The sequence below is a fragment of the Thalassolituus sp. UBA675 genome (genome assembly GCF_002297765.1).
GTDB lineage: Bacteria > Pseudomonadota > Gammaproteobacteria > Pseudomonadales > Oceanobacteraceae > Thalassolituus.
In genome coordinates this window covers 1-47,902 of record NZ_DBNJ01000019.1, presented here as the reverse complement: position 1 = coordinate 47,902, position 47,902 = coordinate 1, and the positions used below count along the sequence as shown (strand labels likewise).

General features: G+C 50.7%; 45 protein-coding genes and 4 tRNA genes. 34 read left to right on the top strand and 15 right to left on the bottom strand.

Annotation, left to right across the window (positions count from 1 at the left end):
• From B3007_RS08225 to B3007_RS08205, 5 genes are all read left to right on the top strand, one after another.
• On the top strand, positions 1 to 1,845 hold a 1,845-nt coding region (locus B3007_RS08225), incomplete at its 5' end, for a hypothetical protein (RefSeq protein WP_301392223.1).
• A 66-nt stretch (positions 1,846 to 1,911) separates the two neighbouring features.
• Positions 1,912 to 2,601 (top strand): hypothetical protein, encoded by a 690-nt coding sequence (locus B3007_RS08220; protein WP_301392222.1) that lies wholly within the window; start codon positions 1,912 to 1,914, stop codon positions 2,599 to 2,601.
• 247 nt (positions 2,602 to 2,848) lie between these two features.
• Complete coding sequence (locus B3007_RS08215) at positions 2,849 to 3,124, top strand: YrhK family protein (protein ID WP_297532615.1); 276 nt, start codon at positions 2,849 to 2,851, stop codon at positions 3,122 to 3,124.
• 138 nt (positions 3,125 to 3,262) lie between these two features.
• Positions 3,263 to 4,291, top strand: coding sequence for an NAD(P)H-dependent flavin oxidoreductase (locus tag B3007_RS08210; RefSeq protein ID WP_301392221.1), 1,029 nt, complete (start codon positions 3,263 to 3,265; stop codon positions 4,289 to 4,291).
• Between the two features lie 173 nt (positions 4,292 to 4,464).
• Entirely contained in the window at positions 4,465 to 5,550 is a 1,086-nt protein-coding gene (locus tag B3007_RS08205; RefSeq protein ID WP_301392220.1) for a PQQ-dependent sugar dehydrogenase, read from the top strand.
• An 88-nt stretch (positions 5,551 to 5,638) separates the two neighbouring features.
• On the opposite strand, the gene folD is transcribed toward B3007_RS08205, so the two are convergent.
• Positions 5,639 to 6,496, bottom strand: a complete 858-nt coding sequence (folD, locus tag B3007_RS08200; protein WP_297532620.1) for a bifunctional methylenetetrahydrofolate dehydrogenase/methenyltetrahydrofolate cyclohydrolase FolD — start codon at positions 6,494 to 6,496, stop codon at positions 5,639 to 5,641.
• 215 nt (positions 6,497 to 6,711) lie between these two features.
• Here folD and B3007_RS08195 point away from each other — a divergent pair.
• The 10 genes from B3007_RS08195 (at position 6,712) to B3007_RS08150 (ending at position 15,562) form a co-directional block, all read left to right on the top strand.
• A tRNA-Pro gene (locus tag B3007_RS08195) sits at positions 6,712 to 6,788 on the top strand.
• A gap of 26 nt (positions 6,789 to 6,814) precedes the next feature.
• Positions 6,815 to 6,891 (top strand) — tRNA-Arg (locus B3007_RS08190).
• 28 nt (positions 6,892 to 6,919) lie between these two features.
• Positions 6,920 to 6,995: transfer RNA gene (locus B3007_RS08185), tRNA-His, on the top strand.
• A gap of 169 nt (positions 6,996 to 7,164) precedes the next feature.
• On the top strand, positions 7,165 to 8,487 hold the full coding sequence (gene tig, locus B3007_RS08180) for a trigger factor (protein ID WP_076517823.1): 1,323 nt from the start codon (positions 7,165 to 7,167) through the stop codon (positions 8,485 to 8,487).
• A gap of 118 nt (positions 8,488 to 8,605) precedes the next feature.
• Positions 8,606 to 9,229, top strand: a complete 624-nt coding sequence (gene clpP, locus B3007_RS08175) for an ATP-dependent Clp endopeptidase proteolytic subunit ClpP (protein WP_068444339.1) — start codon at positions 8,606 to 8,608, stop codon at positions 9,227 to 9,229.
• Between the two features lie 96 nt (positions 9,230 to 9,325).
• The gene (clpX, locus tag B3007_RS08170; protein WP_068444342.1) at positions 9,326 to 10,609 is read left to right on the top strand and encodes an ATP-dependent Clp protease ATP-binding subunit ClpX; all 1,284 of its coding nucleotides are present in this window, start codon (positions 9,326 to 9,328) and stop codon (positions 10,607 to 10,609) included.
• Between the two features lie 129 nt (positions 10,610 to 10,738).
• The gene (gene lon, locus B3007_RS08165; RefSeq protein ID WP_301391444.1) at positions 10,739 to 13,129 is read left to right on the top strand and encodes an endopeptidase La; all 2,391 of its coding nucleotides are present in this window, start codon (positions 10,739 to 10,741) and stop codon (positions 13,127 to 13,129) included.
• A 113-nt stretch (positions 13,130 to 13,242) separates the two neighbouring features.
• Positions 13,243 to 13,515, top strand: coding sequence for an HU family DNA-binding protein (locus tag B3007_RS08160; RefSeq protein WP_068443502.1), 273 nt, complete (start codon positions 13,243 to 13,245; stop codon positions 13,513 to 13,515).
• Positions 13,516 to 13,534: 19 nt separating this feature from the next.
• Positions 13,535 to 13,611: transfer RNA gene (locus B3007_RS08155), tRNA-Asp, on the top strand.
• A 130-nt stretch (positions 13,612 to 13,741) separates the two neighbouring features.
• A complete protein-coding gene (locus tag B3007_RS08150) occupies positions 13,742 to 15,562 on the top strand; it encodes a SurA N-terminal domain-containing protein (RefSeq protein ID WP_301378844.1) in 1,821 nt (606 codons plus the stop codon).
• Between the two features lie 92 nt (positions 15,563 to 15,654).
• Here the strand turns inward: B3007_RS08150 and B3007_RS08145 are convergent, their stop codons facing one another.
• Genes B3007_RS08145 through B3007_RS08135 form a run of 3 tightly spaced genes read right to left on the bottom strand, consistent with a single transcriptional unit; the run spans position 15,655 to position 19,468 of the window.
• Complete coding sequence (locus B3007_RS08145) at positions 15,655 to 16,449, bottom strand: enoyl-ACP reductase FabI (protein WP_076517817.1); 795 nt, start codon at positions 16,447 to 16,449, stop codon at positions 15,655 to 15,657.
• Positions 16,450 to 16,461: 12 nt separating this feature from the next.
• Entirely contained in the window at positions 16,462 to 17,901 is a 1,440-nt protein-coding gene (locus B3007_RS08140; protein ID WP_297532631.1) for an ABC transporter substrate-binding protein, read from the bottom strand.
• Positions 17,888 to 19,468 carry a lytic transglycosylase gene (locus tag B3007_RS08135; protein ID WP_301378841.1) on the bottom strand — a complete coding sequence of 527 codons (1,581 nt, stop codon included), beginning with the start codon at positions 19,466 to 19,468 and terminating at the stop codon, positions 17,888 to 17,890. The genes B3007_RS08140 and B3007_RS08135 overlap by 14 nt, the downstream gene beginning before the upstream one ends.
• Before the next feature lie 73 nt (positions 19,469 to 19,541).
• Between B3007_RS08135 and B3007_RS08130 the strand changes: the two genes are divergently transcribed.
• The 5 genes from B3007_RS08130 to B3007_RS08110 all read left to right on the top strand — a co-directional run bounded on the left by B3007_RS08130 (position 19,542) and on the right by B3007_RS08110 (position 23,920).
• Positions 19,542 to 20,309 carry a methyltransferase domain-containing protein gene (locus B3007_RS08130; protein WP_301378823.1) on the top strand — a complete coding sequence of 256 codons (768 nt, stop codon included), beginning with the start codon at positions 19,542 to 19,544 and terminating at the stop codon, positions 20,307 to 20,309.
• A gap of 3 nt (positions 20,310 to 20,312) precedes the next feature.
• A complete protein-coding gene (gene rnhA / locus B3007_RS08125; RefSeq protein WP_068443516.1) occupies positions 20,313 to 20,747 on the top strand; it encodes a ribonuclease HI in 435 nt (144 codons plus the stop codon).
• On the top strand, positions 20,744 to 21,442 hold the full coding sequence (dnaQ, locus tag B3007_RS08120) for a DNA polymerase III subunit epsilon (protein WP_301378821.1): 699 nt from the start codon (positions 20,744 to 20,746) through the stop codon (positions 21,440 to 21,442). Before rnhA ends, dnaQ begins: the two co-directional genes overlap by 4 nt.
• Positions 21,443 to 21,651: 209 nt before the next feature.
• Positions 21,652 to 23,292: a hypothetical protein gene (locus B3007_RS08115; RefSeq protein ID WP_301378819.1), complete on the top strand. Its 1,641-nt coding sequence runs from the start codon at positions 21,652 to 21,654 to the stop codon at positions 23,290 to 23,292.
• Complete coding sequence (locus B3007_RS08110) at positions 23,279 to 23,920, top strand: hypothetical protein (protein ID WP_068443524.1); 642 nt, start codon at positions 23,279 to 23,281, stop codon at positions 23,918 to 23,920. The genes B3007_RS08115 and B3007_RS08110 overlap by 14 nt, the downstream gene beginning before the upstream one ends.
• Before the next feature lie 53 nt (positions 23,921 to 23,973).
• Here B3007_RS08110 and B3007_RS08105 read toward each other — a convergent pair whose 3' ends face one another.
• Positions 23,974 to 24,288 (bottom strand): SCP2 sterol-binding domain-containing protein, encoded by a 315-nt coding sequence (locus B3007_RS08105; RefSeq protein WP_068443527.1) that lies wholly within the window; start codon positions 24,286 to 24,288, stop codon positions 23,974 to 23,976.
• 234 nt (positions 24,289 to 24,522) lie between these two features.
• Here B3007_RS08105 and sohB point away from each other — a divergent pair, with 234 nt between their 5' ends.
• Together sohB and B3007_RS08095 are read left to right on the top strand one after the other, a co-directional pair.
• Positions 24,523 to 25,587: a protease SohB gene (gene sohB, locus B3007_RS08100; protein ID WP_068443529.1), complete on the top strand. Its 1,065-nt coding sequence runs from the start codon at positions 24,523 to 24,525 to the stop codon at positions 25,585 to 25,587.
• A 4-nt stretch (positions 25,588 to 25,591) separates the two neighbouring features.
• Entirely contained in the window at positions 25,592 to 26,584 is a 993-nt protein-coding gene (locus tag B3007_RS08095) for a YhdH/YhfP family quinone oxidoreductase (RefSeq protein WP_301378815.1), read from the top strand.
• Here B3007_RS08095 and B3007_RS08090 read toward each other — a convergent pair whose 3' ends face one another.
• The 6 genes from B3007_RS08090 to metH form a co-directional block, all read right to left on the bottom strand.
• Positions 26,585 to 27,745 carry a cation:proton antiporter gene (locus B3007_RS08090; RefSeq protein ID WP_301378813.1) on the bottom strand — a complete coding sequence of 387 codons (1,161 nt, stop codon included), beginning with the start codon at positions 27,743 to 27,745 and terminating at the stop codon, positions 26,585 to 26,587. It abuts the gene before it with no gap.
• 68 nt (positions 27,746 to 27,813) lie between these two features.
• Positions 27,814 to 28,260 (bottom strand): DUF934 domain-containing protein, encoded by a 447-nt coding sequence (locus tag B3007_RS08085; RefSeq protein WP_068443537.1) that lies wholly within the window; start codon positions 28,258 to 28,260, stop codon positions 27,814 to 27,816.
• Positions 28,244 to 29,917 carry a nitrite/sulfite reductase gene (locus B3007_RS08080; RefSeq protein WP_301378810.1) on the bottom strand — a complete coding sequence of 558 codons (1,674 nt, stop codon included), beginning with the start codon at positions 29,915 to 29,917 and terminating at the stop codon, positions 28,244 to 28,246. The genes B3007_RS08085 and B3007_RS08080 overlap by 17 nt, the downstream gene beginning before the upstream one ends.
• 123 nt (positions 29,918 to 30,040) lie before the next feature.
• Positions 30,041 to 30,820, bottom strand: coding sequence for a glycerophosphodiester phosphodiesterase family protein (locus B3007_RS08075; protein ID WP_076517798.1), 780 nt, complete (start codon positions 30,818 to 30,820; stop codon positions 30,041 to 30,043).
• A 75-nt stretch (positions 30,821 to 30,895) separates the two neighbouring features.
• Entirely contained in the window at positions 30,896 to 32,269 is a 1,374-nt protein-coding gene (locus B3007_RS08070; protein WP_301378808.1) for an MATE family efflux transporter, read from the bottom strand.
• 16 nt (positions 32,270 to 32,285) lie between these two features.
• Positions 32,286 to 35,996, bottom strand: a complete 3,711-nt coding sequence (metH, locus tag B3007_RS08065; RefSeq protein ID WP_068439138.1) for a methionine synthase — start codon at positions 35,994 to 35,996, stop codon at positions 32,286 to 32,288.
• Positions 35,997 to 36,169: 173 nt separating this feature from the next.
• Between metH and nfuA the strand changes: the two genes are divergently transcribed.
• Positions 36,170 to 36,760, top strand: a complete 591-nt coding sequence (nfuA, locus tag B3007_RS08060; protein ID WP_068439136.1) for a Fe-S biogenesis protein NfuA — start codon at positions 36,170 to 36,172, stop codon at positions 36,758 to 36,760.
• Between the two features lie 169 nt (positions 36,761 to 36,929).
• On the opposite strand, the gene B3007_RS08055 is transcribed toward nfuA, so the two are convergent.
• Entirely contained in the window at positions 36,930 to 37,232 is a 303-nt protein-coding gene (locus B3007_RS08055) for a PilZ domain-containing protein (protein ID WP_068439134.1), read from the bottom strand.
• Positions 37,233 to 37,416: 184 nt separating this feature from the next.
• On the opposite strand from B3007_RS08055, the gene B3007_RS08050 reads away from it, so the two are divergent.
• From B3007_RS08050 to B3007_RS08020, 7 genes are all read left to right on the top strand, one after another.
• Entirely contained in the window at positions 37,417 to 38,589 is a 1,173-nt protein-coding gene (locus B3007_RS08050; protein ID WP_301378805.1) for a SpoIIE family protein phosphatase, read from the top strand.
• On the top strand, positions 38,586 to 39,071 hold the full coding sequence (locus B3007_RS08045) for an STAS domain-containing protein (RefSeq protein WP_297532662.1): 486 nt from the start codon (positions 38,586 to 38,588) through the stop codon (positions 39,069 to 39,071). Before B3007_RS08050 ends, B3007_RS08045 begins: the two co-directional genes overlap by 4 nt.
• Before the next feature lie 39 nt (positions 39,072 to 39,110).
• Positions 39,111 to 40,136 carry an NAD(P)H-dependent glycerol-3-phosphate dehydrogenase gene (locus B3007_RS08040; RefSeq protein WP_297532664.1) on the top strand — a complete coding sequence of 342 codons (1,026 nt, stop codon included), beginning with the start codon at positions 39,111 to 39,113 and terminating at the stop codon, positions 40,134 to 40,136.
• A gap of 43 nt (positions 40,137 to 40,179) precedes the next feature.
• Positions 40,180 to 40,662 (top strand): phosphohistidine phosphatase SixA, encoded by a 483-nt coding sequence (gene sixA / locus B3007_RS08035; protein WP_297532665.1) that lies wholly within the window; start codon positions 40,180 to 40,182, stop codon positions 40,660 to 40,662.
• An 80-nt stretch (positions 40,663 to 40,742) separates the two neighbouring features.
• Entirely contained in the window at positions 40,743 to 41,537 is a 795-nt protein-coding gene (locus tag B3007_RS08030; protein WP_297532667.1) for an alpha/beta fold hydrolase, read from the top strand.
• Entirely contained in the window at positions 41,527 to 42,366 is an 840-nt protein-coding gene (locus B3007_RS08025; protein WP_301378803.1) for an alpha/beta fold hydrolase, read from the top strand. The genes B3007_RS08030 and B3007_RS08025 overlap by 11 nt, the downstream gene beginning before the upstream one ends.
• Positions 42,366 to 43,079, top strand: coding sequence for a DUF1461 domain-containing protein (locus B3007_RS08020; protein ID WP_068438848.1), 714 nt, complete (start codon positions 42,366 to 42,368; stop codon positions 43,077 to 43,079). The genes B3007_RS08025 and B3007_RS08020 overlap by 1 nt, the downstream gene beginning before the upstream one ends.
• Before the next feature lie 456 nt (positions 43,080 to 43,535).
• Here B3007_RS08020 and B3007_RS08015 read toward each other — a convergent pair whose 3' ends face one another.
• Entirely contained in the window at positions 43,536 to 43,691 is a 156-nt protein-coding gene (locus B3007_RS08015) for a hypothetical protein (RefSeq protein ID WP_348655036.1), read from the bottom strand.
• 58 nt (positions 43,692 to 43,749) lie between these two features.
• On the opposite strand from B3007_RS08015, the gene B3007_RS08010 reads away from it, so the two are divergent.
• Positions 43,750 to 44,058: a hypothetical protein gene (locus B3007_RS08010; RefSeq protein ID WP_301378846.1), complete on the top strand. Its 309-nt coding sequence runs from the start codon at positions 43,750 to 43,752 to the stop codon at positions 44,056 to 44,058.
• 117 nt (positions 44,059 to 44,175) lie between these two features.
• Here B3007_RS08010 and B3007_RS08005 read toward each other — a convergent pair whose 3' ends face one another.
• Together B3007_RS08005 and cadR are read right to left on the bottom strand one after the other, a co-directional pair.
• Positions 44,176 to 44,373 carry a hypothetical protein gene (locus B3007_RS08005; RefSeq protein WP_297532673.1) on the bottom strand — a complete coding sequence of 66 codons (198 nt, stop codon included), beginning with the start codon at positions 44,371 to 44,373 and terminating at the stop codon, positions 44,176 to 44,178.
• A gap of 130 nt (positions 44,374 to 44,503) precedes the next feature.
• Positions 44,504 to 44,953, bottom strand: a complete 450-nt coding sequence (cadR, locus tag B3007_RS08000) for a Cd(II)/Pb(II)-responsive transcriptional regulator (RefSeq protein WP_297532675.1) — start codon at positions 44,951 to 44,953, stop codon at positions 44,504 to 44,506.
• A 78-nt stretch (positions 44,954 to 45,031) separates the two neighbouring features.
• On the opposite strand from cadR, the gene B3007_RS07995 reads away from it, so the two are divergent.
• The 3 genes from B3007_RS07995 to B3007_RS07985 all read left to right on the top strand — a co-directional run.
• Positions 45,032 to 45,937, top strand: a complete 906-nt coding sequence (locus B3007_RS07995; protein ID WP_018275126.1) for a cation transporter — start codon at positions 45,032 to 45,034, stop codon at positions 45,935 to 45,937.
• Positions 45,938 to 45,944: 7 nt separating this feature from the next.
• Positions 45,945 to 46,577, top strand: coding sequence for a hypothetical protein (locus B3007_RS07990; protein ID WP_297532679.1), 633 nt, complete (start codon positions 45,945 to 45,947; stop codon positions 46,575 to 46,577).
• A gap of 531 nt (positions 46,578 to 47,108) precedes the next feature.
• Positions 47,109 to 47,902, top strand: a 794-nt coding sequence (locus B3007_RS07985) for a TolC family protein (RefSeq protein WP_301392219.1), incomplete at its 3' end; no start/stop codon positions are given.

Here is a 47,902-nt window from a genome sequence, read left to right as displayed (position 1 = left end):
TCCGTTTTATCGGGGCAAGATCATAACTATATCCCTTTAGTGCACGAAACACTGAACCACATGAGTAATGACGTTTTTTCAGTTGATGATTTTAAGGAAAAGTTTGTTGAGATTGCGGAATTTAAGATACCTACGGGTGCAGTAATCAGTTTGTTGAAAAAGGCTAACCAAAAATACCAGTTGTTGGACAAGCATCCTCAAGGAATCTACAAGATTCAAAGGGATAAGGTCAAGAACTCTAATTTTTCCACTGTGAGAGACGCAGAACAGCGCCGCTACAATGCTTTAGTTAGAACGTTTGTTAAATACTGCAGTGAGCACCAGAAAGTTGAGATAGAGGAGAAAAGTGCATCAAAATATTTCTTTGAAGTTTTATACGATATTGCCCCCTTGCTTTTTATAAACTTAAGCGACGCAGAAAAAATAAAAGAAGAACATTCTGACAAAAATAAATTTTTAGTATCTAAGTTTGTTGCACACTCAAATAAATATTGTCAAGACTCATTCGAGTCTATTCTTTCATTTGTTCGCGGCTCTATGCTAACAGAGACCTTCTACTACTCTCAAAATGCAACCGATATTGAAAACAAGCCTCTGAAGAGAGTCGTAGTTTATTTTGATACGCAATTTTTAGTTAGAATCCTCGGGTTCTCTCAGAAAGAACTTTGCATTCCATGTGAAGAATTGATGGAAATGTTGAGTGAAATGAATGTAAAAACCCGCTGCTTTAGGAATACACTTGACGAGCTTCACGGCATATTCTTCGCTGCTCTAAGCCAACTCAACCAGTATGGCAGGCTAAATCCAAATAAACCAAGTGATGTATTCGATTACATCAATCAGCACTCAATAACATCCTCTGACTTGCTGATTACAATGAATAGCCTCGAGGAAAAACTCAAAGAAAAAGGTATATTTATTGAAGAAAAACCCGAAATAATTGATGCATTTTCAATTGATGAAACAGCTTTATCTGAGAAACTTGCAGGTGTTTTTGAGCGACAATCGGACAAGGCCCGTGCACATGATATTGATTGCTTGCAAGCGGTATTTCAACTTCGTGAGGGAAGAAAACAAGATTATCTTGATAGATGTAAAGCAATTTTCATAACTACAAATGCGCAGCTGGCGAGGTTATCAACATTATTCTTCAATGAGCAATACGGTCACTCTAATGCATCTGTTTGCATGGCGGACCACGTGTTTACTTCTCTAGTTTGGATGAAGGCAGTAAAAAAGACATCTGACCTTCCAAAGGACCGATTGGTTGCAAACGTTTACTCTGCACTTTTACCTTCCGACTCTCTATGGTCTGAGTACATTAATGAAGTGAATCGCCTTAAAGATAAAGGTGAAATAAGTGAGCATGATTATCATGTTCTGATTCACAGTATGGCTGCAAGGGAGCAGTTAATGGATCAAGCATTTTCATCAGATGACAATATGTTTGGATCTGTTAGTACAATTCTCGACAAAGCCAAGAAGATATACACGAAGGAGCTAGGTAGTCGACTAGAAAGTGCTGAAAGAGAAGTGGAGTCTCAGGTTGAAAAAATAGATGGATTTGTTAACAAAATATCCTCCTTTGTTAATCATGCAGTTTTGTATGTAGTTATTGGTTTCTGGGTATTTTTACTCGGTTATGGCATAGTTCACACAACTCCTGATTCCATTGATGAAATATGGCAGTTTGAGATAAAGTCATTGGTATTTATAATCCTGATGTTAGTAACCATACTAAACCTGATTTTTGGAACGAAGTTAGTCGATCTATGTAGATCAATAGCAAGCTATTGTGGAGGAAAAGTGGCTGTGAAGGTTCGTCACCTCATAAACAACACGTAACAAGAAAATCCATAGGACATCACCGCTGTAGCGGTACCGCCTATGATTTGAGCGTTAAGAAGCAATATGAATATTAGCCACATTTACTTATCCATTCTCCTCTTGATCAGCTCTTTCGGCGTGAATGCAGGGGGCTCTCAATATACTCAAGAGTACTTAAACAATGCATGCAATTACCTCGGCTCGTTCTGTGAAATAGTAAAATTGAAGTGCATAAGTGAAGAATTACCGAATTTAGATGAGTGCCTGGTGGATTACACGATAAAGATAATTAATGCGCAAAGTATCTCACAAGACTCTGCAGATTTACGTAATGAACGATACGCACAAGAAGCGTGCGAAATACTAGGGGATGAATGTGGTTTTGTTCAGCTAGAGTGTCTGGTTGGAGGTGGATTGTTTAATACCTGCGTTGCCATGTCTTATTTTAAAATTGAGGTTTTTAAAGAGCAGTGTGGGGTGCGGGATTATAGAGAATGCCTTGAGCGTGATCGAGAATTTGGTGTTAAGGTAGTTCATGAGTTAACAATACCTAACATAGGTAAGCCGATTAAGAAGAAAATGGTGGAAGAATGCACTCATGCTGGAAATTATAAGGTGAAATCCATGGAGCTGAAGGAGTTCTATTACGGATATATGGGCAACCTTAAATATTTGAAAGAACCGATTGTACTCAGTGGAGACGATGATTATGAATACAAGAGCCAAGAAGATTACTACAATTGCATGAAAGCAGTTCTTGAAAAAGCTTATTAGAAAAGCTAAGTCAGTGTGATTGCTCCGTCCTTATGGCGCTGGGCGTCCAACTTTCTCATGAGAGCAGGCACCTCGCGAATGGGACTGAAGCCTCTTGATCTGCTCGGAACTATTTTAAATTACTGTAAGCCTCTCTAAACTCTGCTTTCTCACCCTTCACCTGAACATCTCTCGATGATTGCTGTCGACCCTCTACGGCACTATTTAACATGCCAGGTTTATCGATTGGTTAAACAGAGGAGGTGACATGAATAACTCTGAGTCTGAAGATCAACTGACGTTGCGTATCGGTCAGGAGAGGCTGATCATTCAGCGTAGATACGAAGTGATCAGTATTGCTAATGACTTTGTGATTGCTCTTTGGTTTTTGGTAGGCAGCATTCTGTTCCTGTTTCCTCAATTTGAGCATGCGGCGATCTGGTTGTTTATTCTCGGGAGTTTTCAGTTTTTGATTCGTCCGTCGATCCGGCTGGTCAGGCATATTCACCTCAGAAAAGAACCTCGGGACGGCTGGGATTGCTGAAGGTAGAGCGAATGCCGCCAAGGATATCGGTGAGAGTTCGGGTGAAAAGCAAAGAGTCTCTGCTTAAAGACTCTCCACTTAAAGACTCTCCGCTTAATAGTGTTTAGGATTGAGATATCGTTATCAGGAGTGCTTCAAATGGACATCTGCGAAATTCTGGGTGTTGATATCCCGATTATTCAGGCCCCAATGGCGGGCGTTCAGAATTGGGAGCTGGCTCTCGCTGTTTCAGAAGCGGGCGGGCTGGGTTCTATCCCGTGCGGTATGTTGTCGGTCGACCAGATCGTGTCTGAAGTAGAGAGTTTTACCGCGCGCTCCACGAAACCTTATAACCTGAATTTCTTCTGTCATGAGATGCCAGGCGTTGATGAGCCTGCGCTAAGTGTCTGGAAGAAAGCCTTGGCTGGGTACTATGACGAGTTTGACGTGTCGCCACCAGAAGGTATGTCAGGTCTTAGGTTGCCGTTTGACGATAAAGTCGCGGATGCGCTTGAGAGCTTTAAGCCGCCTGTCGTTAGTTTTCACTTTGGTCTTCCAGAACCAGAGTTACTTGAACGAGTGAAATCCTGGGGCTCGGTCGTTCTCTCTACTGCAACAACGATGGAAGAGGGTGTCTGGCTTCAGGAGAATGGCGCCGATGTTGTTATCGCTCAGGGGGTTGAGGCTGGCGGTCATCGTGGGATGTTTCTTACCAACGATGCCGACTCTCAGTTGCCGTTGGCAGAGTTGATCTCGGGGCTCGTCGCTGAATTGTCTATCCCTGTGATTGCTGCCGGTGGTATTGCCTCAGCCGCTGATGTTAAGGCGCTTTTAAGTCAGGGTGCTGCAGCGGTTCAGGTTGGTACGTCTTATTTGCTTTGCACTGAAGCAAAGACGAGTGCTCTGCATCGTGCTGCGATTAAGGATGAAAGCTCGGTCACGGCGCTGACGAATGTGTTCTCCGGGCGCCTCGCTCGCGGAATTAAAAACCGGGTGATGAATGACCTTGATTGTGTCTTTTCGGGAGTTCCTGAGTTTCCTTACGCTTCAGTGGCATTAGGCCCATTGCGCATTGCGGCGGAGGGTGTCGGTCGCTCGGACTTTACGCCTCTGTGGTCAGGTACCGTGAGAAGCGGTTGTCGTGAAGTTTCTGCAAAAGAATTAACCCGCATGCTTTGGCCCGCCTGATCGGCTTGGGGTTAGTTGGGTTTGTGTGGGTTGGGCTGGCATGACTGAGGTTGTCAGTCCTGCTCATAGGAAAGCAGCGAACCTATTTTGCACCTTGCTGTCGACATAGTGATCACATAATGCCGATATAGTGGCCATTAAACAGAAACTCTTAAGCAGGGCAATGATGGATTATGCGTCTCTTTGATTTCTTTCTTATAGGTCTGTCTGTTCTCCTGGCAGGCCTCTCTTCAATTGCATCCGCTGCGCCTTCGGTTCAGGTTGTCTATCGAGGGCTTGATAGTCCTTGGGGATTGGCTGAGGTTGCGCCGGGTAAGCTGCTGGTCTCTGAGAAGGGGGGTAACTTCGTTCTTGTTGATGTTCAGTCCGGGGATGCACGCGACATCGCGGGCGCCCCAAAGGTCGTAGCGAATGGTCAGGGTGGTCTTCTCGATGTGGCTGTTCCGCGTAATTATAAAGCCGGTGGTTGGATTTATTTTACCTACAGTGCGCCTGTTCAGGGTGAGGCTGCAACCGCTCTGGCGCGAGCAAAGTTGAATCTGAAGGGCGGGATGTTGACTGACCGTCAGACTCTGTTGGTGACTACCTCAGTATCGGACACGTCCCGCCATTTTGGCAGCCGTATTGCGTTTGATGACGATCATGTGTTTTTTACTGTCGGTGATCGCGGTGTCCGTGAAAATGGCCAGGATCTCAGAACACACGCTGGCACAGTGATCCGCTTGAAGCGCGATGGCTCTGTACCTGAGGATAATCCTTTTATTGAGTCAGAGCAGGGGCTGGATGAAATCTGGTCGTATGGTCATCGCAATGCTCAAGGTATCACTTTTGATGCAGAGGGTCGTCTGTGGGTTATTGAGCACGGCCCGCGGGGTGGTGATGAGCTTAATCTGATTGCTAAAGGTGAGAATTATGGCTGGCCTGTGGTTTCTCAGGGTAAGGAATATTGGGGGCCTTTTGATGTTGGTGTTAAGGAAAAGGATGGGATGCAGCCAGCGGCGAAAGTTTACGTGCCGTCGATTGCGCCGGGGAGTCTGATCTCAGTCAGAAGTGACAAGTACGGCTGGAAAGGTGATTTGTTGTCTGGGGCGCTCAAGCTGACGCATCTGAACAGAATTGTTATGAAGGACGGTAAGCCTGTAGATGAAGAACGTTACTTTGAAGAGCGTGGTCAGAGGCTGCGTGCGTTGCTTGAAGATAGCGAAGGTGTCATCTTTATTGCTACGGATGCCGGTGAGTTGTGGAGGCTTGATCCTTAATGCCATGCACTGGCGTTTCGCCAGGCGGTATATGGAATAAAAAAGGGCGCTTAAGCGCCCTTTTTTTGATGTGTAACTTCTATTGCGATTACTGGTCGTGCAGTTCTTCGCAAGCGAATAGGGTGTTCTCAAGCAGTTTGGCGCGAGTCATTGGGCCAACGCCGCCGGGAACAGGAGTGATGTGTGAGGCGCGCTCTGCAGCTGCATCGAAGTCAACGTCACCGACCAGCTTGCCGCTGTCGAGACGGTTGATGCCTACGTCAATAACGATAGCGCCTTCTTTCACCCATTCGCCTTTAACAATGCCAGGTTTGCCAACGGCAACGACAACGATGTCGGCCTGATTTACGAAGCTCTCAAGGTCTTTAGTGAAGCGGTGGCAGGTGGTCACTGTGCAGCCTTTCAGCAGAAGCTCGAGACCCATCGGACGGCCAACGATGTTTGATGCGCCAACAATCACGGCATGCATGCCGGTGATATCCTGGCCGGTGCCATCCAACAGATCCACGACTCCGGCAGGGGTGCATGGGCGGAGCAGGGGCATGCGCTGAGCCAGACGGCCAACGTTGAATGGGTGGAAACCATCGACGTCTTTGGTTGGATCAATACGCTCAAGAATTTCGTCAGATTTAAGACCTTCCGGCAGCGGCAGCTGAACCAGAATGCCGTCGACGTCGTTGTCGTTGTTGAGTTGGTCAATAAGATCGAGCAATTCCTGCTGACTGGTTGTTGCCGGGAGGTCGAATGCTTTGCTGTTTATGCCTACCTGCTCACAGTCTTTGCGCTTGTGCGATACGTAGACCTGAGATGCCGGGTCGGTACCAACCAGAATGACGGCGAGGCCGGGAGCACGCTTGCCTTGCTCAAGGCGTGCATCAACACGCTCTTTAATGGATTCGCGCATGGCTTTGGCGGTGGCGTTGCCGTCAATCAGTTGTGCGGTCATTGAGTATCAACCCTAACAGTAAGCTGTAAAGCGCGGGATTTTCTCATGCCCGGGCCGTAAAACAAAGGGGGCGGGGCGGACTTTCATCAGTCTGGTGAGAAATTAACCGAAGCATTTGTTTTTAAACATTTTTTTGAAAAACCCGTTGACGGGAATCTAAGCCATCTATAATATGCGCATCCACTTGAGGGGCACAGCCTTTTAAGTTGTTAGATCGGGGTATAGCGCAGTCTGGTAGCGCGCCTGGTTTGGGACCAGGATGTCGGGAGTTCGAATCTCTCTACCCCGACCATTTAATCTCTCGGATTAGATGGACATGCGCCCGTAGCTCAACTGGATAGAGCATCGGCCTTCTAAGCCGAGGGTTGCAGGTTCAAGCCCTGCCGGGTGCGCCATTTTAATGGCAGCTCAGCAGTCTATGTGGTGGCCGTAGCTCAGTTGGTAGAGTCCAGGATTGTGATTCCTGTTGTCGCGGGTTCGATCCCCGTCGGCCACCCCACTTTCTCCCCCTTGTCTTGATAGTTTTATAGCCCTTTCGGGCCTATCTTCGTTCCTCTATTTCTGGTGGTTTTAACGTATTGCTCCTTGAGCTATAATCCGCGACCTTTATTTATTGACGGTTGGCCGGAGGCTCGCCGTTCCCACGAAAACTGATATGAGAGGCATCTATGCAAGTGTCCATTGAGACAACCTCTGGTCTTGAACGTTGCATGACCGTTGGTGTACCCGCTGCGGAAGTAGAAGCGCAAGAAGTTGTAGAGTTAAAGCGCATCGCACAAAGCCAGAAAAACCAGAAAACTCCTGGCTTCCGTACTGGTAAGCCTCTGCCTCCGAAGGTTCTGAAGCAGCGTTTCGGTAAGCAGGCTCGCCTGGAAGCTGTTTACAACCAGATGCAGCAGACTTTCTTTAAGGCGGTTCAGGAGCAGGAAATCAAGCTGGCAGGTATGCCTAAGTTTGAGCCTACTGTTGATGAAGCAGGAAAAGATCTTGAGTTCAAAGCAGTCTTCGAAGTGTACCCAGAGATCGCTTTGGCTGGCTTCGACAGCATCAAAATCGAGAAGCGCAGCGCTGAAGTTACTGATGCTGACCTCGACACTATGCTTGAAAACCTGCAGAAGCAGCAGGCTAAGTGGAACGAAAGCGAAGAAGCCGCCGCTGATGGCGACCAGGTTGTTGTAGATTTCGAAGGTTTCATCGACGGTGAAGCGTTCGAAGGTGGTCAGGCAAACGACTACAACCTGACTCTGGGTTCTAACTCTATGATCCCAGGTTTTGAAGACGGTCTGGTTGGTAAGAAGGCCGGCGAAGAAACAACACTTGATGTTGCTTTCCCAGCGGATTACCACAAAGAAGATCTTCAGGGTAAACCAGCTCAGTTCAAAGTGACTGTTAAAGCAGTTAAGAAGCCTGAAATGCCAGAGCTGAACGAAGACTTCTTCAAAGGTTTCGGTATCGAAACTGCTGACCTGGAAGAGTTCAAGGTTGAGATTCGTAAGAACATGGAGCGTGAGCTCGGTCGTGCGATCCGCAACCTGACCAAGCAGCAGGTTATTGCTGGTCTGCAGGAAAACAACGAAGTTGAAGTTCCTTCTGCACTGGTTGATCAGGAAATTGATCGTCTGCGTCAGCAAGCTGTTCAGCAGTTTGGTGGTGGTCAGCAGATGGATGCAAGCATGCTTCCGGCTGAACTGTTCAAAGAACAGGCTGAAAAGCGTGTTGTTATCGGCCTGCTGATGAATGCAGCGATCGAATCTGCAGATCTGAAGCCAGACGAAGAGAAAGTTGAAGCGCTGATCGAAGAGATGGCGTCTGCTTACCAGGAGCCAGAACAGGTTCGCGAATACTACAACAGCAACCCGCAGCAGAAAGCTCAAGTTGAAGCTCTGGCTCTTGAAGACCAGGTAGTAGAGAAGGTTCTTGAGTCTGCTCAGGTGAGCGAAGTTGAGTCTAATTATGAGGAAGTTGTGCGTCTGGCTAACCAGCCTGCGTAAGAACTTACCATTCAGACCTGACTTTCAGCCAAGACATGGCTAAACTGAAAGACAGCCGCTATCCTTTAAGGATAACGGCTGTTTTTCTTTTTACTCACGTCAGGGAGTGCAGGGTCGAATGTTTGACTCCATGAAGCAACAATCAGAAATTATCGATAACGCTCTGGTACCAATGGTGGTAGAGCAGTCCGCGCGCGGCGAGCGCTCTTACGATATCTACTCACGCCTGCTGAAAGAGCGTGTCATCTTCCTGGTTGGTCAGGTCGAAGACCATATGGCAAACCTGGTCGTAGCCCAGCTGCTGTTCCTTGAGTCTGAGAACCCGGACAAAGATATTCACCTTTACATTAACTCACCGGGTGGCTCGGTCACTGCGGGTATGTCGATCTATGACACCATGCAGTTCATTAAGCCTGATGTGAGCACTATGGTTATTGGTCAGGCGTGCTCAATGGGTGCATTCTTGCTTGCAGCGGGCGCAGAAGGTAAGCGTTACAGCGTACCGAATTCACGCGTGATGATTCACCAGCCAAGTGGTGGTGCTCAGGGTCAGGCGACCGATATTCTTATCCACGCTCAGAACATCCAGGACACGAAAGACCGCCTGAATCGCATTCTTGCGGAACATACGGGCCAACCTCTGGACAAAGTTATTGCGGATACCGAACGCGATAACTTTATGGATGCAGAAGCGGCTAAAGCCTACGGGATTGTCGACGAAGTCCTGACAAAACGGGCATAACGAAATATTCCGCTTTAATTCTCTCCGACGGCTTGAAATTGCCGTCGGAAGCATCCATCTTTGAATAAACAGTAAGTAAGACGACGAGGCAGTCGAATGACCGACGAAACAAAAGGCAAAGGCGACGACGGTAAGCTGCTTTACTGCTCTTTTTGCGGTAAAAGCCAGCATGAAGTCCGTAAGTTGATCGCCGGGCCTTCGGTGTTTATCTGTGACGAATGCGTTGATTTGTGCAACGACATCATTCGTGAGGAAGTACAGGACGCCGAAACAAAAGGGAGCTCAGATCAGTTGCCAACTCCGCAGGAGATCAAGGCGACTCTGGATGAATACGTAATTGGCCAGGATAAGGCGAAGGTGGTGCTGGCAGTTGCCGTGTACAACCACTATAAGCGCCTGCAGCACGATGGTGGCAAGACTGGCGTAGAGCTTTCTAAGAGTAATATTCTCCTGATCGGTCCTACTGGTAGTGGTAAAACGCTGCTGGCTGAAACGCTGGCGCGTCTTTTGAACGTTCCATTTACTATCGCCGATGCAACAACGCTGACTGAAGCGGGTTACGTGGGTGAGGATGTTGAGAATATCATTCAGAAACTGCTGCAGAAGTGTGATTACGATGTCGACAAGGCGCAGCGCGGCATTGTTTATATTGACGAAATCGATAAGATCTCGCGTAAATCTGACAACCCATCCATCACTCGTGACGTATCGGGTGAGGGTGTTCAGCAGGCACTTCTGAAACTGATCGAAGGTACTGTTGCTTCTGTTCCGCCTCAGGGTGGACGTAAGCATCCGCAGCAGGAGTTCCTGCAGGTAGATACGGGCAATATCCTGTTCATCTGTGGTGGTGCTTTTGCCGGACTGGACAATATCATCCGTGACCGCTCTGAGAAGAGTTCCATCGGTTTTTCTGCCACTGTGAAGGGCAAAGAAGACGAGAAGGCGGTTGGTGAAGTTCTGCGCGAAATTGAATCAGGAGATCTGGTTAAGTTCGGTCTGATTCCTGAATTTATTGGTCGTCTGCCGGTTGTGGCAACGCTGGATGAGCTGGATGAAGACGCGCTTGTACGTATTCTGACCGAACCGAAGAACTCGCTTGTACGTCAGTATCAGCGTCTCTTCGAAATGGAAGACGTTGAGCTCGAGTTCCGTGACACTGCGCTGGACGCTATCGCTAAACTGGCGATGGAGAGAAAGACCGGTGCTCGTGGCTTGCGTTCAATTCTTGAAGCGGCGCTGCTTGATAGTATGTACCGCGTACCGTCAGAAGAGCATGTCGCCAAAGTTGTGGTCGAGGATTCCGTTATCCGCGGCGAAGCCGAACCGCTCATTATTTATGAAAGCAATGATGTTGGTAAAGTCTCACCAGATGACGACTGATCCACACTTTTAGAATTGCGTTACAGAGAAGGGGCCGAATGGCTCCTTTTCTTTTTCTGTCCCCTTGTAATCCTCTGTTGCCATCCCCAATATCAATAGTGTTACAGATACTTTGAACAGGTTGTAAATATGTCACAGCAAAACCTTCCGTTATTGCCTCTCCGTGACGTCGTGGTGTTTCCAGCGATGGTCATTCCTCTGTTTGTCGGACGTGAAAAATCGATCAACGCACTGCAGGAGGCAATGGATGGAGATAAACGCATCATGCTGGCTGCACAGCGCGATGCCGCCGACGATGCACCTGTTCTTGAAGGTATGCACGAGACAGGAACGCTAGCCACCATTCTGCAGCTACTGAAGCTCCCTGACGGTACTGTGAAAGTACTCGTTGAAGGTGATGTCCGTGCTCGACTGGACAATCTGGTCGACGCCGGTGACATGTACCGCGGTGACATCACGGTTGTCGAAGAGGAAGAATTAAGCGAGCGCGAGAATGAAGTGCTGCTCCGTTCATTAACCGGTCATTTCGAACAGTATGTTCAGCTGTCGAAGAAAGTCCCGAGTGAAGTTCTTTCAACTATCTCGAATATCGAAGATGCCAGCCGTCTGGCCGACACCATTGCTGCACACCTCTCCCTGAAGCTGGAAGAGAAGCAGGACGTTCTTGAGGTTCTCAATGCGAAAGATCGTGTCGAGCACTTGATGGAGCTGATGGAGTCCGAGATTGATCTTCTCAAAGTCGAGAAACGGATTCGCGGCCGTGTTAAGAAGCAGATGGAAAAAAGCCAGCGTGAGTATTACCTGAATGAGCAGATGAAAGCCATTCAGAAAGAGCTTGGCGATATGGAAGACGGCTCTAATGAATTTGAAGAGCTGACGAATCGTATTGAAGAGTCAGGCATGAGCAAAGACGCTCGTGAAAAGGCCGATGCTGAGCTGAAGAAGCTGCGCATGATGTCACCAATGTCTGCAGAAGCGTCTGTGGTTCGCGGTTATCTTGATTGGTTGATCAATATTCCCTGGAAAAAGCGCAGTCGGGTAAACAACGATATCGCTAAAGCCAGCGAGATCCTGGATGCGGATCACTTCGGTCTTGAGGAAGTAAAAGAACGTATTCTTGAGTACCTGGCAGTACAGAGCCGCGTTAAGAAAGTGAAGGGCGCGGTGCTGTGTCTGGTAGGGCCTCCGGGTGTGGGTAAAACGTCACTGGGTAAATCCATTGCCCGTGCGACCAATCGTAAGTTTGTAAGAATGGCGCTCGGTGGCGTGCGTGACGAAGCTGAGATTCGTGGTCATCGTCGTACCTATATCGGCTCTATGCCGGGCAAACTGATCCAGAAAATGTCCAAGGTTGAAGTGAAGAACCCACTTTTCCTGTTGGATGAAATCGACAAAATGGGCATGGATCATCGTGGTGATCCGGCATCGGCACTTCTTGAGGTGCTTGATCCGGAGCAGAACACTGCATTTGCCGATCATTATCTCGAAGTCGACTACGATCTGTCTGATGTGATGTTTGTCTGTACTTCGAACAGTATGGATATTCCCGGTCCGCTGCTGGATCGTATGGAAGTTATTCGTATCCCGGGCTACACCGAAGACGAGAAAGTAAATATTGCGCGTCGTTATCTGCTGCCTAAGCAGATTAAGCTGAATGGCCTCAAAGACAGTGAAATTGAAGTGTCTGATGATCGTCTGCGCGAGATTATTCGTTACTACACGCGTGAGGCGGGTGTGCGTGGCCTTGAACGTGAAGTCGCGAAACTGTGCCGTCGTGTAGTGAAAGCAAATATGCTTGATAAATCGAATGTGCAGCGCGAAATCAGTGAGGAAATGCTTCAGGATCACCTGGGTGTGCGCAAGTTCTCCTACGGGCTGGCGGCTTCCGATAATCAGGTTGGCCAGGTGACTGGTCTGGCGTGGACGTCGGTTGGCGGTGAGCTGCTGACTCTGGAAGGCGCTGCAACGCCGGGTAAAGGGCGTATCGTCAAAACCGGTAAGCTGGGTGAGGTGATGCAGGAGTCTATTCAGGCGGCACTCACGGTCGTTCGCTCGCGTGCTGCGGGTATGGGGATCGCAGAAGACTACTTCGAGAAGCACGACCTGCATATTCACGTACCAGAGGGGGCTACGCCGAAGGATGGTCCGAGTGCTGGTATTGGTATGGTTACCGCTCTGGTTTCTGTGATGACGGGAATTCCGGTTCGTGCCGATGTTGCCATGACGGGTGAAATTACCCTGCGCGGTAAAGTGCTAGCGATCGGTGGTCTGAAAGAGAAGCTTCTTGCGGCGCATCGCGGTGGAATTAAGACGGTTGTCATTCCAAAAGAGAATGAAAAAGACCTGAAGGATATCCCGGATAACATTAAAGCCGACTTGCAGGTTCTCCCTGTTGACTGGATTGATGAAGTTCTGGATGTTGCGCTCGAGAGCAAGCCAGAGGATGTAATTGGTGAAATTATGACCACTGACGATGCGAACACGAAAAAAGATGACTCAGGTCGGCCAAGTACACACTAAGGTCGCTTGACGCTCTTGGGGGTAGTTGGTATAAATCAACGCTCTCAAGTTTCTGTAGCGATCATCCAGTCGCACAACAAAACTAAAGATATGGATGCAATAAGGGGATAAGTGTGAACAAGTCTGAACTGATTGATGCTATTGCGGCTTCTGCTGATCTGCCAAAAGCAGCGGCTGGTCGTGCTCTGGATGCCATGATTGAGGCAGTGGGCGGTGCTCTGAAAGAAGGTGACCAGGTTGCTCTGGTTGGCTTTGGTACTTTCCTGGTTAAAGAGCGTGCTGCTCGTACAGGTCGTAACCCGCAGACTGGCGCTCCGATCGAAATCAAAGCGGCTAAAGTACCTGGCTTCAAGCCTGGTAAAGCGCTGAAAGACGCTGTCAACTAAGACACCGTTGTAAGGGTTAGGACCGGTAGTTCAGTTGGTTAGAATACCGGCCTGTCACGCCGGGGGTCGCGGGTTCGAGTCCCGTCCGGTCCGCCAGAATAAAGCGCATCCTTGATGCGCTTTTTTTGTGTATAGTGCTGTTGCTGACGATCAGCTCTCATAATTATTAATGCCGCTTGTCGCGGTAGGCACTAAGTCCGGAATCACCGGGCATTAGGGAGGAAACATGCTACAGACCATGCGTAATAATGCGCAGGGCATCATCGCCAAAATCATCGTAGGTTTTATTATTGTTGTTTTCGCACTTTGGGGTGTTGAAAGCATTGTCAATCTTGGCGGTGGCGAAAAACCCGTAGCGACGGTTGGCGACTATGAGATTAGCCGCGTCGAGGTTCAGCAAAAAATTGCTGAGCAGAAAAATCAGCTGCGTCGTCAGTTTGGCGATCAGTACGATGACGGTCTGTTCAATGACAAGTTTCTTGAGCAGTCGGCTGTTGAACAATTGATTAACGAAAAAGTTGCACAGACTCAGGCGGACAAACTCGACCTGTATGCAGCAAAGGGTATCGTTGATCAAATGATTGTAAATACGCCTTCGTTCCAAACGGCGGGCGAGTACGATCCGGAACAATTTAAGCTGGTTCTGCGGATGAATGGTTATTCAGTTGCGCAGTACCGTGCAATGCTGGCTGACAGTGTTCGTCAGAATCAGGTTCGTGCAGCCTTCATGCTGTCGACCATTGAAACTCCATTCGAAATGCAGTTGCGCCAGTCTCTTGAAAATGAACAACGCACATTCTCTTACGCTTCGGTATCAGCGGATCAGTTTAAAGATTCTGTCGAAGTGCTGGATGATGAAATTACTGCGTATTACGACGAGAATATACAGCGTTTCATGACTCCAGAGCGTGCGCGCATTCGTTATGTGCTCCTGTCTCGCGACAGCATTGAAAATGCACAGGAAGTCACTGACGAAGATCTCGAAGTGGCATATCAGGATTACGTTGCTGATATCGAACAGAATGAACAGCGTGAATCTGCGCATATTCTGTTCCTGACCGAAGACCGTTCTGAAAGCGAAGCGCTTGAACTGGCAGAAGCTGCTCGTACGCGCCTCGAGAATGGTGAGTCGTTCGCGACTGTCGCGGCGGATGTATCAGAAGATGGCGGTTCGGTTGACATGGGCGGCTCATTGGGTGTTAACCCTCGCGGTGCGTTTGACCCAGCGTTCGATGATGCTCTTTTCGCGCTCGAAGAAGGCGAAGTGTCCGAGCCAATCGTGACTGAATTCGGTGTTCACATTATTAAGGCTGTATCCGTTCAGTCTGCAGATGTTCCCGCGATGGCTGACGTTCGTGATGAACTGGTCGATATCGTAAAAGCTGAGAAGGCAGGCTTCCTGTTCGCTGAGCGTAGCCAGGAACTCGCTAATTCAGCGTTCTCGGCTGAAACGATTGAAGAGCTGGCAGCAAGTTCAGGCCTCGAGGTTCAGACCAGTGATTATTTTACCCAGACAAGTGGTCAGGGTGTTGCTGATTCAGATCAGGTTCGCCGGGCAGCCTTTGAAGATAACATGAAGCTTGATCGTGAGCTGAGTGACCTTGTCGATATGGAAGCAGGCTCTATGGTGTTCGTTGTTGATGATTATCAGGATGCTCAGCCTAAGCCACTCGATGAAGTTCGTGGTCAGGTTGTTGCTGCTCTGACCAGCCAGAAAGCGCTTGAGGCTGCTTCTGAGAAGGCTCAAGCTATTCTCGCAGGTGAGGCAGATGCTGACTGGAGTGAGGTGACGACCACACTGCGTCAATCAACAGATGCGCCTCGTGTTGCACAGCAGAAGGCCTTTGCACTGGCTGAAGGCGAGTCAGATGTAGTGTCTTCACCTGCTGGGTATACAGTGGTCAAACTGACGTCTGTTGATCGTAAGTCATGGGAAGATATGGCGTTAACGGATGAGCTTAAAACCTCTGTTCGCAATCAGTCTGCCCGTGACGATATGGTGAGCTACCAGGCATGGTCAAAAGCTAATACTGAGATTTCCCAGTAAGGTAATTCAGTAGTTAGTCCGAACAATAAAAAAGGCAGCCGTGGGCTGCCTTTTTTATTGGTTAGTCGGGTCACTGCCCCAAAAACGATTTATTAATCGTCCATCTCTTCCAGACTCATGGCACAGGTGTTAAACCCACCGTCGACATAGATATTCTGTGCCGTTACACCTGATGCCATGTCGGAACACAAAAATACCGCGGTATTTGCGACTTCCGCAGCCGTGATGTTTCGTTTGAGTGGAGCACGCTCTGCGTTTTTCTTGAGCATTTTTCGGAAGCTCTTAATGCCGGACGCAGCCAGCGTTTTTATAGGCCCGGCAGAAATTGAATTGACGCGGATACCATCAGGTCCGGTTGAGCCTGCGAGGTAGCGCACAGACGCTTCGAGCGAGGCCTTAGCGAGCCCCATGACGTTATAGTTTGGCAGTGTCTGCTGAGAGCCGTGATACGTCAGCGTGAGCATGGCTCCGTTCCGGCCTTCCATCATTGGTTTTGCGTGCTTTGCCAGTGCCACGAAGCTGTAGGAGCTGATGTCGTGTGCCACCCGGAAACCTTCTCGGCTGGTGACGTCGAGATAATCGCCATTGAGTTCCTCAGCTGGAGCAAACCCTACGGAGTGGATGAGGATATCTATGCCGTCCCATGTTTCTTTAAGCGAATCAAACACGCCCTGAATGTCGTCATCTGATGATACGTCACAGGGGAAGCACAGATCTGAATTCCAGTCTGCAGCCATTTTTTTAACACGTTCGCCGAGCTTGTCACCCTGATACGTAAACGCCAGCTCGGCACCTTCTCTGTGAAATGCCTCTGCAATGGCATAGGCGATTGAATGTTTGCTGGCCACGCCAACAATAAGGGCTTTCTTGCCACTGAGTAGACCCACACTAGGCTCCTGTTATTCTGGTTGTGTCGTGTTGTTGGTTGCGGGGTAGCGTATTACCACGGGCTCTTCATCCTCGTCCCGGTCAGGCCTGCCAAGAACGCGCGCTCTCTGTCGCCGGTCTAGCCCGATGTAGCCACCCTGATAGATGTCTGTCGGTGAGAGGAGGTCACCTTTTTCTTCTCCCGGCTCCGGGAGTGTCACCCAGGGCCAGCATGCGTATTGATAATAGGGAATGTCGTATAGAGCGGCAATATGGAGGTTGCTGTCATTCGACGAAAGATAACGTAGTACTTCTGCATGGTTTGCGATCTTGCTTTGCGGAAGGGCGATTATTGCCGCCTCATAAAACCCGGTTCGTACCCGGGATTTGAATATCCGTGATGGCACTTGAGAGTATTCAGCCTGGCTGGCCCAGTTCAGTGTTGGTGCGGGGCTGAAAATAACATCGGCAACCAGGCCTTCGGACTTCTCACCATCAACTGCGCTGAATACTTGCTCCTTCAGAAGAGTAAAGCGATCTTGATCCAGGCTGCCAGAAGCAATCAGTAAAACGCTGAGTGGGTTCTCGGCTTCACTGATAATGTGAGTAATGTTTTTGATTTCAAGCAGTGTCTTCAGCCACTCATCGGCGCTGTCGGATATTGATGTCGTGCTGATGCAGTCAACCTGGCCTTGTATGAATTGATCGAACCTCTCCGCTGAAGCTTTATGAAAGACTATTTTCCGTATTCTGAATCGATCACTCAGTGCAGGTACATTGTCTCCCCACCAGTCAGGGTTTCTCTCCAGACTCATGGTGGTGCCATTCAGATCGGTAGGGAGGTAAGGGCCGTTTACTGGTGGACGTGCATCAGCGGCCATGCCCGCGGCGTGCCCGGGCATGATTCGTAATCCAAATAATGCTTCGGGTGCTCTGTCATACTTTTGTGAGTAGTGGAGAGCGAAGTGTTCGGCATCGTATTGCGTAATCCCCGTCAAAGACTGATTAATCAGCTGACGTTGATAGGGTGTCCCGGACGTTAGCTCTGACAAGTAGAAAAGAGTGTATATAGCGTCTTTTGTTGTGACGGGTATGCCATCGCTCCAGGTTGCCCCTGGATGGATGCGGAAAATGATTTTGTGGTTGTCTGGCTCGTCACGCCAGCTTGCTGCCAGAAGCGGTGGCCGGAGACCATCCGTCCCCGGCTTTCCTGCCAGAGGAACATAAAGATCGTCCAGGAGGTCGTCTGATGGTGTTGACGGCAGGCGCTTCCAGTTTTTTGGGAGCGTAGTGGTGAGGGTGGTGAACGCACCTGCTATCTTGACGGCTGACTCTGATTCTATGACATCGACGACAGGTAGCTCTGGTAGCGTTCTGGCATCTTCAACAAATACATCGAGGGCGAAGGACATTGAGGCGCTCAGGGTCAGCCAGAGCGCCAGTGCAGCGAGGTAGGGTTTAGCGAATGACATCTACATACAAAGTCAGATTCTGGCCGGGCTTCAGATAACGGCCCCCCAGTTTGCTTGAGTTCCAGCGCTTGATGTCGGACACCGTGACATTGAAGCGGGAACCGATGGTGCTCAGGTTGTCACCGCTGCGCACTTTGTAATACACCTTACGCACTTCCTCTCGCTGACCGTCAGACTCCGTGGTCCAGATGGTCAGCTTCTGACCGACTCTGAGTGGGTCGCCAGGCGCCATGCCATTCCAACGACTCAGTTTATTGACCGAGGTGTCGTACATGCGAGCAATCTTCCAGAAGCTGTCGCCATTCTTAACGCGGTAATCTACGCGCTGTGAGCGGTTTGCCGTTTGACCTGCATTCTGCTTGCGGGTCAGGCGCTCACTCAGGCTCAAACCATATTCGCCGCCGGCTTTTAGTGCAGAAGGAATAAGAAGCTGCTGACCCGCGTAGATGGTGTCTGACTTCAACTGATTGGCGCTGCGGACAACTTCCGCCGTGATGTTATGTTTCCGGGCAATAGTGATCAGGCTGTCGCCCGAACGAACCACGTATCGTTGCCATTTCAGTCTCGAGTTCTCATCCAGGTTGGCGAGGTTCTCTCGATAGATAAACTCCTGCGTCGCAGGAATCAGGACTTCGTGAGGGCCGTCAGGATGAGTTGCCCAGCGATTAAATTGTGGATTCAGGCGATAGATCTCATCGAGGTCGGTGTCTGCAAGTTCGGCGACCTGTGACAGGTCAATCTGACCACCTGTTGGCACGATAGCGAAGTAGGGAGCATCTTCAATATCTCTCCAGGCGATGTCGTAATCTTCCCTATGCTTCAACAGGTAGGAAATAGCGACGAGCTTAGGCACATAAGCACGGGTCTCTTTAGGAAGATCCAGACTCCAGAAATCGGTATCCAGCCCTTTGCGTTTGTTCTTTCTGATGGCTTTTCTTACGGTGCCTGCACCAGAGTTGTAACTGGCAAGCGCGAGCATCCAGTCGCCATCGAAGCGACCTGCAAGGTATTCGAGGTAATTGAGGGCCGCGTTGGTAGCGCTGCGAATGTCGCGGCGACCGTCATGCCACCAGTCCTGATGGAGCCCGTAGGCGCGACCTGTCGACGGTATAAACTGCCACACGCCTGAAGCACGGCCATGACTGTAGGCGAAGGGGTCGAAGGCACTTTCGACAACCGGGAGCAAAGCCAGTTCGCCCGGAATCTCGCGACGTTCAACTTCGCTTGCGATGTAGTGAAGATAGCGGCGCGCACGATCAGATACCTGTTCCAGGTGTCGTGGGTGTCTGATGTACCAGTCCATGTGACGTTTTACGCGCGAATTTGATGTGTCGAGTTCAAGTCCGAAATTACGAACAACACGATCCCAGGAAGTTGCTGGCGCCAGAGGCTCCGTAAACTCTTCTTCGGGAACTGGTTCGGCCTGGAGGGCTGGTGCGGTGTCGCTGACTGGCTGATCTGGTGCGATGCCTGCGATGTTGTCTTCTGAGGCAGGCTCGTTTTTCGGGGCGATGGAACTGCACGCTGACAGGACTGCCGTCAGCAGGCATACTTGCAATAACTTCATACAACTGGTGTCTGACTACGTTTTCCTGTCAGTCTATCAGCATAATCCATGCCCGCAAGGCGAACAGTGTCAAATGAAACACGGCCACAGAATAAAAACTCAGGTTCAGAAGCGATGGTTGAGTCGCAAGGATACACAAAGACTGATGGCGCTGGAGGGCTCGTGGCTTGAGGAAAGAGTCTCCCACTTAAGAGGACGTCATCTTCTTTACGCCGGCGTAGATTCAGACCCTAAGTTCCTGAGTCGTAGTCGGGCGGATCATACCTTTCGCGTGGGTTTGCCCTGGCAGAGAGGCCTGGTTGATTGTCAGGCTCAGATCGATAATACGCGCTGGCCGTTCCCTGATGAAGCGCTTGATGTCGTGGTTCTTCAGCATGCGCTCGATATGACAAACCGGCCACACCAGTTGGTGCGGGAGGCCACTCGCTCGCTTGTTTCGGGCGGTTATCTGGTTGTTGTTGGATTTAATCCCTACAGCACCTGGGGTGGTGTTCGGTGGCTGCGAACCATGTCGACAGAATTGCCCTGGGTGTCAAACCCTGTCGCACCATTACGCTTGTCAGACTGGCTGATGCTACTGGACTTCCGGGTTGAAAATATCACTACCGCTGCGCATTTATGGCCTGTAAAAATTGGATCTGAAGCTATGAGCCGCCGGTTTGATCGTGTTCTGGCAGGCAATCGGATGGTCGCCGGAAATATATACCTTTTGGTGGCACGGAAAACCGTAGCAGGCATGACAACCATACGTTCAGGGCGTAAAGTGCGGCGCGAACCGAAACTGGGCTTCGCGATTCCTGCGACCAGAAAGCCTGTATCCAGAACCAGAGGATCACTGTAAGACATGAAAGTAGAGCTGTTCACCGATGGTGCGTGTAAAGGTAACCCGGGCCCGGGAGGCTGGGGCGCATTGTTAAAATACGGCGAAAACGAAAAAGAGCTGTGGGGCGGCGAAAACAATACGACGAACAATCGTATGGAGCTCATGGCTGCAATCGAGGGCCTGAAGGCTTTGACCCGCCCTTGTCAGGTTGTTCTGACAACAGACTCAAAGTACGTAAAACAAGGCATTAATCAGTGGTTGGCTGGTTGGAAAAAAAACGGTTGGAAGACGGCATCAAAACAACCGGTGAAAAATAAAGATTTGTGGCAAGCTCTCGATAAGGAGTGCTCGCGCCATGAGGTTGAGTGGCACTGGGTAAAAGGGCATGCCGGCCATGATGGTAATGAACGTGCGGATCAACTGGCAAATCGTGGTGCAGCAGAGGCAGTTAAATGAGACAGGTAGTACTTGATACAGAAACCACCGGTATTGGCGATGGTCACAGAATCATAGAAATCGGCTGTGTTGAGGTTATTAAACGCAAGCTGACCGGACGGCATTATCACGTTTATATCAACCCTGAGCGGCCTATTGATGAAGAAGCAGCAGAGGTCCATGGCATTACCAACGAGTGGCTGATTGAACAGGGCGCGCCTGTATTCAGTCAGGTCGTTGATGATTTCCGCACGTTTATTGATGGCGCTCAGCTCGTTATTCACAACGCGCCGTTTGACGTCGGTATGATGGATGCGGAATTCTCGCGCTTGAATATGACGCCAACACGCGATTTCTGTGGCATCCTTGATACGCTTGTGATGGCCCGCCAGATGCACCCGGGTGCACGTGCCAGCCTCGATGCCTTGTGTAAACGCTATGGTATTGATAACTCGCACCGTGAACTCCACGGCGCTTTGCTCGATGCCGAAATTCTGGCCGATGTTTATCTGATGATGACCGGCGGCCAGACGGATCTCGCCCTTGGGGAGGACGAATCAGATTCGGCGGTTGTCGAGCTTGATCTGGGCGACATCAAAGTCGATGCAGCGGCATTGAAAGTAGTAAAGGCCACTACAGAGGAAGCAGCCGCCCACGAGGCGTTTCTGGACTTGATAGACAAGAAAAGTGAAGGGGCGCTGTGGCGTCGCTCTTAATAATAAAAAACTGAATGGCGAAACTGCGAAGGCGAGCACGGATTTATCAACCAGGCAGGTTATGTTGAACTATGCCGTTTCTACGGGATATCGGTGCGTCTGTCTGCCAGTTGATGAAAACACCCATCACTCCGGTAGAATCCGCCAGAGCGACTATTCAGTAATAAATAACCCGGCGGCGTTATTGGTCGGACAGGAAGACAATAAAAATGGCAGATTTACCTAGCGCAGAAGTTTCAAATCAGTTCGCATCGTCGTTACACGTGGTGCGCAAAGAGATTGAAAACGCGCTGGACCATGCGGCGGTTCAGCTGGATACCTACAGTACCGATGACAGTGAAGAGACCATCCGTACTTTTCTGGAAGAAATTCGTCAGCTTCGCGGCACTTTTAAGATGCTCGACTTCCGTGCGGGTGAGCGCTTGTGTGAGGAGCTTACCGAAACCATCCGCCGATCACTCAATTCAGGTGTCAGTGAAGGCCTTCTTGATGCGTCCACTCAGGCTGTGGTGTACCTGAAACGATACATAGAATTTGTGATTACAGGTCAGGATGTTGCTCCATCGCTGTTGATACCTACCATCAATCTCGTGAGACGTGAGCGAGCAGAAAAAGGCTTGCCTGAAGGGTATTTCTTTCTGAATAACCTGCGCCCGAAGCTGGACCAGCCGAAGGCCGCTGCGAATCGTGCAGTCGCTTATCGTCGTGTGCGGCAGATGCTTCAACTGGGCTTGCTGGGACTAATTCGTGGCTCCGGCAAACGTGGCCCCTTACAGGTGCTCGTCAGGGCTGTTGAACGTCTTGAGCTGGCGGCCAGAGGATCTCACAGCTGGATATTCTGGGAAGTTGTTTCTGGAGCGCTGGATGCTTTGCAGCAGGATGAATTCGACGTCACACCACAGCGTATCTCTCTGGTTGGTCAGTTGGATCGTCAGGTCCGTAAACTTCAGGCAACTGAAGGTGCAGCATTCAACGAGCAGCCATCTGACGCTTTGCTGAAAGAGTTCCTGTACCTGGTTGCGTTGGCTCAGCCTGAGTCTGACCGTCTAAAACTGCTGCATAGCAGTTTCCAGTTGGCGGATCATGTTCGCGAACGGGAGTTGAGGGTCACCCGTAACGATCTTAGTGGTCCGGACCAGTCTGCGCTGGTGTCCTTCGCACGCGCTCTGCAGGACGAAATTGAAGCATTAAAAGACATCATTGATCGCAGTCAGCGCAACCCCGAACTTGCTGTCGAAGACTCTGAGTTGATCGAGCGGCTGGAGCGTATCTCAGATACCCTGATCATGGTCGATATGAATCCGACGGCCGAGCTCGCTGACGGAGTAATCCGTCAGATACGGTCGGGACAGGCGGATATTGAAGGCCTGGCGGACGACATTATCCGTATCGAACAGGATGTTCAGGCAATTGTTCAGTCTAACAGCCTGAAAGGTTCTCAGGTTATTGATCCCGTCACGCTTAAAGAGGCGAATATCGCTGTGGTCTCTGAGTCGGTGACAGCGCTAGTGATGGTGAAAAGAGCCGTGGCTTCCTATGTTGATAGCGGAGATAAACTGCACGTGAAGAATGTAGGTAAGAGCCTGCGGGACGTAAGTGGTGCAGTTATTTTTCTGGGTAAGGCCGATCTCCGCGCGATGTTGCTCGAGCTTGAGGAGTTCGTCGAGCATCAGGTGATGGACTCAAGAGTGGCACCTTCGTCTCAGGATATGGATGCCTTCGCTGACGCAGTAACTGCAGTTGAGTATTATCTGGACACGTATGATTCTCCAGCCTCTGGCGGCAGTGATGCATTACGCATGGCTGAAGAGAGTATGGTGCAGTTGAGAGCCGGTCATGTTGCAAACTAGTCTTACACTAATCAGCAGTGGCGCAATTCTAATTGCGGTCGTTGTGGCACTCTTTCTCTGGGCCGGCAAAGGCTGGTTCAGGCAGTGGCTCCGAGGCACTACAGGAATGATCCTTATTGCTGGGGCTATCTGGTTAGGGTTGGTCGTGTGGGATCTGGCCAGCTATCGATCCGCCATTCAGGAACGGCCTCTGGCGTCGGTAAGCATTTATGAAATCGAGCCACAGGTATTTGATCTGACATTGGTTGACTCTGAAGGCGAAGAAGAGCGCTTCGTTGTAAAAGGCGATCAATGGCAGCTCGATGTACGTATGCTGGTATGGACTGGCCCATTACTGGCACTGGGCAAGGAACCTTTGTATCGGTTTGATCGCTTGTCAGGGCGTTATCTGAGTCTTGAGCAGGAACGTAGTGCACCTAGAACGGTTTATGGGTTTGGTGGTTCCGAAGGCTTTGATGTCTGGAGCTGGTTACGCAACTACGATCTGTGGCTGGATGCAGATTTTGGCAGCGCAGTCTATATGCCTATGGAGAATGGTGCTGTGTTCAGTGTTGTCCGGACCACGAAAGGACTGGTTGCTCGGCCGGTGAATGACGTTGCGGAGAGCGCCATCGCCGGGCAGTGGTAAAACACAAGTACAAAAAAAGCGGCCATCGGCCGCTTTTATCGTATCTGTCGATATTAAGCAGGGAACAGTTCACCCAGCTTAGTCGCCAGCATCATGTCGCCTTCGACTTTCAGCTGACCAGACATGAATGCCATCATGCCGTCCAGATCACCATTAACGATACCCTGCAGGGTCTCGCTGTTCATGATCAGAGTTACGTTTGGATCACCCGCTTCACCCTGAACAACTTCGCAGGCGCCGTCTTTAACGATCAGGTGGTAGTTGTCCGCGTCTTCGATGTTGAACTGGAAAACCAGATCCAGGCCTTCAGCGGCAGCTGGGTTGAATTTAGCGTTCATTTCATTGATGAATTCAGCAGCAGATGACATATCAATATCCTTCGGTTACTTACGTGTTGTTCTACGGCGGCGGAAGTACTGCCGTTGATTCGTGCCCGTTCAGGCCTGTCGACACTCTAAGTGGCCCTCTGGAGGGTGTCAACGAAATTCGAACGATTGTTTGAATTTCAGACTGCGGTTACTTCTCTTACCTGACAGAGCTTGCGGCACGCCCGGTTTTCGTTATGCTGGCTCTTCCCAAATACAGGATTAAAGGATATCTGAGTGGAGTTTATTGCAGATTACGGCAGCTTTCTCTTGAAGACAGTTACACTCGTCGTGGCCATTCTGGTGGTCGTCGGTGGAATGATCGCACTAGGTAGCCGACAGAAAAAGTCGGGCTCCGAGGGTGAACTGAAAATTCGTAAGCTGAACGAGCAGCTGGAAGATTACAAAGAGCAGCTCGAAAATGAGATCAATACAGAAGCTACTCTGAAACAGCTGGAAAAAGACCGGAAGAAAGAAGACAAGGCGAAACAGAAGGCAGAGAAGAAAGCAGCCTCTGCTGGGGCGGATGCTTCCAAAGAAACAAAACGTGTGTACGTCATCGATTTTGATGGTGACATCAAAGCATCTGATGTTGATCTTATGCGCCGTGAAATTACGGCCATCCTGACCATGGCCACTAAGGACGACGAAGTCGTTATCCGCCTCGAAAGCGGCGGTGGTATGGTGCACTCCTACGGCCTTGCCGCATCGCAATTAAAGCGCATCCGTGACAAAGGTATCCAGCTCACTGTATGCATCGATAAAGTCGCCGCAAGCGGTGGCTACATGATGGCCTGCCTTGCAGACCGGGTGGTTGCTGCTCCGTTTGCAATTGTTGGTTCTATTGGCGTTGTGGCCCAGCTCCCGAACTTCAATAAGCTTCTCAAAAAGAACGATGTAGATTTCGAAATGTTCACTGCGGGTGAATATAAGCGCACAGTAACCATGTTCGGTGAAAATACTGATAAAGCGCGAGAGAAATTTCAGTCTGATCTGAACGATACTCACGTTCTTTTCAAGCAGCATGTGAAACAGTTCCGCCCTCGTGTTGACATTGATGCGGTTGCTACGGGTGACATCTGGTATGGCCAGCAGGCACTCGACCAAAAGCTGATAGACGAGGTGGGAACAAGTGACGATTATCTCGTCTCAGCATGTGAACGCGCGGATGTGTACACGGTCGCATACGAGTACCGTCGGTCATTCCAGGAGCGTATGGGCTTTGCCGCTCAGGCGGGCTTTGAGCGCGCTGTAACGCGGGTCCTGACTGCCGTTCAGAATCAGATGCAGACAAAAGGGTAATACGATGAGTTTTCTAGCATATCAGGTAGAGGAAGCGGATAAGAAATTCGAGGCTTCGTGGGTTAAGCAGGAAGATTCCGACTTGCCGGAGGGGGACGTCCTCATCGAGGTCGCCTACTCCTCGGTGAACTACAAAGATGCACTTTCCGCGACTGGTAATCGTGGCGTCACAAAAGCCTATCCGCACACACCGGGTATTGATGCCGCAGGTACTGTTCTTGAAAGCAGTGATAGCGCGTTCTCGAAGGGTGACGAGGTTGTCGTATTCGGTTACGACCTGGGCATGAATACAAACGGCGGTTATGGCCAGCATATTCGTGTGCCTGCCGCATGGGTGCTGAAGAAACCTGAGGGTATTTCAGCGTCAGAGGCGATGGCGTGGGGCACCGCTGGCTTTACTGCGGCTCTGAGCGTACAAAAGCTTGAGCGGGCGGGTATTTCGCCGGACCGTGGCCCGGTATTAGTCACTGGTGCTACAGGCGGCGTTGGCTCTGTGGCTGTCTCTTTGCTGTCTAAATTAGGCTACAGTGTCGTTGCTCTTTCAGGTAAAGCAGATAAAAACGACTGGCTTGAATCTCTTGGTGCAAAACGCATCGTAAGCCGCGATGACGTGCTGTCACTGAAAGGTAAAGCGATGGCGAAGCCTGTTTATCAGGCGGCTGTTGATACCGTCGGTGGGGATATGGTGTCAGCCATACTGCCGCAGCTGATGCCTGAGGGCGCTGTGACTACTTGCGGTATGATTGCTGGCGTCAAGGTTGAAGCGAGTGTGTTCCCGTTTATTCTGCGTGGCGTCAGTCTTCTCGGTGTGGATTCGGTTGAGATTCCACGAGCGGACAAGCAAGCGGTACTGGATAAGGCTGCAGGCGATTGGAAACTGGAAAGCCTTGAAAGCATGACCACTGAGATCGGCCGGAAAGAACTTCCTGATGTTCTCTCCCGGATCATCAAAGGGGAAGGCGTCGGTCGTTACCGCGTTAACCTGAATAAAGACTAGTCAATCACGCCTCAACTTGTCGCTGATGGCGATTGGGTTGGGGTAGTTGAATACGACGATATAGCTGGACAGGACGAATGTGATAATCGCTGTTGCCTGAACCAGGAGGGATGCGCGCTCCGTGAGGAGTGCGCTCTCAATTGCCACGAATACCACCAGCAGTGAAAACTCACTGATTTGCCCCAGCCGGAAACCAACATCCCAGGCTAGCTTCGGCGTCTCACTGAAGCGCCCGAGAAGCACCCGGAACGTCAATGGTTTCAGCGTCAGAACAGCCCCCGCCAGTAACACTGCGCCAACCAGCACCTCCTCCAGCATTCCAAGATTGACGCCCGCACCCAGTGTGAAAAAGAACATGACGAGAAAGAAGTCTCTCAGTGGCTTAAGGCTGATCGCCATAAACTGAGCGATAGGGCTGGTTGCCAGAGTCACCCCGGCAATGAATGCACCTATCTCCCCGGAAAGTCCGATCACAGCAGCGGCCTCGGCAACAGCCAGACACCAGCCGATGGCCATAATGAACAGGTATTCCTGATAGCGATCGAAGCGTTGAATGAGCGGAAGAAGAACTAGCTTCACGATCAGGTAACAGGCTGCCGCGAGTACAGGCAGGGCCAGAAACGGCTGCCAGACAGGCTGGTCGGATTCACCGCTCAGCACGCCAAGTAGTATGAGAGTCAGGATAGCGATCATATCCTGAATCAGGAGAAGACCGACCATGAGTTCACCGCTGTGTTTGTGGTGGAGAACCGTCGTGGGCAAGAGTTTTAAACCAATGATGGTGCTCGAAAACATAAGCGCCAGGCCAACGATGATGGCATCCATAAATCCGTAGCCAAGCAGGTGTGTGACGCCGGCCCCTACGCCAAAGAACAGCAACGAGCTGAGTAGTGCAACGGACATCGCTTTCTTCAGTACCGCAAACAGCGAAGAAGGCTGCATATCCAGCCCGAGGAGAAAGAGAAGAAATATAATCCCGATATGAGCCATGTCTGTGAGCTCATCTGGGTGCTCAATCCAGCCCATGCCATACGGGCCTGCAATGGCACCGAGTGCTATGTAGGCGACGAGTATGGGTTGGCGTGTGTAGAGTGCGAAAGTCGCGAGAACGAGTGCACCGGCAAAAATAAGAAAGAAAGAAAAAACGATATCCTGTGGCATAACTCCCCCAAATGTGACTTAAGGTTAAGACACAGAAGGCGGGAGCGCCACAGAAAAGAGAGCGTGTTTTAGCTCAGGCGGCGTCTGAACAGCGGTCGCTGATCATGGACGTCATTCTGGTACGGGTTGGTGAAGGTTGAGAAGGCGGCGATAGCGTCTTCAACGATCTGGTCTTCACGCAGTGCGTACGTATCGAAGCCGCAACGCTTCATGAAAAATACCTGATCAATCAGTACGTCACCGACGGCACGCAGCTCACCGGTATATTTGTATTTTTCACGCAGCAATCTGGCCGCAGAATAACCACGGCCATCGGCAAACTTAGGGAAATCGATGGAGATGCGTGCGAAATTCGCCGCATCTTCACCAAAGAGATCTGCCGTTTGGTCGCTGGAAACGGTCAGTTCAAGTGACTGACCAGCGAAAGAAGCTTTCTCTTCCTGCCACTGTTCGAGTGTTACAGTTGTAAGCTCCGTGTCCTGAACCGGGCCCTGGGTATTAATCAGGTTTGCCATAGACAGCCTCCTTAAATGGGGTGTGGCCAACGCGGCGATAGACTTCGAGGAAAGATTCACCGTCAGTACGCTGGTCTACATAGAAATCGAGAATTTTGGCAATCACATCAGGCATGGCCTCACGTGCGAACGAAGGTCCAAGAATCTTGCCCAGTGAAGAGCCATCTGCATCGTTGCCGCCAGAGTTGCCACCGAGTGATACCTGGTAGAACTCTTCGCCTTTCTTGTCGACACCCAGAACGCCGATATTGCCAACGTGGTGGTGACCACACGCGTTCATGCAGCCTGAGATATTCAGGTCGATTTCACCCAGATCCCACAGGTAATCAAGATTTTCAAAACGTGCCTGGATAGCTTCTGCAACTGGAATAGACTTGGCGTTTGCAAGCGCACAGAAGTCACCGCCCGGGCAGCAGATCATGTCAGTCAGGAGACCCAGCGTTGGTGTCGCCATGCCTAATGATTTCAGTTTCTGCCACAAGCCGAACAGTTCGGTTTGTTCGACGTCAGCCAGTACCAGGTTCTGGTTGTGGGTAGAGCGGAGTTCGCCGAAGCTGTACTCATCGGCCAGGTCAGCAACCTGATCGAGCTGCTCTGCGGTGATATCACCCGGTGGCGTACCGATCTGCTTCAAGGTCAGAGTAACGACAGCGTAGCCAGCTTTCTTGTGCTGACGCACGTTGCGCTCCATCCAGCGTGAGAAGGCTTTGTTCTCTTCCTTAGCTGCAGTGAGCTCTGCCGGGTTGTCACTGAGCGTCTTGTACTCAGGGTCGATGAAGTGCTGCTTAACGCGCTCCAGTTCAGCCTGAGTCAGCTTGCCTTCACAATCTTTGAGACGGTTGAACTCTTCCTCGACCAGCTCGCGCATACGGTCAACGCCAAGGGCCTTAACCAGGATTTTAATGCGAGCTTTGTACTTGTTGTCGCGGCGACCAAACTGGTTGTACACGCGAATAACGGCATCAAGGTAGGTCAGCAGGTCTTCTTCTGGCAGGAAGGCACAGATTTCTTCGCCCAGAATCGGGGTGCGGCCAAGGCCACCACCAACGAGAACACGGTAGCCAATGTCACCCGCATCGTTTTTAACAATGTTGATGCCGATGTCATGCATCGTGATGGCTGCGCGGTCCTGTCCAGGTACTGCGTTTACAGCGATCTTGAACTTACGCGGCAGGAAGGCAAACTCAGGGTGAAAGGTTGACCACTGGCGAATGATCTCGCAGTAAGGGCGTGGATCAACGATTTCTTCAGCGATCACACCGGCGTACTCGTCAGTCGTGGTGTTACGGATACAGTTACCACTGGTCTGAACAGCGTGCATCTGTACTTCAGCGAGGTCCGCGAGAATCTGAGGGCATTGCTCCAGTTCTGGCCAGTTAAACTGGACGTTCTGACGCGTAGAGATATGCGCATACCCTTTGTCGTAAGTGCGGGCAACATAAGCCAGCTTGCGCACCTGAGCGGAATTAAGTGCGCCATATGGCACAGCCACGCGCAGCATAGGTGCATAGCGTTGCACATAAATGCCGTTTTGAAGTCGCAGCGGCAGAAACTCTTCTTCAGAGATCTTACCGTCCAGATAGCGCTCCATCTGGCCCTTAAACTGGGCGACGCGCTCGTTCAGCAATTGCTGATCGTACTGATCGTATACGTACATAGTGATCCGGTTGCAGTAATTGGAATTATAGGAATAGGGGCGAACTTTAAACTGAAACGGCTTATCTGAAAATCAGAAAATGCGAATATTACTAATCGGTTTTGCCGATTATTCTTGTTGCGCTCAATGGCGGGAAACAGGTCTCGCATCAAGCAGGAGTCTGTCTGGGTAATCGGTGAAAACGGAGGACACACCAGCGCGGTAAAGCTTCTGGGCTAACTCAAGGCTATTAACGGTGAAGCAGGCGAGTGGAGTGCCTGCGCTGACTACTTCCCCGATCATGTCGGTATCAATAAATTCGGCATCAAAATGCAGGCCGGTTGCGCCCACCGATTCCATACGGTCCTGCCAGTCAGCAGGAATCGCCTCGACGTTCAGAGCGCGGGTGTAATGAGAGAGTAGCGACTGCGCTTCCTTTAAAGCGAAGTAGTTAAAGCTCGAGAGTAGTATCGACTGACCAAAAGGGGTCTTGCGTAAAACCTGCTGCATCGCCCAGACGGTTTCAGCTTCGCGGCCAATAGTGGGTTTTATTTCGAGGTTAAGACTGAGATTGAGTGAGTCCGCCAGAATGAGCAACTCTTCAAGCGTCAGTATCCGTTCGTCGGATGAAAAGGGGGAGAACCAGCTACCGGCATCGAGCGCTTTCAGCTCTGCCAATGTCTTCTGAATCACCAGACCTTTGCCATCGGTGCATCGAACGAGGTTATGGTCGTGGAAAATGATGGCGTGACCGTCAGCACTGATAGTGACATCGACTTCTGCCCAGTCTGCGCCCTGACGAACGGCTTCGATCATGGCCGACGCTGTGTTCTCCGGTGCGCTACCACTTGCTCCACGGTGTGCGATCACCCGCGAAATACCTTTATAGGCTGATGGCGGTGTTCCAGGTAGCTGAACAGGCATAAAGTAAACTCTGAGTCCGTCTTATCCGCATACGCTAATACGTGATCTTTCCCTGAGCAAGACAAATTTAGATCATTAAACCTTGATGTGCGCCCAGTGCTTACGGCTCCATATGGTTCCGTAAATGATCGCGAGAGCCATGCGCTGGCAAGCCTGTAAAATCCAGATGCCTGTCAGGCCAAGTCCAAGGTATGGTCCGATAACCCAGGCGAGCGGCAGGAAAACCGCCCACTGCATCACCAGATTGATTTTGAGGACCTGCTTGCTGGCGCCTGCGCCGAGAAGTGTCTGGTTAAATATGATGGATGCGACTTCAAAAGCGATGGCGAAGCCGAGAATACGTAAAGGCCATGTGCCAAGTTCAATGAGTGCGGCATCGTTCGTAAAGATAGTCAGTACCGCGTGTGGGGCTATCCACATCGGCAGGCCGAGAAGGGCCATGATGACGACAGATACTCTCAGGACATCCCAGCCCCAGCGGTGAGCATTTTCCTTTTCTTCTGCTCCAAGAGCATGGCCCACAAGGCTTGCGCCAGCGATGCCGAGGCCTACGGCAGGCATGATCAGTAGCAGGGACAGCTGCGTTAGAATGTGGCCAATCGCCTGCTCCTGGGTGCCGATTAAACCAATGATCCAGAAGAGTACACTCAGGCCGAGAGCGAACAGTGTCTGGCTAACCGAGTTTGGAATTGCCAGGCGCACCAGTTGGCGGATGGTCTTGCGGCTTAAGTGATAAAGCTGGCGGAAGCGGGTGTCCAGCGCAAACGTACGCCAATAGAAGAGTCCTGCGGCAAGTACGAGCGATGCCGCTGACCCCATGCCAGAACCTACGGCGCCGAAACCATTCCAGTAGGTGGTACAAAAAGCTGTCAGTCCGAAGATAAGAAAGTAGCTGAATACAATATTACTCAGATGCATGATCAGAGCGATACGAAGGTAGACGCCGCTTTCGCCAATTCCGCTCCAGAACCCACGGAATACAAAGGTCATGCCGACGAAGGTGAGGGCGGCGGTGCGCCATGAAAAGTACTCAGACGCAACCGCAATAACGGCTGCGTCGTCGGTGTACAGCCCTATGTACTGTTCCGCAAAAGCAACAAATAGAATGGTCGATGGAATACCAATCAGAAGCGTAAGAAACAGGCCTGCGAAGAGAGGCTCAGTGGTTCTGTGATGACGTTGAGCGCCGTAGTGCCGGGATACGATGGCTTGCACGGCGGCAGATAGCCCCATCATAACGGATACACAGAGGAAGTTCGCATAACTGCCGATGCCGACGCCAGCCAGAGCAATATCATTGAGCTGGCCGACCATAGCAGCATCAATCAGGTTGGTGATGCTCTGAGAGAGCATACTGCCAATAATTGGAATACCAATGATGAGGATACGGTTAAGCCGTGTCAGTTCGACGCGGCTTAACCTCGACAGCAGTAGACGGCTGAACTGCATATCAGCTCAGAACTCCTTAGCGGTCGTAAGACAGGTTTGGCGCTAACCAGCGCTCCATCTGCTCCAGATCCATATCCTTGCGGGCAGCGATGTCCGTGACCTGATCTTTGTCGATCTTACCCAGGCCAAAGTACTTCGACTCAGGGTGGGAGAAGTACCAGCCACTGACAGACGCTGCTGGTGTCATGGCAAAGTTTTCAGTCAGAGACACACCGGTATTCGCTTCTCCGTCCAACAGGCGGAAGAGGGTCGCTTTCTCGGTATGGTCCGGACAAGCCGGGTAGCCTGGTGCCGGGCGGATACCCTGATACTTTTCTTTGATGAGCGCTTCGTTGTCGAGAGCCTCGTCAGGCGCGTAGCCCCAGAGATCCTTGCGGACGATTTCGTGCATACGCTCAGCAAAGGCCTCGGCCAGGCGGTCGGCCAGGGCTTTCATCATGATGCTGTTGTAATCGTCATGGTTCGCATCGTAATCGTTGGCCAGTTTTTCAGCCTCGATGCCTGCAGTAACAATAAAGCCGCCCATGTAGTCATCGGTTGTGCCTTCGGGAGCAACGAAGTCGGCAAGTGAGTAGTTTGGCTGTGCCGTTGGCTTGTCGGTTTGCTGGCGAAGTTGATGCAGTACAGCGAGTTCCGCCGAGCCATCTTCGTTGAAGACGACGATGTCATCGTTACCGCGCTTGTTGGCTGGCCAGAGACCGACAACGCCACGGGCATTGAACAGCTTCTCATCGACGATGCGTTTCAGCATTGCCTGAGCGTCTTTGAACAGGTTAGTTGCGGCTTCACCAACCACTTCGTCTTCGAGAATGCGCGGGAATTTACCGGCCAGCTCCCACGACATAAAGAAGGGCGTCCAGTCGATGTAATCAACCAGCTCGGCGAGATCGAAGTTTTCGTACACACTCAGGCCAGGCTTATTTGGCTTCGGTGCCTGATAGTTCGCCCAGTCAGCCGTGAATGCGTTTTCGCAGGCCTTTTCGTACGGAAGCAGTGCCTTGGCCTTGCGGTTTGCGTTCCGCTCACGCACAGCGATGTACTCTTCGCGGCGTTCTTCAATAAACAACTTCTTGGCTTCAGGAGAAACGAGCTTCTGGGCGACACCTACCGCGCGGGATGCGTCGGGCACGTAGACCGCAATGTCGTTCTGGAACTGAGGTTCGATCTTAACGGCCGTGTGCGCCTTAGACGTTGTCGCACCACCAATCATCAGTGGGATCTGGTAGTCGAGACGTTGCATTTCACGTGCAACGTGGACCATTTCGTCGAGTGACGGAGTGATCAGACCAGAGAGGCCGATGATGTCGCAGTTTTCTTCTTTGGCGACTTTCAGAATCTTGTCGGCAGGGACCATCACGCCAAGGTCAACGACCTCAAAGTTATTACACTGCAGGACCACGCCCACGATGTTCTTACCGATATCGTGTACGTCACCCTTAACAGTGGCCATCAGGATCTTGCCCTGAGACTCAGACTTACCGTCTTTCTCTGCTTCGATGTACGGCAGCAGGTAGGCAACCGCCTGTTTCATTACGCGGGCGCTTTTTACGACCTGAGGCAGGAACATTTTACCTGAGCCAAACAGATCGCCGACCACATTCATGCCGTCCATCAGAGGACCTTCGATCACTTCAATCGGGCGATCGAACATCTGACGGGCTTCTTCGGTATCTTCTTCGACGAACGAGTTGATGCCTTTTACTAGGGCATGGGTCAGGCGCTCAGCCACTGGCAGTGAACGCCACTCTTCGGTTTCTTTCTCCTGAGCAGAACCATCGCCGCGGTACTTTTCAGCAATTTCGAGAAGGCGGTCAGTACCGTCTTCGCGCTTATTAAGAATGACGTCTTCGACGCGGTCCTTAAGTTCTGCCGGTAAGTCGTCGTACACCGCCAGCTGACCAGCGTTGACGATACCCATGCTCAGACCGTTCTTGATGGCGTAGTACAGGAATACCGAGTGGATGGCTTCACGTACCGGCTCATTCCCACGGAACGAGAAGGAAACGTTACTCACGCCGCCAGAGATTTTGGCGTGTGGCAGGTTTTCGGTGATGTACTTACAGCTGTTAATAAAGTCCACAGCGTAATTGTTGTGCTCTTCGATGCCGGTGGCCACAGCGAAAATGTTCGGGTCGAAGATAATATCTTCTGGCGCGAAGCCCACTTTGTCGACGAGAACGCGGTAAGAACGCTCACAGATTTCGTTTTTGCGCTGTTCGGTGTCGGCCTGGCCTGTTTCATCGAACGCCATGACAACAACGGCGGCGCCATATCGCTTGCAGCGTTTGGCTTTCTCGATGAATTCCTCTTCACCTTCTTTAAGCGAGATGGAGTTCACGACAGCTTTACCCTGAATGCACTTCAGGCCAGCTTCGATGATTTCCCACTTCGATGAGTCGACCATGACTGGAACACGGGCAATGTCCGGCTCAGAGGCAATCAGATTCAGATAACGAACCATGGCCGCTTCAGAATCGAGCATGCCTTCGTCCATGTTGATATCGATGATCTGAGCACCGTTTTCAACCTGAAGGCGGGCAATTTCCAGCGCTTCGTCGTAATTTTCTTCTTTGATCAGGCGCTTGAACTTCGCAGAACCTGTGACGTTGGCGCGCTCGCCGACGTTAACAAACAGGCTGGTTTCATCAAAGTTAAACGGCTCAAGGCCAGACAGGCGGCAGGCTGGTTTGATCTCAGGGATCGTGCGCGGCTTATGCTTCTTCACGGCTTCAGCAATGGCTTTGATGTGCGCCGGTGAAGTACCACAGCAACCACCGATGATATTCAGGAAGCCGCTGGCTGCGAATTCTTCAACGATGACCGCCATTTCTTCCGGCGACTGATCGTATTCACCGAATTCGTTGGGCAGGCCCGCGTTCGGGTGTGCGGATACGTAGCAGTTCGATTTATTGGACAGCTCTTCGACGTGCGGGCGCAGCTCTTCTGCACCCAGAGCACAGTTCAGACCGATGGTCAGTGGCTTGGCGTGCGCCAGCGAGTTGTAGAAGGCTTCTGCCGTCTGGCCCGACAGGGTACGGCCGGAGGCGTCGGTAATGGTGCCTGAAATCATGATTGGCAGCTCTTCGCCGCGCTGCTCGAAGACTTCCTGTACCGCAAACACGGCCGCTTTTGCGTTCAGCGTGTCAAATACGGTTTCGATCAGGATGATGTCGGCGCCGCCGTCCATCAGACCTTCGGTGGCCTCGATGTATTCTTCGACGAGCTGGTCGAAGGTGATGGCGCGATAACCCGGATCGTTTACGTCAGGCGAGATAGAGCAGGTCTTGCTGGTTGGGCCCAGAACACCGGCAACATAACGCGGAATGCCTGTTTCGGCCTCCACTTCGTCAGCGACCTGACGAGCGACTGCCGCTGCTGCGCGGTTGAGCTCGGGTACCAGGTCTTCCATGTCGTAGTCGGCCTGAGAAACGCGGGTGGAGTTGAAACTGTTTGTTTCAACAATATCTGCACCGGCTTCGTAGTATTGGCGGTGAATACCGGCAATGATCTCAGGCTGGGTGATAACCAACAGGTCGTTGTTGCCTTTGACGTCCTGGCTGATATCGGCAAACCGCTCACCGCGGTAATCTGCTTCTTCCAGCTGATGGCTCTGAATAAGAGTACCCATGCCGCCATCAAGTATATGAATGCGCTCCTGCATGTTCTTCTTTAGGGTGGCAATCCGTTCTTGGCGCTGTTGAATCAGGATGTCGTTGTTTGAACTCATAACACTATTGGTTGACTGGCGAAAAATGGCGGCAAATATTACCAGAGTGGACGTGGCCTGTCCTGTTTCGGGTGCAAAAGACGTTCTGCTGGCAAAACCCGAGTGTTTTGCTTGGGTATTTCGTATGAGGCCCCATATACGTTACAATGCGCGCAAGTTTACGAGGGAGTCATATGACTACATACGTTGAGATTACGCCGGACGCAGAAGAGTATCTGGCTGGCCTTCTGGAGAAACAGACGGTCGAAGGCATGTCGGTCCGCATTTTTATTACGCAGCCTGGTACACGCTACGCAGAAACCTGCCTGGCATACTGCCGCCCGGATGAGGTTAATCCGAACGATGAGCTGCAGCAGATGGATAAGCTCAACGTGTATGTCGAAGCAATGAGTATCCCTTATCTCGAAGAGTCAAAAATCGACTTTGCTAAAGACCGCATGGGTGGTCAGCTTACGATCAAGGCACCGAATGCCAAAATGCCGAAGGTCACTGAAGACAGCCCGGTAGAAGAGAGAATCAACTACATCCTCTACACCGAGATCAATCCTGGGCTCGCCTCGCATGGTGGCGAAGTGAGTCTGGTGGAGCTGACTGAGGAAGGTGTGGCCATCCTGAAGTTTGGCGGTGGTTGTCAGGGGTGCAGTGCCGTAGATATGACGCTGAAAGATGGGGTAGAGGCGACGCTTGTAGCTAAGGTGCCTGAGATCCAGAGTGTTCGTGACGTGACCGACCACACGCAGACTGAAAACGCCTATTTCAAGTAATACCTGTTTCAAGTAATACCTGTTTCAAGTAATACCTGTCAGGTGCCCAGGCCGGGGCACCTGAACCCTACCTGCACGATTGCATAGTCTTCAAAATACCATTCACGCCAGTGTCGCGAGGTAACAGAAACCGGTGTTTCTGTGTGGTTCTGGTTACCTCGGGTAGCACCTACTGGAGTGATTCGAAGGTAGCCCCGGCCCGGAATACCTGCGGTGCGACCTCCTCAACGCGGCAAACACGTATTCTTGCCTGCAGGGGTGTAACGGGACCGCTTCCCGGCGCGAGCACAAAATCGGCCACGTCGCCGTCCTGCAGTTCGGTATGGCTTTCCAGCTGAATCCCATGACTACTGAGGTCAATGCACGTAACCTGCCGCGTTTCTCCGTCGTCAGTGATTAATTGAGCCGGTGCGTCGATCTGCATTCTCATGTGTCGACGTTTTTCTTCGTAGGTGCGAGACAGTGTTTGCATGCGTTCCCCTTCGGTAGGCTGCGGTACGTTTCAAGGCCACTTTTACATCAATAGCAGATATCTAGCAGAGTTCATGCCATTGCCCGCTAAGCCCGCGGCGCTTCTGACAATTGCTTCATAATCGTTGCACTGCTTATGAGTTAGAGGTACCGTTCGCCAGATATTCGACGCTGGGGAGAGGCTGATGGCCGCGACCGTGCTGGTCATTGATGATGATTCCACTGTTCGGGACAGTGTGGTTGCTTACCTTGATGATTGCGACTACGACATGCAGTCTACTGGCAGTGGCCAGGAGGCCCTGGACCTGATAGATGTTTCCGTTCCTGATGCCGTTATCTGCGACCTGAAAATGCCGGGCATGCATGGTATTCAGCTTCTTGAAAAGCTACGCGAAAACCACCCGGATCTGCCCGTGATCGTTGTTTCTGGTGCCGGGGTAATGGATGATGTTGTGCGTGCGTTGCGCCTCGGAGCTGCGGATTTTCTGGTGAAGCCAATCCTGGATCTGGAGGTATTGGTTCATTCATTGCGCAAAGCCCTGAGTCACCAGACTTTGCAGCGCGAAAACAAAGCTTATCGGGAGCACCTTGAAGCAACGAATCGAGAACTGAAGCTCGGTCTGGATGAGCTTCGTGCTGATCAGCAGGCTGGACGCCATGCCCAGTTGCGTATGCTCCCCGAACCATTGAATATGGGTGATGTTTCCTGTGAGCACAAACTTCAGCCATCTCTCATGCTCAGTGGCGATTTTCTGGATTTTATGGAAGTTGACGACGACCGCCTGGCGTTTTACATCGCAGACGTGTCAGGGCATGGAGCGTCATCGGCGTTTGTCACTGTTCTTCTTAAGAACCTTACCTACCGATTGAAAAGAAACTTTCAGCGGGGTTCCAGTGACGACATTCTGAAACCAGATCTGGTTCTGGGTCGTATTAATAATGAGCTGCTGGCGTCTGAACTAGATAAACATCTGACGATGTTTTACGGAGTGCTGACGCTATCGACGGGTGTTCTCTCGTACTCTGTAGGAGGGCACTTTCCTATGCCTGTGCTGATCAGTAAGGGTGAGGCAAGGTTCTTTGAGGGGCGGGGGATGCCGGTTGGCTTGTTCAGGGAGGCGGAATACAAGTCGATTGATGTCGAGTTGGCTGATGACTTTCGTCTCATGATGTTTTCAGATGGAATACTGGAAATAATTGATGAAGCGTCCTTGAATGATAAAGAGAGTAAGTTGCTGGCGATGGCCAGTGAGTCGGAAGGTAAGCTGGACACCTTCTGGTCAATAGCAGGCGTTGCCAGGCATGAAGAAGTGCCGGACGATATTGCCGTAGCCACAGTATGCAGAGGTGTTTTATGACATCAGGTGTGGTTGAAGTCGCCTTTGAAGAAGGCGTACACGTTATTCGCTTGAGTGGTGATGTCAGGTTGAACCTGTGCTCAACCCTTGAGCGTTATGTTGATGAATTCCTGGCGCAAGGTCATTTTCACAACGTGATGATTGATCTTGCTGCCGCGGAAGGGATCGACAGCACGACGCTTGGACAACTTGCTAAAATATCTATTCTTTGCCGTGATCGCTTCGATATAACTCCCACGATAAGCAGTCCTAATAGTGGTATTACCCGAATTCTCCTAAGTATGGGGTTTGATCAGGTATTTCATATCGTTGATAGCGAAATTGAAGACGATGGACGTTTTGAACGCTGGGCTGCAGATGCTGTGGATGAAGAATGCGCTCGTGAGCAAGTGATCGAGGCGCACAAGGTACTGATGAGCCTGAATCATAAAAACGAAGAAACTTTTCGCGAATTAGTGGACACGCTAGAAGCGGGCCGCTGAGTTAATCAGATAGAACCATGTACACACCAGGGGGATGTTGTGTCTATTAAGCGTGCTGCCGTCATTGGAGGGGGTAGTTTTGGAACTGTTATTGCGAATATCCTCGCAGACAATGGCGTCGAAATTTTACAGTGGATGCGCAATGAGTCAGTTGCTGAGTCAATCAATCAGGAACATGTAAACCCCGATTATCTCCCCGATACCAAGTTAAACCCTTCATTGAGAGCAACAACGGACCTGCAGGAAGCCGTGAAGGGCGCAGACGTCATCTTTGTGTCTGTACCGAGTAAGTTTGTGCGACAGGTTGTCGGGTCGTTTGTTGATGATCTGAAGCCTGGTCAGGCCCTGGTCAGCACCACGAAGGGTATTGAGCCGGATCGTTTTCTGCTGATGAGTCAGGTGCTGGAGGAACTGTGTCCGAACAATCCTGTAGCAGTGATTAGTGGCCCCAACCTGGCTAAAGAAATTGCCAAGCGCGAGCTTGCTGCAACCGTTATTGCTAGTACAAACAGCGACTTACGAAGGAATCTTCAGGAATCTTTGAGCTGTAGTTACTTCCGGGTTTATGCTTCAGATGACCTGTACGGCGTTGAGCTTGGCGGAGCATTGAAGAACATATACGCCATTGTATCGGGCTTTATCGCTGCATTGGGAATGGGTGAGAACACTAAGTCCATGATCATTACGCGCTCGCTGGCCGAGATGAGCCGTTTTGCCGAAGCGATGGGGGCCAACCCTCTGACGTTCCTGGGTCTTGCTGGCGTTGGCGATCTTGTTGTTACCTGTATGTCGCCTTTGAGTCGCAACTATCGGGTCGGTTACGCCATTGGCTCAGGTCAGTCGCTCGAAGAGTCGGTGGATGAGCTGGGAGAAGTTGCTGAAGGTGTGAATACCCTGCGCTATGTCAGGGAAAAAGCCCTCGAACTTGATATATATATGCCTTTGGTAATGGGTGCGTATGAAATTCTGTTTAATCATGCCGACCCAAAGGATGTGGCGAAAGGGCTTATGACGGGCGCATTTGCGTCGGATGTAGAATTCGCACTGCCCAGCCATAAAATTTAAGGCGACCCCTTGGAGGTTGCCTGCAACCACAAGGGATGCATGTATGCCTCGGCTCTTCATCTTTCGACATGGCACGGCAGTTCCAGGCATGGATCTGGACTCAGAACGAACGCTTACCCCAGCCGGTGAGAACGAGGCGCTATGCGCTGGTGTCTGGCTGGCGCCGCTTCTATCAGAAGATACGCGTCTTATCGTCAGTCCATATCTGAGGGCGCAGCAGACCGCGCAGGCTCTTGCGACGCCCTTTGAGCTGGAAACCTGGGCTGAGCTAACGCCCTCGGGAGATCCTGGTGGCATCTCAGACCTTCTTATAGAGGAAACGCGCGACGTGATCGTGGTGTCTCATCTGCCACTTGTCGGTCGGCTAGCTTCCCTTCTTGTTGATGGAAGGGCGCTGGATCAACCATGGTCGCCGGCAGAAGGCTGGGTTCTCAGTGGTGACCTTTTTGCGCCCGGCTGTATGACGGTTGATCAGATCTGGTATCCGGCTCTGGACAGGCGGCTTGGAGAGGCATCAAATCACTGAATAAAGGGCTTTTTTCACCTTGAGGTCCGCTATTCGGCAAGGTAGTGTCTGGCGTTTGTTTATTTCTACAGCGACACGTTATGACTCAAGCGCTACATATTGCCCACGCCAATGGATTCACAGGCGGAACCTACAATGTTCTCGCCGACCGGTTGTCGGAACATTATCGCGTCGATGCTATTGACCAGATAGCACATAACCCGAAGTATCCGGTGACTGATAACTGGAATCACCTGGTCCAGGAATTAATACATCATTTTGAAACTCAGTTCAGTCAGCCAGTGATCGCGGTTGGTCACTCGCTGGGCGGTGTCCTGAGCTTGCTGGTTGCTTTGCGCCGGCCCGATCTCGTCAAAGCGCTAATCATACTCGACTCTCCAGTTATGCCTGCCTGGCAGGCGCACGGCATGCGTTTTCTCAAGCTAACGCGCCTGAACGAGAGGTTGTTTCCTATCCGCAGAATCGAAGAGCGTAAAACGGAATGGGCAGATTTCGATGATGCCCGGGAATATTTCAGCGGTAAGTCTCTGATGAAGAATTTTGATCCGCGCTGCCTCGAGGATTATATTCGTAGCGGTACCCGGGAAGAGGATGGGGTTCTTAGGCTGACTTATGACCCGCAACTGGAAGCCAATATCTGGCGCACCATTCCTCACAACATCCACTCACGGGTTAAGGGTAAGCTGAAGGTGCCTGCTGCGGTAATCGGTGGGAGAAGCAGTGAATATTTCAAACCTGTGAATGGCGCATACATGAAAGCAATAGGTATGAAACTTCGTTGGATCGAGGGGACGCACATGTTTCCGCTTGAGAATCCAGAGCCGACGGCTGATCTTATTCATCACACAATCAGAGAACTGCTGGGTGGCCGCTGAACTAAAAGGAAATCTGCTGGCTGGCCTCAGCTGGGGGCAGGGCGACAGCAAGGTTCTCTGCCTTCATGGGTGGCTGGATAACGCAGCAAGCTTTTCTGTATTGGCCGACAGGCTTACAGATCTGTTGGGCGACGCCCCTGTCACGGCGGTTGACTTGCCCGGCCATGGAAAATCGCCGTGGCACTCTGCAGGCCAGGGCTACCCTGTTTGGGGTTACACGCATGAGCTTAAAGCGGTTGCCGCTTCGATGGCGTCACCGGTTGACCTCGTTGCTCATTCTCTTGGGGGCTCTCTGGCTCTGTGCCTTGCCGCTGCATTTCCTGAATTTGTTCGTTCTGTTGTGCTTCTGGACTCCCCTGGCCCCATAGTGACACCCGAAAATCAGATCGCATCGCAACTGCGTGACGGTGTGCTGTCTCGCGATAAGTTGCGTCCCTCACGCCAGTTTTCATCGATAGCAGACGCTGTTGCTGCCAGAAAAAAAGCAACCCCTGAGCTTAGCGAAAGTGCACTGACGATATTGGTAGAACGCAACCTGGCTAAGTGCGAATCCCATTTCGAGTGGCGTACCGATCCTCAATTAAAGCTGACTTCTGACCTGCGTCTGAGCGAGACCCAGGTAGAGCACCTGATGCGCGCCGTAAAGTGCCCGGTGTTGAGCATTCGGGCAGAAAGCGGCCTTCTGCCACTGAAGTTCTTTGAACATCGAATGGGATACCTGCAAAATGTCGACTCGTTGCAATTGCCAGGTCATCACCACTTTCACCTGGAAGAAGAGACTGCTCCGGCCATTGCTGACGCGATATTAACTTTCTGGAAAGGACTCTGATGAACGCCTCCGTAGTTAAGCAGGCAATCTGGTTTGTTGTACTTATTTCCGCACTGCTTGCCGCGCTTGCGACCGGCTGGATGCTGCATAAGCCGGCCGATTACGGTTACAGCTTCTGGTACGACCAGATGGACATCCGCGGGCATATCGACAAGTACGGCCCTAAAAACCGCTATATTCGTGGCTTTGACGATCTTTCGCGGGAGCAGCATCTTGAACTGTTCGGCGGTATCGTTGATGCCGTGCATAACCAGGGCAGAGGGTTAGCAGAGCTTGAATTTACCGACAGTCGTGGCCGCACAAAACCATTATTGAGAAAGCCCGAAATTGTTCATCTGCAGGACGTTGCCAACCTGATTGATGTGCTGTCAGTGGCGGGTGCGGTCAGCCTGTTAATCGCAGCAATCGGTACCTTTATGCTGATACGGCGTCGTATCCCCATTCAATGGAAGCAACAGGGTCTCTTGCTCGGCGGACTTCTGGGGGCGGTTGCTCTTGTGCTTTTGATTGCTGGCCCGGAAGCCGTCTTTTATCGGCTTCACGTCTGGATCTTTCCGGACGACCATCAATGGTTCTTTTACTATCAGGAGTCGCTGATGAGCACCATGATGAAGGCGCCGGACCTGTTTGGCGGGATTGGGGCGACGATAGGTGGTCTGGGGATTGTTATCTTCGGCCTGTATCTGCTTCTTGTCAGCCGCCTAGTCAGGTAGAAATTGTGGCAATCCGTCACCTGACTCCGTGTGAGCTTTTGCTCCTGCCTGCGGGCATCAATGTCCTTATTCTTGGATTGTGCGTCGCTTGTTCGGGGATATTTCCTCAGGCAGCAGGTGGATTCATTTTCTTTACGTTGCTTTCTAGCCCTGTGCTTGTTTTGCCTTCTGCCTTACTAGGAGTCGCGTGCTATTTCAGATGGATAGATGTGCGGCGGTATCGTCGCTGGCGACAGTGGCTTAAACCTTGGGGACTTGCGCTGTTGCTGTCGATTATTTGCTGCCATTTGGTTTTTTATTTGGTAGCGAGCGATGATTATCCAGACGATATGGCAGCTGTAGCCGTCTATTATGTGGGAGTGGCTCAGATATTGCTGAGTCCCGTTTGGATTACTCTTAGCGCAATCTGGTATTCGTGGGTGTCATCCCGCATGGTAGACACTGACGAGTCTGAACTTAAAACCCCGGCTCAAGCTTAAACTCCATCCGCTCACCTGTTGTCGGGTGATCAAAATCCAGTTCCTTGGCATGCAGACACAGCCGAGGCTCAGTTTTTGCGGCTTCTCCTGCGTAGAGTGTATCGCCAACAATCGGGTGCCCGATCTGCTGCATATGCAGGCGTAACTGGTGTGAGCGCCCGGGTGCCGGTAAAACCGTCCTGGGTCTGGAAGTGTTCCGGAAATTGCGTCGCCCGACACTGGTGCTTTCGCCCACCCGTATTATCAGGGATCAGTGGATACGTCGCCTCACGGATTTTGGGGTGGAAGGTGAACCGTTCGATCTTCACTGGATAAGTACTGATCTATCCCGGCCTGCTCTGTTGACGTCTGCGACTTATCAGGCAGTGCATGTAAAAGCCGTGAGGCAGGGTGCACAGGTTCCACCTGATGATGAGCCTGAACCGCCTGAGACTGACGATCAGTCATCTATCCCTGATGCTAAGGCGCTACCCCTGATGCTAAGGCGCTACTGGCTGTGATTGCTCAAGGCGGCATAGAGGTTGTCGTTTTGGACGAGGCACACCATCTTACAGCCGAGTGGTGGAAAGCTTTGAAAGCTGTTGTTACCTCGGTTCCTGAAATCGTTCTCGTGTCGCTTACAGCGACAACTGGTCAAGTTGAATCGGTTTGGCTTGCTTTTGGACGACCGGGTGTAATTCGGCAATACCCTTTAAGACTTTTTTCACATGAGGGGCTTTGGTGGGATCAGGGAAGCCCTGATCAAGATGCCAAGCTGCCAAACCGGCTAGTCGTTGACGCAGTGTATTCACGGACAATGTATTGGCATAATCCACCAGATACCTCGCCACACTGTCGGCCGTTGCAGGAAGAAAGCCACCCCAATGACTTTCAAAATGTTCAATCGCCGCACGGTAACTTAACCGAGTGTTATCGCTCGGATGTAGTGATCTACATCTGTCATGCCTATTTCCTTGTACCGCTTGGCGAGCGCTCGTTCCTTGTACCGCTTGGCGAGCGCTCGGGTTTTGGTAGTAACTCTCCCAATATCCCGCACTGGTCGACCGATCTCGCGTTGCCGCATTTAAGCCGTAGCTGCTTGAGGTTGCCATGAAGCTTTTGTAAGTCCTCGATACGAGACTCTACAGCGAGCAGGTGCGTATCAATCATCTCATTTACCGCCTCGCACGGCGTCTCCGGCGAGTTTTGTAACGATACCAGGTGTTTAATTTCGCTTAAGGTCAGGTCCAGCGCACGGCAGTTTTTGATGAAAGACAGTTTTTCTAATACCACACTGTTATACAAACGAAAGTTTCCTTCGGTACGCTCAGGCGCCGAAATTAAGCCTTCTTTCTCGTAGTAGCGAATTGTCTGGATCGAGCATCCACTGCGTTTTGCCAGCTCACCAATTTTCATCTTTCTTCAACCCGCCTCTTGACTCTATAGTTACTACAGAGTTTACAGTTTCTATTACTGTATAAACAAGAGCCAGCTATGACTGAAGACTCGAAGACTTGTGGTTGCAATGCCAGTCAAGACACGTCATTGCAACCTGAATCGCAAGCAGAAAGTGATGCTCAGGCTGAAATGAGCCACCTGAGCGTATTTGACGTTCCTAAGATGGATTGCCCATCCGAAGAGAACTTGATTCGTACGGCTTTTGCTAGCTTTGAAGCAACCGTCGTCTTCGAATTCGACTTGCCCGGACGCAAGGTGCATATATATCACCCTAATATGGCGGATAAAGTGGAAAAAGCCATGAAGTCTGTTGGCCTCGGGGCAAGCTTGGTCTCATTCGAGTCAGTAGATCACAATGCGGTTCAGGCTGCCTTGGAAGTCACAACAATCAATGAAACGCGGGAGGCTCAGGCATTAAAGTGGCTGCTGGCCATTAATGCCTTCATGTTTGTACTTGAGCTCGGCGTGGGCATTGTGGCGCAATCGACAGGGCTTATCGCCGACTCACTGGATATGTTCGCCGATGCGGCGGTCTACGGCGTGTCGCTATATGCAGTGGGCAAGGCGGCCAAGTTTAAACTCAAAGCGGCTCACTTTTCGGGTTGGCTGCAGATTGCACTTGCTCTGGGTGTTCTATCGGAGGTTGCCAGACGCTTTTTATATGGAAGTGAACCGGTCTCGGTGCTCATGATGAGCTTTGGCGCCGTGGCCTTGATAGCAAATATTACCTGTCTCTTGTTGATCTTCAAATCGCGAAACCAAGGCTCCCATATGAAAGCGAGCTGGATATTTTCTGCCAATGACGTGTTGGCCAATGCGGGCGTGATAACAGCGGGAGTTCTAGTGGCGGTGACAGGGTCTCAAATGCCAGATTTGGTCATCGGCCTATTAATAGCAGGCCTGGTTATGTGGGGGGCGGTTCGCATCTTGCGACTGAATTAAACGCGATATGGTCAATACAATCCGACAACTACTCACCAATAAGCCATTGATGCTATTGCTCATCAGTGGCGTGCTCTGCGCTTGCGTTAGCAACAATCGGCCAAACAATATTACTTCTATTGGTATCGAGGACTTAACTCAAAAAAAGGCAGTGAATGCCATTATTTTTGACAATTTAAGCCCCGTAGTACAGGAAAAAACAAACAATTTCGATCAAGCGGCCAAAGATATAACCAATGCTTTAAAGGAACAAGCCAAGGCCAATAAAATACGCCTAAATAACACAGCCACATATACTGGGGATTGGCTCGATGTTGCCGATCTGCATTTCAATGACGCAGACTATAACTGGACCCTAAGGTTTTGGGACTCAAACCTACCTAAGTTAGGATTTCAAAACTTTTCAACAGACATAGATTCCTCCATCGAGGTGCATTTCCGCTATTGCAAGGAACGAACGATACAATTTGCGAATATTTCGGAATTTCAATTATCGAAAGATCGCGAATATTGGCTAAAACATTTTTACCCTGCAGCGATACACAGCCTGTATTTATTGATGAAAGGCAATATAGAACTAGCACCCATTCAAGTAAAAGCTTATGGCGGCAGGTTGGTTAGCGGCACAAAACTTGGTTAGAGTGAACACTTCATCTTTGTGTTAAATCGCGAGACAGAAATATTTATTGTTCCCAAGTTAAATGTGAATTCTTGACATCCTATTGTGTATTTTTTAATCGAAATCTAGTGGCAGTCCTGATGGTAAAACCCACCCTAATATATTTGATGCTCGTATTGACGGTTTTTCAGTCAAGTATCGCTATGGGGGATGTAGACCAGATAACACAGTCAGGCTCTGATAATTTTTCAATTAATAATATTCTAATTGGGCTCGGCGAGATTGATCCGCCTGAAACAAATATTGATCCGCTTGAAGAGGAGCACGATTGCAGTCACTGCAGCCTTTGCCATGGACATGGTTGTCCCGTGATTTTAGTTAAAACGTTGAGTTTTACGTTTCAAAAAGCACGAACAAATGTCCCTGATTATCGTAAACGCATCTCCTCTGAAGTGCCTAGTCCTCTCTTACGCCCTCCTATCTTACGATCTTAATTAAACAAACTATTCACTCCGCTAACGCGGAATAGATTGACTTAATCAGGATCATTTTATGCGAATTAACCCACTTAATCGGTGTCGGGCGATTTGCCTGTCAGCTATAGTTTTGGTCGCCGGTATATCCGCGTCTCCTAGCTATGCAAGTACTGACCCCGCTCTTACATTAAAAGACGCCATTGCCCAGACGCTAGAACGGAACCCGCAGCTATATCAGTACACCCTCGCTACTGAAATATTTGAAGCTCGAAAGCAAACCCACTCTTTGCGTCCAGCAATAGAACTCGAACTCGAAGTAGAAAACTTTGCGGGATCCGGCGATACCCAAGGGTTTGACGGTGCAGAAACCACACTACAACTCTCATCGGTTATTGAACTAGGGAGCAAGCGCAAGGCGCGTATGTCCCTAGTAGATGCTCGAATCAATAAAAATCATTGGGAACAGCAAGCGGCCACATTGGATGTCTTGGGTCAACTGACCCAAGTATTTATCGAAGGCTTGTCAACGCAGGCAAATATCGACCTTGCTAACAACTCATTGAATCTGTCGCGATCACTGTTCAAGGCCGTACAAACACGAGCCAGGCAAGGCGCGACACCTGAAGCCGAGGTTATGCGTGCGCAGGCTGCCGTCATTCGGGCGGAGCTTCAATTAGCGGCGTTGACCTCAAAGCTTCAACGACAAAAAATACTGCTGGCACGTTTTTGGGGCGAGACATCTCCCGAATTTAGTCACCTAAATGGAAATTTATTCGAATCTGGTAAGAGCGAGAGTTTCGATCAGCTTTATGCGCGCATTAAAACATCGCCTTCTCTTCAGGTATTTGCGAGTGATGCACGAATAAAAGA

Excerpts from the sequence above, each read along its gene's own strand:
- B3007_RS08220 (WP_301392222.1), top strand. The coding sequence starts at position 1,912 with ATGAATATTAGCCACATTTACTTATCCATTCTCCTCTTGATCAGCTCT.
- B3007_RS08215 (WP_297532615.1), top strand. The coding sequence starts at position 2,849 with ATGAATAACTCTGAGTCTGAAGATCAACTGACGTTGCGTATCGGTCAG.
- B3007_RS08210 (WP_301392221.1), top strand. The coding sequence starts at position 3,263 with ATGGACATCTGCGAAATTCTGGGTGTTGATATCCCGATTATTCAGGCC.
- B3007_RS08205 (WP_301392220.1), top strand. The coding sequence starts at position 4,465 with ATGCGTCTCTTTGATTTCTTTCTTATAGGTCTGTCTGTTCTCCTGGCA.
- folD (WP_297532620.1), bottom strand. The coding sequence starts at position 6,496 with ATGACCGCACAACTGATTGACGGCAACGCCACCGCCAAAGCCATGCGC.
- tig (WP_076517823.1), top strand. The coding sequence starts at position 7,165 with ATGCAAGTGTCCATTGAGACAACCTCTGGTCTTGAACGTTGCATGACC.
- clpP (WP_068444339.1), top strand. The coding sequence starts at position 8,606 with ATGTTTGACTCCATGAAGCAACAATCAGAAATTATCGATAACGCTCTG.
- clpX (WP_068444342.1), top strand. The coding sequence starts at position 9,326 with ATGACCGACGAAACAAAAGGCAAAGGCGACGACGGTAAGCTGCTTTAC.
- lon (WP_301391444.1), top strand. The coding sequence starts at position 10,739 with ATGTCACAGCAAAACCTTCCGTTATTGCCTCTCCGTGACGTCGTGGTG.
- B3007_RS08150 (WP_301378844.1), top strand. The coding sequence starts at position 13,742 with ATGCTACAGACCATGCGTAATAATGCGCAGGGCATCATCGCCAAAATC.
- B3007_RS08140 (WP_297532631.1), bottom strand. The coding sequence starts at position 17,901 with ATGTCATTCGCTAAACCCTACCTCGCTGCACTGGCGCTCTGGCTGACC.
- B3007_RS08135 (WP_301378841.1), bottom strand. The coding sequence starts at position 19,468 with ATGAAGTTATTGCAAGTATGCCTGCTGACGGCAGTCCTGTCAGCGTGC.
- B3007_RS08130 (WP_301378823.1), top strand. The coding sequence starts at position 19,542 with ATGAAACACGGCCACAGAATAAAAACTCAGGTTCAGAAGCGATGGTTG.
- rnhA (WP_068443516.1), top strand. The coding sequence starts at position 20,313 with ATGAAAGTAGAGCTGTTCACCGATGGTGCGTGTAAAGGTAACCCGGGC.
- dnaQ (WP_301378821.1), top strand. The coding sequence starts at position 20,744 with ATGAGACAGGTAGTACTTGATACAGAAACCACCGGTATTGGCGATGGT.
- B3007_RS08115 (WP_301378819.1), top strand. The coding sequence starts at position 21,652 with ATGGCAGATTTACCTAGCGCAGAAGTTTCAAATCAGTTCGCATCGTCG.
- B3007_RS08110 (WP_068443524.1), top strand. The coding sequence starts at position 23,279 with ATGTTGCAAACTAGTCTTACACTAATCAGCAGTGGCGCAATTCTAATT.
- B3007_RS08105 (WP_068443527.1), bottom strand. The coding sequence starts at position 24,288 with ATGTCATCTGCTGCTGAATTCATCAATGAAATGAACGCTAAATTCAAC.
- B3007_RS08095 (WP_301378815.1), top strand. The coding sequence starts at position 25,592 with ATGAGTTTTCTAGCATATCAGGTAGAGGAAGCGGATAAGAAATTCGAG.
- B3007_RS08090 (WP_301378813.1), bottom strand. The coding sequence starts at position 27,745 with ATGCCACAGGATATCGTTTTTTCTTTCTTTCTTATTTTTGCCGGTGCA.
- B3007_RS08085 (WP_068443537.1), bottom strand. The coding sequence starts at position 28,260 with ATGGCAAACCTGATTAATACCCAGGGCCCGGTTCAGGACACGGAGCTT.
- B3007_RS08080 (WP_301378810.1), bottom strand. The coding sequence starts at position 29,917 with ATGTACGTATACGATCAGTACGATCAGCAATTGCTGAACGAGCGCGTC.
- B3007_RS08075 (WP_076517798.1), bottom strand. The coding sequence starts at position 30,820 with ATGCCTGTTCAGCTACCTGGAACACCGCCATCAGCCTATAAAGGTATT.
- B3007_RS08070 (WP_301378808.1), bottom strand. The coding sequence starts at position 32,269 with ATGCAGTTCAGCCGTCTACTGCTGTCGAGGTTAAGCCGCGTCGAACTG.
- metH (WP_068439138.1), bottom strand. The coding sequence starts at position 35,996 with ATGAGTTCAAACAACGACATCCTGATTCAACAGCGCCAAGAACGGATT.
- nfuA (WP_068439136.1), top strand. The coding sequence starts at position 36,170 with ATGACTACATACGTTGAGATTACGCCGGACGCAGAAGAGTATCTGGCT.
- B3007_RS08055 (WP_068439134.1), bottom strand. The coding sequence starts at position 37,232 with ATGCAAACACTGTCTCGCACCTACGAAGAAAAACGTCGACACATGAGA.
- B3007_RS08050 (WP_301378805.1), top strand. The coding sequence starts at position 37,417 with ATGGCCGCGACCGTGCTGGTCATTGATGATGATTCCACTGTTCGGGAC.
- B3007_RS08045 (WP_297532662.1), top strand. The coding sequence starts at position 38,586 with ATGACATCAGGTGTGGTTGAAGTCGCCTTTGAAGAAGGCGTACACGTT.
- sixA (WP_297532665.1), top strand. The coding sequence starts at position 40,180 with ATGCCTCGGCTCTTCATCTTTCGACATGGCACGGCAGTTCCAGGCATG.
- B3007_RS08030 (WP_297532667.1), top strand. The coding sequence starts at position 40,743 with ATGACTCAAGCGCTACATATTGCCCACGCCAATGGATTCACAGGCGGA.
- B3007_RS08020 (WP_068438848.1), top strand. The coding sequence starts at position 42,366 with ATGAACGCCTCCGTAGTTAAGCAGGCAATCTGGTTTGTTGTACTTATT.
- B3007_RS08015 (WP_348655036.1), bottom strand. The coding sequence starts at position 43,691 with ATGCAGCAGATCGGGCACCCGATTGTTGGCGATACACTCTACGCAGGA.
- cadR (WP_297532675.1), bottom strand. The coding sequence starts at position 44,953 with ATGAAAATTGGTGAGCTGGCAAAACGCAGTGGATGCTCGATCCAGACA.
- B3007_RS07995 (WP_018275126.1), top strand. The coding sequence starts at position 45,032 with ATGACTGAAGACTCGAAGACTTGTGGTTGCAATGCCAGTCAAGACACG.
- B3007_RS07990 (WP_297532679.1), top strand. The coding sequence starts at position 45,945 with ATGGTCAATACAATCCGACAACTACTCACCAATAAGCCATTGATGCTA.